59 protein-coding genes and 2 tRNA genes (2 of these 61 cut by a window edge) are annotated in these 55,515 nt (G+C 55.6%); 27 read left to right on the top strand and 34 right to left on the bottom strand.

All coding sequences use genetic code 11. The annotated features are described in order from the left end of the window. The 4 genes from tyrS to anmK form a co-directional block, all read right to left on the bottom strand. Positions 1 to 1,240 carry the 5' portion of a tyrosine--tRNA ligase gene (tyrS, locus tag FFS28_RS00865; RefSeq protein ID WP_042319674.1) on the bottom strand. It extends 35 nt beyond the left edge of the window, so the window shows 1,240 of its 1,275 coding nt (coding positions 1–1,240); its start codon is at positions 1,238 to 1,240; the stop codon falls past the left edge of the window. A gap of 125 nt (positions 1,241 to 1,365) precedes the next feature. Then, positions 1,366 to 2,022: a pyridoxamine 5'-phosphate oxidase gene (pdxH, locus tag FFS28_RS00860; RefSeq protein WP_102891007.1), complete on the bottom strand. Its 657-nt coding sequence runs from the start codon at positions 2,020 to 2,022 to the stop codon at positions 1,366 to 1,368. Positions 2,023 to 2,079: 57 nt separating this feature from the next. After that, positions 2,080 to 2,403 (bottom strand): C-type lysozyme inhibitor, encoded by a 324-nt coding sequence (gene mliC, locus FFS28_RS00855; protein ID WP_006174951.1) that lies wholly within the window; start codon positions 2,401 to 2,403, stop codon positions 2,080 to 2,082. 94 nt (positions 2,404 to 2,497) lie between these two features. Further along, positions 2,498 to 3,622, bottom strand: coding sequence for an anhydro-N-acetylmuramic acid kinase (gene anmK / locus FFS28_RS00850; protein ID WP_137848479.1), 1,125 nt, complete (start codon positions 3,620 to 3,622; stop codon positions 2,498 to 2,500). A 253-nt stretch (positions 3,623 to 3,875) separates the two neighbouring features. On the opposite strand from anmK, the gene slyB reads away from it, so the two are divergent. After that, positions 3,876 to 4,343 (top strand): outer membrane lipoprotein SlyB, encoded by a 468-nt coding sequence (slyB, locus tag FFS28_RS00845; RefSeq protein ID WP_137848478.1) that lies wholly within the window; start codon positions 3,876 to 3,878, stop codon positions 4,341 to 4,343. A 105-nt stretch (positions 4,344 to 4,448) separates the two neighbouring features. Here the strand turns inward: slyB and FFS28_RS21760 are convergent, their stop codons facing one another. Then, positions 4,449 to 4,643, bottom strand: coding sequence for a hypothetical protein (locus tag FFS28_RS21760; RefSeq protein WP_249357416.1), 195 nt, complete (start codon positions 4,641 to 4,643; stop codon positions 4,449 to 4,451). 18 nt (positions 4,644 to 4,661) lie between these two features. On the opposite strand from FFS28_RS21760, the gene FFS28_RS00840 reads away from it, so the two are divergent. Continuing rightward, entirely contained in the window at positions 4,662 to 5,897 is a 1,236-nt protein-coding gene (locus FFS28_RS00840; protein ID WP_249357415.1) for a sensor domain-containing diguanylate cyclase, read from the top strand. Positions 5,898 to 5,934: 37 nt separating this feature from the next. Here FFS28_RS00840 and slyA read toward each other — a convergent pair whose 3' ends face one another. Beyond that, on the bottom strand, positions 5,935 to 6,375 hold the full coding sequence (gene slyA, locus FFS28_RS00835; protein WP_006174947.1) for a transcriptional regulator SlyA: 441 nt from the start codon (positions 6,373 to 6,375) through the stop codon (positions 5,935 to 5,937). A 187-nt stretch (positions 6,376 to 6,562) separates the two neighbouring features. Between slyA and FFS28_RS00830 the strand changes: the two genes are divergently transcribed. Genes FFS28_RS00830 through FFS28_RS00820 form a run of 3 tightly spaced genes read left to right on the top strand, consistent with a single transcriptional unit; the run spans position 6,563 to position 9,695 of the window. Beyond that, positions 6,563 to 6,799: a DUF1656 domain-containing protein gene (locus FFS28_RS00830; RefSeq protein WP_006174946.1), complete on the top strand. Its 237-nt coding sequence runs from the start codon at positions 6,563 to 6,565 to the stop codon at positions 6,797 to 6,799. 2 nt (positions 6,800 to 6,801) lie between these two features. After that, complete coding sequence (locus FFS28_RS00825; RefSeq protein ID WP_137848476.1) at positions 6,802 to 7,662, top strand: efflux RND transporter periplasmic adaptor subunit; 861 nt, start codon at positions 6,802 to 6,804, stop codon at positions 7,660 to 7,662. Then, complete coding sequence (locus FFS28_RS00820) at positions 7,662 to 9,695, top strand: FUSC family protein (RefSeq protein ID WP_137848475.1); 2,034 nt, start codon at positions 7,662 to 7,664, stop codon at positions 9,693 to 9,695. Before FFS28_RS00825 ends, FFS28_RS00820 begins: the two co-directional genes overlap by 1 nt. Here the strand turns inward: FFS28_RS00820 and sodC are convergent. The 3 genes from sodC to FFS28_RS00805 form a co-directional block, all read right to left on the bottom strand. Continuing rightward, entirely contained in the window at positions 9,674 to 10,192 is a 519-nt protein-coding gene (sodC, locus tag FFS28_RS00815) for a superoxide dismutase [Cu-Zn] SodC (RefSeq protein WP_006174943.1), read from the bottom strand. The two genes, FFS28_RS00820 and sodC, sit on opposite strands and share 22 nt — an antisense overlap. Before the next feature lie 81 nt (positions 10,193 to 10,273). Beyond that, positions 10,274 to 11,170 carry an aldo/keto reductase gene (locus FFS28_RS00810; RefSeq protein WP_058608937.1) on the bottom strand — a complete coding sequence of 299 codons (897 nt, stop codon included), beginning with the start codon at positions 11,168 to 11,170 and terminating at the stop codon, positions 10,274 to 10,276. A gap of 48 nt (positions 11,171 to 11,218) precedes the next feature. Continuing rightward, positions 11,219 to 11,458: a DUF1289 domain-containing protein gene (locus FFS28_RS00805; RefSeq protein ID WP_006174941.1), complete on the bottom strand. Its 240-nt coding sequence runs from the start codon at positions 11,456 to 11,458 to the stop codon at positions 11,219 to 11,221. 148 nt (positions 11,459 to 11,606) lie between these two features. Between FFS28_RS00805 and eptA the strand changes: the two genes are divergently transcribed. From eptA to rnt, 5 genes are all read left to right on the top strand, one after another. Then, a complete protein-coding gene (eptA, locus tag FFS28_RS00800; protein ID WP_137848891.1) occupies positions 11,607 to 13,247 on the top strand; it encodes a phosphoethanolamine transferase EptA in 1,641 nt (546 codons plus the stop codon). A gap of 26 nt (positions 13,248 to 13,273) precedes the next feature. After that, positions 13,274 to 13,873, top strand: coding sequence for a TetR/AcrR family transcriptional regulator (locus tag FFS28_RS00795; protein ID WP_137848474.1), 600 nt, complete (start codon positions 13,274 to 13,276; stop codon positions 13,871 to 13,873). Between the two features lie 54 nt (positions 13,874 to 13,927). Beyond that, on the top strand, positions 13,928 to 15,025 hold the full coding sequence (locus FFS28_RS00790; protein ID WP_006174938.1) for an alkene reductase: 1,098 nt from the start codon (positions 13,928 to 13,930) through the stop codon (positions 15,023 to 15,025). Between the two features lie 100 nt (positions 15,026 to 15,125). Next, positions 15,126 to 15,533 (top strand): lactoylglutathione lyase, encoded by a 408-nt coding sequence (gloA, locus tag FFS28_RS00785; protein WP_006174937.1) that lies wholly within the window; start codon positions 15,126 to 15,128, stop codon positions 15,531 to 15,533. A 96-nt stretch (positions 15,534 to 15,629) separates the two neighbouring features. Further along, entirely contained in the window at positions 15,630 to 16,280 is a 651-nt protein-coding gene (gene rnt, locus FFS28_RS00780; RefSeq protein ID WP_006174936.1) for a ribonuclease T, read from the top strand. 42 nt (positions 16,281 to 16,322) lie between these two features. Here the strand turns inward: rnt and grxD are convergent, their stop codons facing one another. Further along, positions 16,323 to 16,670, bottom strand: a complete 348-nt coding sequence (grxD, locus tag FFS28_RS00775; RefSeq protein ID WP_006174935.1) for a monothiol glutaredoxin 4 — start codon at positions 16,668 to 16,670, stop codon at positions 16,323 to 16,325. 338 nt (positions 16,671 to 17,008) lie between these two features. Between grxD and FFS28_RS00770 the strand changes: the two genes are divergently transcribed. Further along, positions 17,009 to 17,779, top strand: coding sequence for a C40 family peptidase (locus FFS28_RS00770; protein ID WP_006174934.1), 771 nt, complete (start codon positions 17,009 to 17,011; stop codon positions 17,777 to 17,779). A 122-nt stretch (positions 17,780 to 17,901) separates the two neighbouring features. After that, entirely contained in the window at positions 17,902 to 18,483 is a 582-nt protein-coding gene (sodB, locus tag FFS28_RS00765) for a superoxide dismutase [Fe] (RefSeq protein ID WP_137848473.1), read from the top strand. Positions 18,484 to 18,521: 38 nt separating this feature from the next. On the opposite strand, the gene FFS28_RS00760 is transcribed toward sodB, so the two are convergent. Together FFS28_RS00760 and cydH are read right to left on the bottom strand one after the other, a co-directional pair. After that, positions 18,522 to 19,688, bottom strand: a complete 1,167-nt coding sequence (locus FFS28_RS00760) for an MFS transporter (RefSeq protein WP_137848472.1) — start codon at positions 19,686 to 19,688, stop codon at positions 18,522 to 18,524. Positions 19,689 to 19,853: 165 nt separating this feature from the next. Then, a complete protein-coding gene (gene cydH, locus FFS28_RS00755) occupies positions 19,854 to 19,943 on the bottom strand; it encodes a cytochrome bd-I oxidase subunit CydH (protein ID WP_042319665.1) in 90 nt (29 codons plus the stop codon). 297 nt (positions 19,944 to 20,240) lie between these two features. Here cydH and purR point away from each other — a divergent pair, with 297 nt between their 5' ends. Continuing rightward, positions 20,241 to 21,266 carry an HTH-type transcriptional repressor PurR gene (purR, locus tag FFS28_RS00750; RefSeq protein ID WP_006174930.1) on the top strand — a complete coding sequence of 342 codons (1,026 nt, stop codon included), beginning with the start codon at positions 20,241 to 20,243 and terminating at the stop codon, positions 21,264 to 21,266. A 16-nt stretch (positions 21,267 to 21,282) separates the two neighbouring features. On the opposite strand, the gene punR is transcribed toward purR, so the two are convergent. Then, positions 21,283 to 22,194, bottom strand: coding sequence for a DNA-binding transcriptional activator PunR (gene punR / locus FFS28_RS00745; RefSeq protein WP_137848471.1), 912 nt, complete (start codon positions 22,192 to 22,194; stop codon positions 21,283 to 21,285). Positions 22,195 to 22,308: 114 nt separating this feature from the next. Between punR and punC the strand changes: the two genes are divergently transcribed. Beyond that, complete coding sequence (gene punC / locus FFS28_RS00740; RefSeq protein WP_137848470.1) at positions 22,309 to 23,508, top strand: purine nucleoside transporter PunC; 1,200 nt, start codon at positions 22,309 to 22,311, stop codon at positions 23,506 to 23,508. Positions 23,509 to 23,807: 299 nt separating this feature from the next. Then, a complete protein-coding gene (gene cfa, locus FFS28_RS00735) occupies positions 23,808 to 24,956 on the top strand; it encodes a cyclopropane fatty acyl phospholipid synthase (protein WP_137848469.1) in 1,149 nt (382 codons plus the stop codon). A 30-nt stretch (positions 24,957 to 24,986) separates the two neighbouring features. Here the strand turns inward: cfa and FFS28_RS00730 are convergent, their stop codons facing one another. After that, positions 24,987 to 25,628, bottom strand: a complete 642-nt coding sequence (locus FFS28_RS00730) for a riboflavin synthase (RefSeq protein ID WP_006174926.1) — start codon at positions 25,626 to 25,628, stop codon at positions 24,987 to 24,989. A gap of 226 nt (positions 25,629 to 25,854) precedes the next feature. On the opposite strand from FFS28_RS00730, the gene mdtK reads away from it, so the two are divergent. From mdtK to FFS28_RS00715, 3 genes are all read left to right on the top strand, one after another. Continuing rightward, a complete protein-coding gene (gene mdtK / locus FFS28_RS00725; protein WP_137848468.1) occupies positions 25,855 to 27,228 on the top strand; it encodes an MdtK family multidrug efflux MATE transporter in 1,374 nt (457 codons plus the stop codon). Positions 27,229 to 27,381: 153 nt separating this feature from the next. Beyond that, positions 27,382 to 27,458, top strand: a tRNA-Val gene (locus FFS28_RS00720). Between the two features lie 4 nt (positions 27,459 to 27,462). Continuing rightward, positions 27,463 to 27,539, top strand: a tRNA-Val gene (locus tag FFS28_RS00715). Between the two features lie 410 nt (positions 27,540 to 27,949). Here FFS28_RS00715 and FFS28_RS00710 read toward each other — a convergent pair. The 6 genes from FFS28_RS00710 to glgS all read right to left on the bottom strand — a co-directional run bounded on the left by FFS28_RS00710 (position 27,950) and on the right by glgS (position 34,230). Next, positions 27,950 to 28,954, bottom strand: coding sequence for a fimbrial protein (locus tag FFS28_RS00710; RefSeq protein ID WP_171007369.1), 1,005 nt, complete (start codon positions 28,952 to 28,954; stop codon positions 27,950 to 27,952). Continuing rightward, positions 28,951 to 31,452, bottom strand: a complete 2,502-nt coding sequence (locus tag FFS28_RS00705; RefSeq protein ID WP_137848466.1) for a fimbria/pilus outer membrane usher protein — start codon at positions 31,450 to 31,452, stop codon at positions 28,951 to 28,953. The genes FFS28_RS00710 and FFS28_RS00705 overlap by 4 nt, the downstream gene beginning before the upstream one ends. 11 nt (positions 31,453 to 31,463) lie before the next feature. Continuing rightward, a complete protein-coding gene (locus FFS28_RS00700) occupies positions 31,464 to 32,144 on the bottom strand; it encodes a fimbrial biogenesis chaperone (RefSeq protein ID WP_137848465.1) in 681 nt (226 codons plus the stop codon). A 100-nt stretch (positions 32,145 to 32,244) separates the two neighbouring features. Further along, positions 32,245 to 32,757, bottom strand: coding sequence for a fimbrial protein (locus FFS28_RS00695; RefSeq protein WP_137848464.1), 513 nt, complete (start codon positions 32,755 to 32,757; stop codon positions 32,245 to 32,247). Positions 32,758 to 33,123: 366 nt separating this feature from the next. After that, the gene (locus tag FFS28_RS00690) at positions 33,124 to 33,714 is read right to left on the bottom strand and encodes a tyrosine-type DNA invertase (RefSeq protein WP_137848463.1); all 591 of its coding nucleotides are present in this window, start codon (positions 33,712 to 33,714) and stop codon (positions 33,124 to 33,126) included. Positions 33,715 to 34,029: 315 nt separating this feature from the next. Further along, on the bottom strand, positions 34,030 to 34,230 hold the full coding sequence (gene glgS, locus FFS28_RS00685; RefSeq protein WP_102891021.1) for a cell surface composition regulator GlgS: 201 nt from the start codon (positions 34,228 to 34,230) through the stop codon (positions 34,030 to 34,032). A 244-nt stretch (positions 34,231 to 34,474) separates the two neighbouring features. Between glgS and FFS28_RS00680 the strand changes: the two genes are divergently transcribed. Continuing rightward, complete coding sequence (locus tag FFS28_RS00680; RefSeq protein ID WP_137848462.1) at positions 34,475 to 36,070, top strand: FAD-NAD(P)-binding protein; 1,596 nt, start codon at positions 34,475 to 34,477, stop codon at positions 36,068 to 36,070. Positions 36,071 to 36,098: 28 nt separating this feature from the next. Here the strand turns inward: FFS28_RS00680 and FFS28_RS00675 are convergent, their stop codons facing one another. Together FFS28_RS00675 and FFS28_RS00670 are read right to left on the bottom strand one after the other, a co-directional pair. Further along, positions 36,099 to 36,734 (bottom strand): carbonic anhydrase, encoded by a 636-nt coding sequence (locus FFS28_RS00675; protein ID WP_042319655.1) that lies wholly within the window; start codon positions 36,732 to 36,734, stop codon positions 36,099 to 36,101. A gap of 71 nt (positions 36,735 to 36,805) precedes the next feature. After that, positions 36,806 to 37,588 (bottom strand): MBL fold metallo-hydrolase, encoded by a 783-nt coding sequence (locus FFS28_RS00670; RefSeq protein WP_137848461.1) that lies wholly within the window; start codon positions 37,586 to 37,588, stop codon positions 36,806 to 36,808. 125 nt (positions 37,589 to 37,713) lie between these two features. On the opposite strand from FFS28_RS00670, the gene FFS28_RS00665 reads away from it, so the two are divergent. Further along, the gene (locus FFS28_RS00665; RefSeq protein ID WP_003857665.1) at positions 37,714 to 37,854 is read left to right on the top strand and encodes a hypothetical protein; all 141 of its coding nucleotides are present in this window, start codon (positions 37,714 to 37,716) and stop codon (positions 37,852 to 37,854) included. 48 nt (positions 37,855 to 37,902) lie between these two features. On the opposite strand, the gene FFS28_RS00660 is transcribed toward FFS28_RS00665, so the two are convergent. The 5 genes from FFS28_RS00660 to FFS28_RS00640 all read right to left on the bottom strand — a co-directional run bounded on the left by FFS28_RS00660 (position 37,903) and on the right by FFS28_RS00640 (position 42,323). Further along, positions 37,903 to 39,309 (bottom strand): DUF1996 domain-containing protein, encoded by a 1,407-nt coding sequence (locus FFS28_RS00660; RefSeq protein ID WP_137272157.1) that lies wholly within the window; start codon positions 39,307 to 39,309, stop codon positions 37,903 to 37,905. A gap of 173 nt (positions 39,310 to 39,482) precedes the next feature. Further along, entirely contained in the window at positions 39,483 to 39,692 is a 210-nt protein-coding gene (gene fumD, locus FFS28_RS00655) for a fumarate hydratase FumD (RefSeq protein WP_137848890.1), read from the bottom strand. 106 nt (positions 39,693 to 39,798) lie between these two features. Further along, positions 39,799 to 40,611, bottom strand: a complete 813-nt coding sequence (locus tag FFS28_RS00650; RefSeq protein ID WP_006174916.1) for a MetQ/NlpA family ABC transporter substrate-binding protein — start codon at positions 40,609 to 40,611, stop codon at positions 39,799 to 39,801. Between the two features lie 28 nt (positions 40,612 to 40,639). After that, positions 40,640 to 41,308 carry a methionine ABC transporter permease gene (locus FFS28_RS00645; protein ID WP_058608951.1) on the bottom strand — a complete coding sequence of 223 codons (669 nt, stop codon included), beginning with the start codon at positions 41,306 to 41,308 and terminating at the stop codon, positions 40,640 to 40,642. Continuing rightward, complete coding sequence (locus tag FFS28_RS00640) at positions 41,301 to 42,323, bottom strand: methionine ABC transporter ATP-binding protein (RefSeq protein WP_058608952.1); 1,023 nt, start codon at positions 42,321 to 42,323, stop codon at positions 41,301 to 41,303. The genes FFS28_RS00645 and FFS28_RS00640 overlap by 8 nt, the downstream gene beginning before the upstream one ends. Positions 42,324 to 42,722: 399 nt before the next feature. On the opposite strand from FFS28_RS00640, the gene FFS28_RS00635 reads away from it, so the two are divergent. From FFS28_RS00635 to lpp, 5 genes are all read left to right on the top strand, one after another. Then, positions 42,723 to 44,093 carry a pyridoxal-phosphate dependent enzyme gene (locus tag FFS28_RS00635; RefSeq protein ID WP_137848460.1) on the top strand — a complete coding sequence of 457 codons (1,371 nt, stop codon included), beginning with the start codon at positions 42,723 to 42,725 and terminating at the stop codon, positions 44,091 to 44,093. Between the two features lie 11 nt (positions 44,094 to 44,104). Continuing rightward, positions 44,105 to 45,250, top strand: coding sequence for a trans-sulfuration enzyme family protein (locus FFS28_RS00630; protein WP_137848459.1), 1,146 nt, complete (start codon positions 44,105 to 44,107; stop codon positions 45,248 to 45,250). Between the two features lie 73 nt (positions 45,251 to 45,323). Next, entirely contained in the window at positions 45,324 to 45,620 is a 297-nt protein-coding gene (gene ynhH / locus FFS28_RS21885) for a protein YnhH (protein ID WP_474210164.1), read from the top strand. 7 nt (positions 45,621 to 45,627) lie between these two features. Next, a complete protein-coding gene (gene pykF, locus FFS28_RS00625; RefSeq protein ID WP_137848458.1) occupies positions 45,628 to 47,040 on the top strand; it encodes a pyruvate kinase PykF in 1,413 nt (470 codons plus the stop codon). A gap of 309 nt (positions 47,041 to 47,349) precedes the next feature. Continuing rightward, a complete protein-coding gene (lpp, locus tag FFS28_RS00620) occupies positions 47,350 to 47,586 on the top strand; it encodes a murein lipoprotein Lpp (protein WP_001082307.1) in 237 nt (78 codons plus the stop codon). Between the two features lie 61 nt (positions 47,587 to 47,647). Here the strand turns inward: lpp and ldtE are convergent, their stop codons facing one another. The 7 genes from ldtE to sufA form a co-directional block, all read right to left on the bottom strand. Continuing rightward, positions 47,648 to 48,661 (bottom strand): L,D-transpeptidase LdtE, encoded by a 1,014-nt coding sequence (ldtE, locus tag FFS28_RS00615; protein ID WP_058608955.1) that lies wholly within the window; start codon positions 48,659 to 48,661, stop codon positions 47,648 to 47,650. Between the two features lie 97 nt (positions 48,662 to 48,758). Then, a complete protein-coding gene (gene sufE / locus FFS28_RS00610; RefSeq protein ID WP_006174908.1) occupies positions 48,759 to 49,175 on the bottom strand; it encodes a cysteine desulfuration protein SufE in 417 nt (138 codons plus the stop codon). A 14-nt stretch (positions 49,176 to 49,189) separates the two neighbouring features. Beyond that, positions 49,190 to 50,410, bottom strand: a complete 1,221-nt coding sequence (gene sufS / locus FFS28_RS00605) for a cysteine desulfurase SufS (protein ID WP_137848457.1) — start codon at positions 50,408 to 50,410, stop codon at positions 49,190 to 49,192. Further along, entirely contained in the window at positions 50,407 to 51,678 is a 1,272-nt protein-coding gene (sufD, locus tag FFS28_RS00600; protein ID WP_137848456.1) for a Fe-S cluster assembly protein SufD, read from the bottom strand. The genes sufS and sufD overlap by 4 nt, the downstream gene beginning before the upstream one ends. Continuing rightward, on the bottom strand, positions 51,653 to 52,399 hold the full coding sequence (gene sufC / locus FFS28_RS00595) for a Fe-S cluster assembly ATPase SufC (protein WP_137848455.1): 747 nt from the start codon (positions 52,397 to 52,399) through the stop codon (positions 51,653 to 51,655). Before sufC ends, sufD begins: the two co-directional genes overlap by 26 nt. A gap of 9 nt (positions 52,400 to 52,408) precedes the next feature. Continuing rightward, a complete protein-coding gene (gene sufB / locus FFS28_RS00590) occupies positions 52,409 to 53,899 on the bottom strand; it encodes a Fe-S cluster assembly protein SufB (RefSeq protein ID WP_137848454.1) in 1,491 nt (496 codons plus the stop codon). Between the two features lie 8 nt (positions 53,900 to 53,907). Beyond that, positions 53,908 to 54,276, bottom strand: coding sequence for a Fe-S cluster assembly scaffold SufA (sufA, locus tag FFS28_RS00585; protein WP_006174903.1), 369 nt, complete (start codon positions 54,274 to 54,276; stop codon positions 53,908 to 53,910). Positions 54,277 to 54,881: 605 nt separating this feature from the next. Here sufA and FFS28_RS00575 point away from each other — a divergent pair. Further along, positions 54,882 to 55,244, top strand: a complete 363-nt coding sequence (locus FFS28_RS00575) for a CHAP domain-containing protein (protein WP_088207435.1) — start codon at positions 54,882 to 54,884, stop codon at positions 55,242 to 55,244. 1 nt (position 55,245) lies between these two features. After that, on the top strand, positions 55,246 to 55,515 hold the 5' portion of the coding sequence (locus FFS28_RS00570) for a DUF3828 domain-containing protein (protein ID WP_137848453.1). It continues 165 nt past the right edge of the window; the window shows 270 of its 435 coding nt (coding positions 1–270); the start codon lies at positions 55,246 to 55,248; the stop codon falls past the right edge of the window.

The following is a 55,515-nucleotide window of genomic DNA, read 5'->3' as shown; positions in this document are numbered from 1 at the left end:
CGCGACGCAGCAGCGTGTAGCGGCCATACAGACGGTCCCCTTCAACGAAGGTGTATTCCGGGTCGGCCTGTTTTTCGCCGTTAATGGTGATGGCGTTAGAGGCGATGGTTTTACGTGCCTGGCCGCGGGACGGCTGCAGCTCGGAATCCACCAGCGCCTGCATCAGGTCTGCACCTTTTTCCATCTCAACCATCGGCACGCCGTCCTGCGCCAGCTGTTCGAAGTCCGCTTCGCTTAAATCGCTCAGCGTGCCGTTGAACAGGCTTGCCGTAATGCGTTTTGCGGCCGCCAGACCTTCTTCGCCATGAACCAGTTTGGTCACTTCGTCCGCCAGCACGTACTGAGCGCGTGGCGCTTTACCGCTGTTTTTGTCTTCTTCTTCAAGCGCATTGATCGCCTCAATATCCATGAAGGTGAAGAATTTCAGGAAACGATACACGTCGGCGTCGGCGGTGTTGATCCAGAACTGATAGAACTTGTACGGGCTGGTTTTCTTCGGATCGAGCCATACCGCGCCGCCTTCGGTTTTACCAAATTTGGTGCCGTCGGCTTTAGTGATCAGCGGTACGGTCAGGCCAAAGACCTGATTCTGATGCAGACGACGGGTCAAATCGATACCAGAGGTGATGTTCCCCCACTGGTCAGAACCGCCAATTTGCAATGCCACGCCGTGCAGTTTGTTCAGGCAGGCAAAGTCATAGCCCTGCAGCAAGTTGTAGGAAAACTCGGTAAAGGAGATGCCCTGATCGTCACGATTCAGACGCTGCTTCACCGCTTCTTTGTTAATCATCTGGTTAACAGAGAAGTGTTTGCCGATGTCGCGCAGGAAGGTCAGCACGTTCATGCCACCAAACCAGTCATAGTTATTCGCGGCAATAGCGGCGTTGTCACCACAGTTGAAGTCGAGGAAAGGGGCAACCTGTTTGCGGATTTTATCCACCCACTCCTGCACCGTGTCTTCAGTGTTCAGTTTACGCTCAGCGGCTTTAAAGCTTGGGTCGCCAATCAGACCGGTCGCGCCGCCCACCAGTGCGACCGGCTTGTGGCCCGCCATCTGGAAGCGTTTCAGGCATAACAAGGGAACAAGATGCCCCAAATGCAAGCTGTCGGCGGTGGGATCGAAGCCGCAATAGAGCGCGATCGGGCCTTGCGCCAGTCGCTCTGCTAACGCTTCTTCGTCCGTCACCTGGGCCACGAGGCCCCGCTCTTGCAATTGTTTAATCAAGTTACTGCTTGCCATCAAATTCTCCATGTATAAACGACTGCACCTTTGCCGGTACACGACTTTTCGCCTGGTGCGAAAGGAACATAGAATAAAGCGCTGGCGCACGTTGCGCTAGCGCTTAAAACAACAAATTTCGGGGTTTAGGGTGCCAGTCTGTCAATTTTCCAGCCGTTGCTCTCGCGCTGGTATAAAAAGCGGTCGTGCAGGCGATGCTCGCCCCCCTGCCAGAATTCCATCTGTTCGATGGGGATGCGGAACCCGCCCCAGAAACTCGGTAACGGCACTTCGCCCTGCTGGAATTTCTGTTTTAACTCGAGGAATTTGCTTTCAAGCACGCCGCGCGCCGAAATACGGCTGGACTGCTTAGAGACCCACGCGCCAATCTGGCTGTCGCGCGGACGGCTGTGGAAATACTTCACCACCTCCAGCGTCGAGAGGCGTTCGACTTTACCGGTGACCATGACCTGACGCTCCAGCATGTGCCAGGGGAACAGCAGGCTAATACGGGGATTGTGTTCGAGATGGTGCGCCTTGCGGCTGCCAAGATTGGTATAGAACACCAGCCCTTTTTCATCATAATGCTTGAGCAACACGATGCGCTGGTAAGGCTGGCCGTTTTCATCAACCGTGGCAACAACCATGGCCGTGGGGTCAGCGAGCTTAGCCTCGCAGGCCTGTTTCAGCCAGCGCTCAAAAAGCGCCAGCGGTTCAGCGGGAAGATCCTGGCGGCGAAGACCGCCTTTGGTGTATTCACGGCGCAGGTGCGCAATTTGCTGCAGTTCGTCGTTATCTGACATGGCGTTAGCTGAAATAGACTTAGGGTGGCGCTATTGTGCGCCGCCCCTGTGAAAATCTCAACGCTTCGGATTTTCTAACTGGCAATTGTTCAGCACGATACGGTCGCGTTTATAGACCGTGGCGCTGTCACCTTTCGACCAGAAGACATAAATCCCGTCGGTATAGCGGGCGCCAGAGGCCGACATGCCCTGCTTGAGGGTCAGGAGTTTATTGTCATAAATAAAGCTCGCTTCCTGACGCGGGTTGTTCAGCTTCACGGTGAGCGGTTTTTCATCGCAGCGATACTCCAGCGTATCGGTCTGCATGCGTTCAACGAACTGGTTATAGGCGCTGCATCCTGCAAGTAAAAAAGGCAGAGTAATAAGAAGAAGTTTTTTCATGGCGTGTTCCGTCGACTTTTCTGATCCCGGAGGGCGTTATCACCCTCCGGCTTTTCATCACATTCTAACGGCTGGCCGCGGCACTGAAATTCAGTTAACTCTGATTATGACGAGGATTTGCGGGGAAAATCGCCCCCAGCACGCTGGCTTCACGCGCGCCGGTGACGGACGGTAAATTGCCCGGCAGGCCGGCAACGGTACGCCACGCAAGCCAGGCGAAGGCCAGTGCTTCCATATCATCCCCGCTGATCCCGGCCTCATCTGTGGTCGAGACTTCGGTGCCTGGCAACAACCCGGCGAGACGTGCCATCACCAGCGGGTTACGGCTGCCGCCGCCACACACCAGCAGTCGCTCGCATCCGCCGCTGAGCATGACCTGTTCGGATATCGAGACAGCGGTTAACTCCACCAGCGTGGTCTGGACGTCCTGCGCGGCCAGCGCCGGAAACGGCGCCAGCTGGCGCTCCAGCCAGCCATAGTTGAAATATTCACGGCCGGTGCTTTTAGGCGCAGGAAGCGAAAAATAGGGATCGCTTAACATGGATTGCAGGAGCGGCAGGACAACTTTACCTTCGCTCGCCCACTGCGCGTCCTTGTCGTAGGGTTTGCCGCACTGACGCCAGATCCAGGCATCCATCAGCATATTGCCCGGCCCCGTATCGTACCCGCGCACCGGCTGGCCCGGGATCAGCATCGACAGGTTGGCGATCCCGCCAATGTTGAGCACCATCCGTCGTTCGCTGGGGTGTGCCAGCAGCGCCTGATGGAAAGCTGGAACCAGCGGCGCGCCCTGCCCGCCAAGGGCAATATCCCGTCGACGAAAATCGCCCACAACCGTTACGCCGGTTTTCGCTACGATCTGGTTGTTATCGCCAATTTGCAGGGTATGCGGCGCGTCGCCGGTCGGTTCATGCCACACCGTTTGCCCGTGACAGCCAATCGCCACAATATCCTGCGGCTGCAGTTTTTCCCTGTGCATAAGCGCCAGAACGGCATCCGCGAACAGCGATCCCAGGCGGACGTCCAGTTGCCCAAGCTGTGACAGCGTCAGCTGCTGACCCTGACAGATGTTCAGGATGTCCTCTTTCAGCGAGACGGGGATCGGCCAGGTCAGGCTTGCCTGCTGGGCCACCATGTTTTCATCTATCGCTGCCAGAACGACATCAACACCATCAAGACTGGTGCCTGACATCACGCCTATGTATCGACCCGATTTCATGCGCTTTCCTTAGGTTGCGTGGTCTTAGGATAAATACTCAACCACAATCCGGGGGGCTTTTCTATGCGGCGATAATATTTTTTAACAATGTCAGACACGTACCACAGAGATTTTTGTTTATGTCTCGTTAAGCCAATTTCAAGTACACTTTTCTTATTGTGCTTACAAAGTTATGAACGTTGGCCTCTTATGCCATATAATTTAGCCATTACGGATGCCCCAACCGGGCGTTGTTGGTGAACAGGAGATTCAAATGATTTTACGTGTACTGAGCGTTTCGCTGATTGGTTTAACACTGGCTGGTTGTGTGAATGACAGTTCACTCTCTGGCGACGTTTATAGCGCGTCTGAAGCCAAACAGGTGCAGAACGTCACCTACGGTACGATTGTCAATGCACGTCCTGTACAAATCCAGGGTGGTGATGACAGCAATGTCGTCGGTGCAATCGGCGGTGCCGTTCTGGGTGGCTTCCTGGGTAACACCATCGGTGGCGGGACAGGTCGTTCACTGGCTACCGCGGCGGGTGCTGTTGCCGGTGGCGTAGCAGGCCAGGGCGTACAGGGTGCCATGAACAAAACTCAGGGTGTTGAACTGGAAATCCGTAAAGATGACGGTAACACCATCATGGTTGTGCAGAAGCAAGGCAACACCCGCTTCTCTGCTGGCCAGCGTGTCGTGATTGCCAGCAACGGCAGCCAGGTGACCGTTTCTCCACGTTAATTTAATAAAGGATACGGTCTACAGGCCGTATCCTTTATCTCACATGAATATCTCCCATCCGTTTTAATTGCTAAAACACATTCATCTTATTCATAATTACTTCCTCTAATACCTTGCTCCTGCGCAAAGTAATTTTTGCATATCATCGCTAAACTCCCCGCCATTATTCATTTTTATTTTGTTAAGATTATTATGCTTGCGATTGGTCGATATGTAAATAATAGATACATCCCTTTCTTTTTGGGGAGCTTTTTTGTTATAGGGATATTGCATTTCCTGTTTTTGCAGCTGGTTAATCACGTCCCCTCGTTTTCACCTTTGTTATTCCCCACGCTGACCATTTTTTTGCTGGTCTTTCATTCGGTTATCGCCTGCTTTATGGTGATGAAATACTGGTGTGACAAACGGCGGTTATATCTTATCGCTATCGCTCTTGCCTTTACCGGCTCAGCGCTGCTGATGATCGGGACGCTCACCAGCTTTCCGGCATGGCTGAACCTCTATCAGTTCAGTACTATTAACTATAACGATGCGATGATTTACTACATGTTTCGCCATATCCTGATGGCGGTGTTGTTTATTGTTTCTGCCCTGTTGTATGTCGTGCGTGATGTTCCCCTTTCCCGCATGACGCATATTTTTCTTTTTTTTGGCATGCTTCTTTTTACCGCAGTGATAATCACCCTCGCCTGGTTCTACTCCAGCCATTCGTCGCTTTTATCCGTCGATTTGATTGATAATGAAACCCGACATTTTATGGTTCTCTGGAACCAGGTTATTAACATTATCTTAATCGTGCTGTGGGTCGCGACGTTTGTCACGCTGATGATTATTACCCGCATACGTAATCTCTTCTGGGTCAGCGGTAATTTTTTATCCGTGTGTTATATCGTGACGCTTTTGATGATGCTGATAGCCGGGCAAGCTGAAGATATTTCCTGGTATCGGGTACGTTTATTTGAGACAGTAGCCACGCTGCTGATTATATTCGTTCTGCTTTATGATGTATTTAACCTCTATCGTGAATCACATTTGAAGTATCAGCAGTCTTATCAAAACTCCATTCGCGATCCGCTTACGCGTCTGTATAACCGCAGTTACTTTTACGACGCCCTCAACCATTCGCTGCGCAGTGCGAGCCGTACCCATCCGGTTTCCGTTGTCGTAAGCGATCTCGATCGCTTTAAGCGTATCAACGACTGCTACGGGCACCTGCAGGGTGATAAAGTATTGCAGTTTGTCGCTAACCTGCTGATGGACTCGGTGCGACCGCATGACATTGCTGCGCGCATCGGGGGCGAAGAGTTCGTTCTGATGCTGGCGAATACCCCCCCGGAGACGGCTCGCCTGGTGGCGGAGCGGATCCGCGAGAAGCTCAGCAGTTTCGATAAAAACAGCAGCGAGGGGCAACTGCCTGAACCCATTACTATCAGCATGGGTGTCTTTACGGCGACGTCAGCCGAAACGACGGCGGAAACGTGTGTGGAGTGCGCCGATAAGGCGATGTATGAAGCGAAAGAGACGGGTCGCAACCGGGTGGTGGTTTACCTGTGAAAAAAAGGCCTTGCTGATGCAAGGCCTTTTTACAGGATCAGTCGCGCGACTGCAGTTCGTGGATGTTTTGCTCGAGGCGAGCAACAAGCCCGATGAGCATCTCCAGTTCCTCAGGTGAAATCCCGGAGAGGATCTCCCCCCGCGTCTTGCTGATGACGGCCTCCATCTCGGTGATGATTGGCGCGGCTTTTTCAGTCAGTTTAATCCGCTTAGCGCGTCGGTCGCTGGCGCAGGTTTGACGGGATATCAGTCCCTTCTCCTCCAACTGATCGAGCGTACGTACCAGCGAAGGCTGTTCAATGCCGATCGCCTTTGCCAGTTGAATTTGTGACTGGTCGGGAGGAAGCTGATGGATGTTATGCAGCGTAACCCAATGCGTCTGTGTCAATTCCAGAGGTTTCAGGCGATGGTCAATCAGAGCACGCCAGACGCGTACCAACCTTGCCAGATCAGAACCTAATGGCGATTCCAATTTCATCTCCTTATAATTAGCTTGCTAAGTTATTATACTGATTTTAGAATAGTGTGCAGCATTTGTATTGCCAAAACAAATGCAATACTGCATACAGCCGATGTTGTCAGTATGATTTACACTGAATATTCATGCGTCGTCATGTAAAAACAGGCCATCGTGGCATTCTCCTCACTGCAAAGGATCTCTGCTCGTGACGTTCTCGTTAAGCTCCGCGGGATTACCCCTCCAGGACCTGGTTGTCGGAGCATCCGTCTATTTTCCGCCGCTGTTTAAAGCTGTCCTGCTGGGCTTTTTGATCTGGCTTGTGGCACACCGCGTGCTGCGCGACTGGATGTACTCCGGCGAAATCTGGCATCCGATGCTGATGGATCTCTCCCTCTTTGCTCTCTCCGTGTGTCTTGGCCTTGCCGTATTGGTTGTGTGGTGAATATGTCCCTGAAAACGCTTAAATACTTTTCCACTCTTTTGGTTCTGGCGCTGGCACTCATCGCGGGTTGGTGGATGTGGAACTACTACATGCAATCGCCCTGGACGCGAGACGGCAAGGTCCGTGCGGAACAGGTCAGTATTACCCCCCAGGTATCGGGCACGATCACCGCGCTGATGGTGAAGGATAATCAGTTCGTTAAACAGGGTGATGTGTTGTTCCGCATTGATGAGACGCCTTTCCACATTGCGGTCCTCAATGCGCAGGCGCAACTTGCTAAAGCCCAGTCCGATCTGGCGAAAGCCAACAATGAAGCCAACCGCCGTCGCCATCTGTCGCAGAACTATATTTCGGCGGAGGATCTGGACACCGCTAACCTCAACGTAAAAGCAATGCAGGCCAGCGTTGAGGTGGCACAGGCCACGCTGAAACAGGCGCAGTGGCAGCTTACCCAGACCGTGGTAAAAGCGCCCGTCGACGGCTGGATAACAAACCTCTCCACCCGCGTGGGCGATTATGCCACCACCGGACAGCCGGTCTTTGCGTTAGTCGACAGCCACTCGTTTTATGTGGTCGGCTACTTCGAGGAAACCAAGCTGCGCCACATTCAGAACGGCGCGCCAGCGACCATAACGCTCTACAGCGGCTCGCAAACGTTACAGGGTCACGTCTCCAGTATCGGCCGCGCCATCTACGATCAGAGCGTTGAGGCCGATTCAGGCCTGGTGCCGGACATCAAACCTAACGTGCCCTGGGTGCGTCTTGCGCAGCGCGTGCCGGTCCGGGTGGAGTTCGATACCCTTCCGCAAGGCATAACGTTGGTATCCGGTACCACCTGCACTGTCTCAATCGGGTCACACTGATGAACCTGCGGGCGTTCTCCTGGCGCAATACGCCGTGGATCAAAGCGACGCGCCCGCAGTGGCGCTACGCCTTGCGCAACGGCATTGCGATGTGTCTGGCGCTTACCGTTGCGTATTATCTCAATCTGGATCAACCCTACTGGGCAATGACCTCGGCGGCAGTGGTCAGCTTCCCGACCGTCGGCGGCGTGATCAGCAAAAGTCTGGGCCGCGTCGCGGGGAGTTTACTCGGGGCTACGGCCGCACTGATTATCGCCGGACATACCCTGAACGATCCGTGGCTCTTTTTACTGAGCATGGCCGGATGGCTTGGGTTTTGCACCTGGGCCTGCGCGCACTTTACCAACAACGTCGCCTACGCTTTCCAGCTGGCGGGCTATACGGCGGCGATCATCGCCTTCCCGGTCGTCAACGTGCTGGACACCACCGAGTTGTGGGACATTGCCCAGGCGCGCGTCTGTGAAGTTATCGTTGGGATCTTGTGTGGCGGGGTGATGATGATGATCCTGCCCAGTACCTCAGACGGTACCGCGCTTATCACCGCCCTGAAGACGATGCACGCGCGCCTGCTGGAACACGCCAGTCTGCTGTGGCAGCCCGACACCAACGATGATATTCGCCTGGCACATGAAAAGGTCATCGGGCAGATCCTGACCATGAATCTGCTGCGCATTCAGGCGTTCTGGAGCCATTACCGCTTCCGCCGCCAGAACACGCTCCTGAACTATCTTCTGCATCAGCAGTTGCGGATGACCAGCGCCATCTCCAGCCTGCGCAGGATGCTGCTGAACTGGCCCGACTCGCCTGTGCATACCCGAGAGGTTATCGATACGCTGCTCGCCGCCCTCGCCCGACCGGATGCGGATATCTATACCGTGGCACGGATTATCGCCCCGCTCGCCCCAACGGATGAATATGACTATCGCCACCGGGCCTTCTGGCAGCGCCTGAACTATTTTTGCCGGCTCTATCTGCGCAGCAGCCGCTGGATCCGGGCGATTGAGAATGCCACCCCGATAACAGAATTCGCCGTACCGGGCAGCCCGGCGCTGGCGCGCCATACCGACTATATGGAAGCCTTGTGGAGCGGGTTTCGCACCTTCTGTGCGCTGACGCTGGTTGGCGCATGGAGCATCACCACCCAATGGGAATCCGGCAGCGCCGCCCTCACCCTGGCCGCCATCAGCTGCGTGCTCTATTCCGTCGTCGCCTCGCCGTTCAACTCGCTGACGCTGCTGCTTCGCACGCTGGTGCTGCTGTCCTTATTCAGTTTTGTCGTCAAGTTTGGGTTGATGGTGCAGATAAGCGATCTCTGGCAGTTTCTGCTGTTTCTCTTTCCGCTATTAATCACCATGCAGTTGCTGAAGCTGCAAATGCCGAAGCTGGCAGGCCTGTGGGGACAGCTGATCGTCTTTATGGGGTCATTTATCTCGGTCACAAATCCACCGGTCTATGATTACGCCGACTTCCTCAATGACAATCTGGCCAAAATTTTAGGCGTGGGGCTGGCGTGGTTAGCGTTCGCCGTGCTGCGTCCAGGGTCCGATGCCCGTAAAAGCCGCCGTCATATTCGGGAGTTACGCAGGGGGTTCGTCGATCAGCTCAGCCGCAGGCCGCATCTGCGCGAGAGTGAGTATGAGTCGCTGGTGTATCACCACGTCAGCCAGCTCAATAACAGTCAGGACTCCCTTGCGCGCCGCTGGCTGCTTCGCTGGGGCGTGGTATTGCTGAACTGTTCGCATGTGGTCTGGCAGCTGCGTGCCTGGGAGACGCGTTCCGATCCGTTGTCGCAGGTTCGGGATGTCTGTATCTCTCTGCTGCGGGATGTCATGAGCGAGCGTGGCGTTCAGCAGCGGTCACTTAGCGTCACGCTCGGCGAACTGCAGCGCATTTGCGATACCCTGGCGCGCCATCATTTGCCTGCGGCGCGGGATTTAGCGTCGATAATCTGGCGGCTGCACTGTTCGCTTTCGCAGCTCGAACAAGCGCCGCCGCCGGGTACGATTGGCGATCAGATCACCCCGCAGGCGTAGCGTGCTCCCCCGCCGCCAAGCGGTTTAGGCTGATCGGACATGTTATCGCCACCAACGTGGATCATCAGCGACTTACCCTTTACCTCGTCCAGCTTTTTCAGCCGTGGCGCGGTAACGGGGTCCGTGGCTTTGCCATCGTTATTCACGACCAGCACCGGCAGGTCCCCTAAGTGCCCCATTCCTTCCGGGCCTTCATGTTTACCGGTGTGCTCAGGATCGAGGTGGCCGCCCGCCGCTTCTGCCGCCGACGCTTTACCCTCTTTTATCGCGGGCTGACAACTGCCGTTGGCATGAACATGGAAGCCATGTTCACCGGGAGGAAGCGCTTTGAGATTGGGGGCAAACTCAAGCCCTTTGTCCGTTTCGGTGATGGTCACCGTCCCGATGGACTGGCCAACCCCCTGAGAGGTGACGAGATTCATTTCTACTTCATCGCTGGCTGCCTGCGCGCCTGCGCAAACAGCCAGTGCCACTAATGCCAGAGCAAAACGTTTCATGTAACCTCCGTTGATTATTTTTTGCTCCTTAAGTTTAAACCAGGAGCAGAGAAATCACCGGAAAGTCACCGCGTTACCCGATCACGGAACGTCGTAACCGAGCGCCGCCTTGCGAATGCGGAACCACTGCTGGCGGGTCATCTGCAGTTCTTCAGCGCCCAGCGCGGCGCGCACGCGTTCAATCTTGCCGGAACCAATAATGGGCAGCGGTTTTGACGGCAGACGCAGGATCCACGCATACACCACCTGCTCAATGCTCTCAGCGTTGAGTTCACGGGCAACGGTTTCCAGCTCATCACGCAGCGGCTGGAAGGCTTCATCATTGAACAGCCGTCCGCCGCCAAGGCAAGACCACGCCATAGGACGAATGCGCAGCTGTTGCAGCTGGTCGAGCGTGCCATCCAGCAGCAGCGGCTGGTGAACCGGTGAAATCTCAACCTGATTAGTCGCCAGCGTGAACGGCAGACGTGACTGCAGCAGCGCGAACTGGGCTGGCGTAAAGTTCGAGACGCCGAAGTGGCGCACTTTGCCGCTCTGATGAAGATTGAGGAACGCTTCAGCCACCTCATCGGCATCCATCAGCGGATCGGGGCGGTGAATTAACAGCAGGTCGATATGGTCTGTGGCCAGATTCACCAGCGACTGCTCGGCGCTCTTAACGATGTGTGCGCTGTCGGTGATGTAATGGCCGAGGGCATGTTCAGGTTTTGCCGTGGTGGCGATACCGCATTTCGTTACGATCTCCATTCTGGCACGCAGCGCAGGCACACGTTTCAGCGCCTCGCCAAAGGCCGCTTCACACGCATAGCCGCCATATATATCAGCATGGTCGACGGTGGTGATGCCAAGATCGAGGTGTTCTTCAATAAAGCTCGCCAGCTGGGGAGCGGACATATTCCAGTCCATCAAACGCCAGTAACCCATCACAAAGCGGGAAAATTCCGGGCCCTGCGGGGCAAGAGTAATACGCTGAACCATAACAATTTCCTCAGAGAAGTTATGTCATCAGTATACGCAATTACCTTGCTAAAACAGTGAAGGTTGCTGGGGTTCTTCGCTTTCAACCGCTTTGTTTGCGCGTAATTTGCGCAGGAGACGCTGCCGGCACAGGCGAAGCACCTCCTGCTTTTGCGGATCGCTTAAATGTTGCCAGTTGAACCGTTCATCGCGGGTACGCATACAGCCGCGACAAAATCCGCGTTCATCCGACTGGCAAATCCCCCGGCAAGGGCTCTGGACGGGGAAAAACTCCAGCTGCTCTGCCACACACACCTCCGCAAACCGTTTATCACCTACAGTGAAGACGCTAAACACGGCGTCTGCAAGGGCTTTACCACAGAAATGTGGCATTAAGGTTTCACTAATCTTCCCGCCTTATACTCAACACATCACTATAAAGAATGGTTTGTTAATGATGTGGTTTGCCAAAAAGTTACACTGTAACGACATGAAGTTCACGCTCGGTTGTGCTCTCTTCTTCACCGCGCTAAACGCGCTGTTCATTCACCGCAGCTGGCAGATTATTGCCCCTGCTCATCTGCACGACATGCTGTTCGCAGCGTCTGTTCCGCTGGTGCTGTTTTGCGGCTGGGTCATTGTCTTCAGCCTGCTGAATATCCCGTTTATCCGCAAGCCGCTGATGATCATCCTGACCATGGGATGCGCCGCTGCCACCTACTTTATGTATACCTACGGTGCGGTTATCGACCAGAACATGATCGTCAACGTATTCGAAACCAATTCCCAGGAAGCTACCGCGCTGCTGACGCCGCAAATCGTGTTGTGGATTGTCATTGCAGGGGTGGTGCCGTCGGTGGTGCTGGCTCTGACAACGATCCGCGCGGGGAAATGGTGGTACGCCCTGCTCATGCGGGTCGCGGCCATGCTGGGCGCGCTGCTGGTGATCGTGCTGATCGCCTCCGTGTTTTATAAGGACTACGCCTCGTTATTTCGTAATAACAAAAGCATTGTGAAAATGGTCACCCCGGCGAACTACGTCAGCGCGGTTATCAAATACAGCAAAACCCGCTGGTTTGCAGGCGATCAAACGCTGGTGCGCATCGGGGAGGATGCCCATAAAGGGGCGCTGATTTCCGGCCAACAGAAGAAAACGGTTCTGGTCGTGGTCGTCGGTGAAGCCTCACGCGCGGCGAACTACTCGCTAAATGGCTATGGTCGCGAAACGACTCCGGAACTGGAAAAGCAAAAGGTGATTTCCTTCCCTCAGGCCTCGTCCTGCGGTACCGAGACCGCGGTGTCGGTTCCCTGCATGTTCTCCGGTATGACCCGAAAAAATTATGATGCCGATCTGGCCCATCACCAGGAAGGCCTGCTCGACGTGCTCCGCCATGCGGGCATCAATCTGCTGTGGCGTGATAATGACGGCGGTTGTAAAGGCGCCTGCGATCGCGTGCCGCACACGGACATGACGCAGTGGAAGCTGGATACGTTCTGTAAAGACCAGTCCTGCATCGACGACGTCAACCTCTACCGTCTTGATAACGTGCTGGACGGGCTGAAACAGGACAGCGTTCTGGTCATACACCTGATGGGCAGCCACGGACCGGCCTATTACAACCGCTATCCCAGCAGTTTCCGGAAATTCACCCCGACCTGTGATACCAATGAAATTCAGGACTGCGATCATCAGGCGCTGATTAACACCTACGACAACACGATTCTGTACACCGACAGCGTGGTCAGTAAAACCATCGACGCGCTGAAAGCGCGCCAGAGCAGCATGAATACGGCGCTGATCTACCTGTCTGATCACGGTGAATCGCTGGGTGAAAGCGGAATTTATCTGCACGGCACGCCTTACATGCTGGCGCCGGAACAGCAGACGCACATTCCGTTCGTGTTCTGGCTCTCCCCGGACTATGCGAAAAACTTTGGCGTTGATGAGCAGTGCTTAAGTGATTATGCAGCAAAAAATGCGGTGTCACAGGACAACTTGTTCTCAACGGTGCTGGGGATGATGGACGTAAAATCAACGGTTTATCAGCAGCAGCTGGATATTGTCAACGCATGCAGACACGAAATCGGCTTGCATTAGACCGAATGGTCTAATACAGTGCAACGATGAGCAGACACACTGAACACGATACGCGCGAACATCTACTGGCTACCGGCGAGCGTCTTTGCATGCATCGCGGGTTTACCGGAATGGGGCTGAGCGAGCTGTTAAAAACCGCCGAAGTGCCGAAGGGATCGTTTTATCACTATTTTCGATCCAAAGAAGCCTTCGGCGTGGCGATGCTTGAGCGGCACTATGCCAGCTATCATCAGCGCCTCGCCACCCATTTTGCCCAGGGTGAAGGCAGCTATCGGGATCGTGTGCTGAACTACTATCAGGAAACGCTGACCCAGTTCTGTCAGCAGGGCATTATCAGCGGCTGCCTGACGGTAAAACTTTCTGCCGAGGTGTGCGATCTTTCCGAAGATATGCGCGCAGCCATGGATAAAGGCGCCACGGGTGTTATCGCCCTGCTTGCGCAGGCGCTGGAGAAAGGTCGCGACGAAAAAACGCTGGCCTTCTCCGGGGAGCCGTTAACCCAGGCGCAGGTTCTTTATGCCCTGTGGTTAGGCGCCAATCTGCAGGCCAAAATTTCTCGCAGTGCCGCACCGCTTGAAAGCGCCCTGGCGCATGTGAAATACACAATTACAGCGCCTGGCGTTTAGCAGGCGTTTTTTATTTACTTCGTTACTAGTCGACTGGTCTACTCAGGAGCCTTTATGTCCGATGAAAAATTATTTACCCCACTGAAAGTGGGTGCTGTTACTGCACCGAACCGCGTGTTCATGGCCCCGCTGACCCGTCTGCGCAGCATTGAGCCGGGTGATATTCCGACTCCACTGATGGGTGAATACTATCGTCAGCGCGCAAGCTCTGGCCTGATCATCTCCGAAGCAACCCAGATTTCCGCTCAGGCGAAAGGCTACGCGGGCGCACCTGGCCTGCACAGCCCGGAGCAGATTGCCGCGTGGAAGAAAATCACCGCTGGCGTGCACGCTGACGATGGCCGCATCGCGGTGCAGCTGTGGCACACCGGGCGTATCTCACACAGCAGCATCCAGCCTGGCGGCCAGGCACCGGTTTCCGCCTCGGCCCTGAGCGCCAATACCCGCACCTCCCTGCGCGATGAAAACGGCAACGCCATTCGCGTTGATACGTCCATGCCGCGTGCGCTGGAGCTGGACGAGATCCCGGGTATCGTCAATGATTTCCGTCAGGCGGTCGCGAATGCGCGTGAAGCCGGTTTCGACATGGTTGAACTGCACTCGGCCCACGGCTACCTGCTGCACCAGTTCCTCTCCCCGTCTTCTAACCACCGTACCGACCAATACGGCGGCAGCGTTGAGAACCGCGCGCGTCTGGTACTGGAAGTGGTGGACGCAGTGTGTAAAGAGTGGAGCGCTGACCGTATCGGTATCCGCGTCTCCCCGATCGGTACGTTCCAGAACGTGGACAACGGCCCGAATGAAGAAGCAGACGCGCTGTATCTGATTGAAGAACTGGCCAAACGCGGCATTGCCTACCTGCACATGTCCGAGCCAGACTGGGCGGGCGGTCAGCCATACACCGAAGCGTTCCGTCAGAAAGTGCGCGATCGTTTCCACGGGGTGATCATCGGTGCGGGCGCGTACACGCCTGAGAAAGCAGAAGATTTGATCAACAAAGGCCTGATCGATGCCGTTGCGTTTGGTCGCGATTTCATCGCTAACCCGGATCTGGTCGCACGTCTTAAACATAAAGCAGAGCTTAACCCTCAGCGTCCGGAAAGCTTCTACGGCGGCGGCGCGGAAGGCTACACCGACTACCCTACGCTCTAATCCCGTCATTGTGCATTGATAGCGGCGACATATCGCCGCTATACTAAAACATCGTTTCTGTTAAAAAAGATAATCCTTTCCATTGGTTAATGAGGAAATTATGCGCCTACTTCACACCATGCTGCGCGTTGGCGACCTGCAACGTTCTATCGATTTCTACACTAACGTACTGGGCATGAAACTGCTGCGCACCAGCGAAAACCCGGAATACAAATACTCGCTGGCCTTTGTGGGCTATGGCCCGGAATCCGATGAGGCGGTTATCGAACTGACCTATAACTGGGGCGTGGAGAGCTATGACCTGGGCAACGCCTACGGCCATATCGCGCTGGAAGTGGATAACGCAGCCGAAGCCTGTGAACGCATCCGCAGCAACGGCGGCAACGTCACGCGTGAAGCGGGCCCGGTTAAAGGCGGCACAACCGTGATTGCCTTCGTTGAAGATCCGGACGGCTACAAAATCGAACTGATTGAAGCCAAAGACGCCGGTCGCGGTCTGGGCAACTGATCCCCCAGGGCGCATTTGCGCCCTGTTGTTTTACTGCATCCCCTGCCAAAATTTGCCATAATGCGCACTGCTTTTTTCCCCATGTAAGAGACCCTGATGTCCGATAACGCTCAATTTACCGGTCTGTGCGACCGTTTTCGTGGTTTTTATCCCGTTGTCATTGATGTAGAAACAGCCGGATTTAACGCTAAAACCGATGCGCTGCTTGAGATTGCCGCCATAACGCTGAAAATGGATGAACAGGGCTGGCTTACACCGGACACCACGCTGCATTTCCACGTTGAACCCTTCGAAGGGGCGAATCTGCAGCCCGAGGCGCTGGCGTTTAACGGCATCGATCCGAAAAACCCGCTGCGCGGCGCGGTGAGCGAGTACGACGCGCTTCACGCCATTTTTAAAATGGTGCGTAAAGGCATGAAAGATAACGACTGTAGCCGCGCCATTATGGTGGCGCACAACGCCACCTTCGACCACAGTTTTACGATGGCTGCCGCCGAGCGCGCCTCACTTAAGCGCAACCCTTTCCACCCTTTCGTAACCTTTGACACAGCGGCGCTGAGCGGTCTGGCGCTCGGTCAGACGGTGTTGTCAAAAGCCTGCATCACCGCAGGAATCGAATTTGACGGCACGCAGGCGCACTCCGCGCTCTATGATACCGAGCGCACAGCCGAGTTGTTCTGCGAAATCGTGAACCGCTGGAAGCGGTTAGGCGGCTGGCCGCTGCCGATGGGCGAGAACGACGCATAAAAAAAGCGACCGAAAGGTCGCTTTTTTACAGGGGCAGCAAAATTATTCTGCGCCCGGCTCTTCGGTTTTGTACTTCGCCGCAGTCTCTTTAATCAGCTGCTGCAGTTCGCCACGCTGATACATTTCGATCAGGATGTCGCAGCCGCCAACCAGCTCGCCATCAATCCACAGTTGTGGGAAGGTCGGCCAGTTTGCGTATTTTGGCAGTTCAGCACGGATGTCAGGGTTTTGCAGGATATCAACGTAAGCAAAACGCTCACCACAGGCAGACAGCGCCTGAACCGCTTGCGCGGAGAAACCGCAGCTAGGCAGCTTCGGAGAACCTTTCATGTACAGGAGAATCGGGTTTTCAGCGATCTGGCGCTGGATTTTTTCAATAGTGGTGCTCATGTTTTGCTTCCTTTAACTTCTGTTACGGCAATTGTCTGACATTGTAGCGGTTCAGACAGACATCGGAAAATAACATTTTAGTCACGTTTATATATTTTAACGTGTGTGGCTATAAGTTGCATTGAAAATGGTGCTTACCCTTTCTCACTCTAAGGTTTTGCTTAGGGAGTGAACAATAGTGCTACAGAACGATGAATTTTTTTGCACTTGCTAACGAAACACGTTTTTAGATTGAAAAATGCTATTAACTTCCCGGGTTTTTATAGATTAGAATCGACGGGCTTTGTAAATCACACGCGGGCATTATTGATGGCCTGCAATTATCAGGGGACTGCCCAGTGGCGCGGATAAATAAAATCTCGATCACGCTCTGTGCCTTACTGTTTACATCACTCTCATTCACGCCAGCGGCGAACGCCTCTGAACAGGCGCGGCATTCTGCTGTACAAAAAACGCATCTGGCGAAAACCACAGAACGTAAGAAAAAAACTCCCGGCAAGACCGTTAAGAAAAAAACCACCGCTCAGACCAAACAGACCGCCTCCAGCAAGACCAAATCGAAAACCAAAACCTCCCGCACCCACACGCGTAAAACTACCCAGACAGCCGCCAGGCTCGTGAGCGAAAAATGCACGGTGCGCAAGGGGCATAAATCGACGTGCACCAAAGCCACCAAACTCGCGGAAGTACATAAGGTGCGCATGCAAAAAGCGCAAAAGACGGCGATGAATAAACTGATGGGGCAAATTGGTAAACCCTATCACTGGGGAGGTTCCTCTCCGCGTACCGGTTTCGACTGCAGCGGCCTGGTCTATTACGCGTATAAGGATCTGGTGAAGTTTCGTATTCCCCGCACCGCGAATGAAATGTACCACCTGCGCGATGCGGCTCCGGTAAACCGTGGCGAACTCCAGAACGGCGACCTGGTATTCTTCCGCACCCAGGGCCGCGGCACGGCTGATCACGTTGGCGTGTACGTCGGCAATGGAAAATTCATTCAGTCTCCGCGTAGCGGCCAGGATATTCAGATCACCTCTCTCAGCGAAGACTACTGGGTACGCCACTACGTTGGCGCGCGCCGGGTCATGACGCCGAAAACCGTCCGCTAACCCCTGCCCTGCTACCGTCGTAGCAGGGTAAGCTCCTCTTTTGCATACCCTTTTAATCTGCTACTCTATCCTTGTTGTCTGTAGGGTTATTGGCAACGTATAAAACAATAAGGAGAGAAGCAATGTCGTTCGAATTACCTGCACTACCGTATGCAAAAGACGCCCTGGCACCGCACATTTCTGCGGAAACCCTGGAGTACCATTACGGCAAACACCACCAGACCTACGTCACCAACCTCAACAACCTGATCAAAGGCACCGAGTTTGAAGGCAAAACCCTGGAAGAGATCGTGCGTAGCTCAGAGGGTGGCGTGTTCAACAATGCCGCGCAGGTGTGGAACCACACCTTCTACTGGCACTGCCTGGCACCAAATGCGGGCGGAGAACCTGTTGGTGAACTGGCCGAGGCGATCAACGCGGCGTTTGGCAGCTTCGCGGACTTTAAAGCGAAATTTACCGACGCAGCGGTGAAAAACTTTGGTTCCGGCTGGACATGGCTGGTGAAAGAGGCCAACGGTAAGCTGGCTATCGTGTCGACGTCTAACGCTGGTACACCGCTGACCACCAGCGCCACGCCGCTGATGACGGTGGACGTGTGGGAACACGCCTACTACATCGACTACCGTAACGCGCGCCCTCACTATCTGGAGCACTTCTGGGCGCTGGTTAACTGGGAATTCGTGGCGAAGAACTTCGCCGGGTAAGAGACACGCAGAAGGGTTCGCCCTTCTGCGTTTTTTTTCTATTTCGCAGCGCAGGCCGCTTCAGGCTGTTTTCGCCCGGACATCAGTACAAGCAGCAGGCCAAGCCCGGCTACAATCGCCCCCATCACGGGTACAAAGCCGTAACCCAGACCACCCGAGATCACCGCACCGCCCGCCGCAGCGCCCAGCGCATTCCCCAGGTTGAATGCCCCGATATTGACGGAAGATGAGAGCCCCGGCGCCTCATGAGCAACACGCATCACGCGCATTTGCAGTGGCGGTACCACGGCAAAGGTCGCCGCCCCCCAGACCACCATCGCAATCGCCGCCCCCACTTCAGTGCGCGCCAGCCACGGGATGGCCACCATAATCACAATCAGCAGGGTTAAAAAGCCTTTCAGCGTGCCGGTAACGGAACGGTCTGCCAGCTTCCCGCCAAGGTAATTGCCAATCGAAAAGCCCACGCCAATCAGCACCAGCATCGCGGTAATAAAGATCGGCGTAGCGTGAGTGATCTCATGCAGCACCGGTGAAATATAGGTATAGAGGGTAAACATCGCCCCGGCGCCCAGCACGGTGGTCAATAGCGCGGAAAGAACCTGAGGGCGCACCAGCACCGACAGCTCTTTGCGTACATCAGGGCGTTCTCCGGCGCTGCCCTTCGGCAGGGAGAAGAACAGGGCGACCATCGCCACAACCCCAAGTGCGGCGGTGGCGAGGAACGACATGCGCCAGCCGATGACTTCACCGAGCCAGGTCGCCGCCGGTACGCCGCCAATATTGGCGATCGTCAGGCCCATAAACATGGTGGCGACCGCGCTGGCCTGTTTGTGTTTGGGAACCACGCTGGCGGCAACGACTGATCCCAGCCCGAAGAAAGCACCGTGGTTGAGGCTGGTCAGAATACGCGACAGCATCAGGGTGGTGTAGTCAGGCGAAATTGCGGAGAGCACATTGCCAAGCGTGAAGATCGCCATCAGGAAAATCAGCGCATTGCGACGCGCGCGGTGCGAGAGCAGCAGTGTCATCAGAGGTGCCCCCACCATCACGCCGATCGCATAGGCGCTGATCAGCATACCGGCCGCCGGTATTGAGACGTCTACGCCCCGCGCGATAACGGGCAGCAAGCCCATCGGGGAGAATTCAGTGGTGCCAATCCCAAAAGCGCCAATCGCCAGGGCCAGCAAGGGGAAATTGATTTTCATGCGTTAACTCCGGATGCCGTGTCGCGTCGTGACACAGAACAATGAAGCCAAAAGCATGACATCAATCACAAAAAATGAGAAGTTAACATTTTGGCAAAAGATTTTTGCCAGAAGGGTAACAATCAGGCGAGGATGTGGAGGGAGACGCCTCTCCCTCCGCGTGAATCAGTGCAGCGCAGCCGTTAAACCACCGGCCACAATCAATGCCAGCACAATAACGGTGGTAACCAGCGAAAACTTCAGATCGGAACTCATCAATTTTTCTCCTTTTAATCACCCCACGAAAAGTGAGCTTGCTCATTTTTACACAGTTCAGGTCAAAAATCTTCCTGGTTTTAACCTGATATCCACTTTTGCTCTTCCCCTTTTCATCAAGATAGGACAAAATTCCACGCTAAATTTATTAGCGTACCGGCCATTGACCCCCTCCTGACGTCCTGTGTCGTTTTCCCGGCGTGTCGCAATTCAAGATTGCGTAATAAGGGTGAGAGAAGGCAAACGTTTACCTTCATGTTTATCAGGAGCTTAGGATATGGTCTGGAGTGACATTTAATGGCAACAATAAAAGACGTAGCAAAACGCGCAAACGTTTCCACTACAACCGTATCACATGTTATTAACAAAACTCGCTTTGTTGCTGAAGAGACGCGCAATGCCGTCTGGGCGGCGATCAAAGAGCTGCACTACTCCCCGAGTGCGGTAGCGCGTAGCCTCAAAGTGAATCACACCAAATCGATCGGTTTGCTGGCGACCAGTAGCGAAGCGGCCTATTTCGCAGAAATTATCGAAGCGGTGGAAAAAAACTGCTTCCAGAAAGGCTATACCCTGATTCTGGGCAACGCCTGGAACAACATTGAAAAACAGCGTGCCTATCTTTCGATGATGGCGCAAAAGCGCGTCGACGGCCTGCTGGTGATGTGTTCAGAATACCCGGAATCGGTGCTTTCCATGCTGGAAGAGTACCGTCACATCCCGATGGTGGTGATGGACTGGGGCGAAGCGCGCGCCGATTTCACCGACTCCGTGATTGATAACGCTTTTGAAGGCGGCTATATGGCGGGTCGTTATCTGGTAGAACGCGGGCATCGCGAGATTGGCGTTATTCCCGGTCCGCTTGAGCGCAACACCGGCGCAGGGCGTCTGGCTGGCTTTATGAAAGCGATGGAAGAAGCGCTGATCACCGTGCCGGAAAACTGGATTGTGCAGGGCGACTTCGAGCCAGAATCAGGCTATCGCGCCATGCAGCAGATCGTCTCCCAGCAGCCTCGCCCTACCGCTGTCTTCTGCGGGGGCGATATTATGGCAATGGGTGCGCTCTGTGCCGCGGACGAACTGGGTCTGCGCGTGCCACAGGACATTTCCGTGATCGGGTATGACAACGTGCGTAACGCCCGTTTCTTCACCCCGGCGCTGACCACCATCCATCAGCCGAAAGATTCGCTGGGCGAAACCGCTTTCAACATGCTGATGGACAGGATCGTTAACAAGCGTGAAGAATCGCAGTCTATTGAAGTCCACCCGCGTCTTGTTGAGCGCCGTTCCGTTGCGGATGGCCCTTTCCGCGACTACCGTCGCTAATGGTTAACGGGGCCAGCTACGCTGGCGCCCGTAGCCACTCCCGGTTCAGCGTTTCGCTGTCTCCCAGATAATCCAGCAGCCAGGCCATGGCAGGCGATATGTCGTTCTGCTGCCAGGTCAGGCAACAGGCTGCATCCGGGAACGGGTTTTCCAGCTCCAGGGCAACCCATTCACCGCTGTCGATCCTCGGTCGTGCAAAGTGGACGGGCACCATCGCCACGCACAGGCCCGCTGTCAGGCAGGTGGCTGACGACTCCCAGTCAGGCGCCACCACGCGCCGCTGGTTGTCCAGCAGCCAGGTGATGCGCTTGGGCAGCGAGCGCGAGGTATCTTCCAGCACCAGCGACGGCCAGTTGCGCAGCGTGTCGTCACTCAGCGGCCCTTCCAGCGCGGCCAGAGGATGATGGCTGGCGACCACGCAGGTCCAGCTCAGCATGCCCATATCCCGAAAAGCGTAACGTCCCCCAACGGGAATAGCCTGCGTCGCGCCGATAGCCATCTCAACCCTGCCGTCCGCCAGCGCATCCCAGACGCCGTTGAACACCTCCTGCGATACCCGCAGCTCAACGTCCGAGAAATGGCGATAGAAATCCACGATCATCTGCCGTGTGCGTTCGGGCTTCACAATGTTGTCTACCGCAATGGAGAGATGGCCCCGCCAGCCGTTGGCGATCTGTTGACACTGCTCGCGGGTGATCTGCATTTTTTTGATGACAGAACGCCCTTCCTTGAGAAACCACGCCCCCGCAGGCGTTAACACCACGTCGCGGTGCCGACGTTCAAACAGCGGCACCGCCAGCCACTCCTCCAGCTGGCGCACGGTATAACTGACCGCAGAGGGAACCCGATGCAGTTCCTGCGCGGCTCCGGTAAAACTGCCGTTACGCGCCACGGCGTCTACCACTTCAAGAGAATAATCGGACCACATTTTCTGCCTGCAAAAAATTTGAATGCACTTACCAAATATTAGCGTTTCACAAGCCGCTTTGCACTCCCTACACTCTGCGCCAGTTAACACCTGCCTCCTCAGGAGAAAAAAACAATGCAACCCAGGAACGGATTTTTAGTCTGGCTCGGCGGCTTAAGCGTGCTTGGCTTTCTGGCAACCGATATGTACCTCCCTGCTTTCGCCGCAATGCAGGAAGATTTGCAGACGCCTGCCGCCGCCATCAGCGCCAGCCTGAGCTTATTCCTTGCGGGCTTCGCCATCGCACAGCTGATGTGGGGGCCGCTCTCTGACCGCTTTGGCCGCAAGCCGGTGCTGTTACTCGGCCTGGCGATTTTTGCCGTAGGCTGTCTGGGGATGCTGTGGGTACGTGATGCCACCTGGCTGCTGGTGCTGCGCTTTATTCAGGCGGTGGGCGTGTGCGCGGCGGCGGTCACCTGGCAGGCGCTGGTGACCGACTACTACCCGGCCTCGCGTACAAACCGGATCTTCGCTACCATCATGCCGCTGGTCGGCCTGTCGCCGGCCCTTGCTCCGCTGCTGGGCAGCTGGATCCTCGCCCATTTCGACTGGCAGGCGATTTTCGCCACGCTGTTTGCCATTACGCTGGTGCTGATGCTGCCCGCCTTTGCGCTTAAGCCGGCCCATAAAAAAGCCACGCACGCCGATGCGAAGCCCATCACCTTTATCTCCCTGCTGCGCACCAAAGCGTATCGCGGTAACGTTCTGATTTATGCCGCCTGCTCTGCGAGCTTCTTCGCCTGGCTCACCGGCTCACCTTTTATCCTCCACGATATGGGCTATAGCCCGGCGGCCATCGGTCTGAGCTACGTTCCGCAAACTATCGCCTTCCTGGTGGGCGGCTACGGCTGTCGTGCGGCCCTGCAGAAATGGGACGGACAGCAGATGCTGCCCTGGCTGCTGGCGCTGTACACTCTGAGCGTAATAGGCACCTGGGCTGTCGGTTTCATTCCGGGCGTGGGGCTTGCAGAAATTTTGATTCCTTTCTGCGTGATGGCCGTTGCCAACGGCGCAATCTATCCAATCGTGGTGGCGCAGGCGTTGCGTCCGTTCCCGCAGGCCACCGGCCGTGCGGCGGCGCTGCAAAATACCCTGCAGCTGGGGTTATGCTTCCTCGCAAGCCTCGTGGTATCCGCGCTGATTGTCACCCCGCTGCTCACTACCACCAGCGTGATGCTGTTTACCGCTGTGCTGGCTGTTATCGGGTATCGCATACAGTCGTCTGCCTACCGTGAGCAGGCCAGCCGTGCACAAACAGAAACATCCCAGGCATAATCGCGTGGGAAATTATGTTGCATATCAGTGATTAGGTTGCTAAGAATTTTCTATTGAATCACCAAATTTTGAGGCCTATACTAAATTTGGTTCGATTAAATACGATAAATATTAAGTGTTAACGGGAGCCGGAGTGCTCCCGTTTTACCATGGAAGGCTTTTCGGCAAGGGTTATCTCCCTTCCTCTGTTCTACGTCGGATACTAGCCTCGCGGGCGTTTACCGTGAGATTTCTCACAAACCATAAAAAGCGTCTACGCTGTTTGAAGGTTCTGATCACAGCAAGGTGATGGAGAAGCTATGAGTTCATCGTGTATAGAAGAAGTCAGCGTTCCGGACGACCACTGGTCCCGGATCGTCAGTGAACTGTTGAGTCGTGCGGGCATCACTATTAACGGGTCCTCCCCTTACGACCCTCAGGTCAAAAATCCCGACTTTTTTAAACGCGTCCTGCAGGAGGGATCGTTAGGCCTGGGCGAAAGCTATATGGATGGATGGTGGGATTGCGAGCGGCTGGATATCTTTTTCACCCGCGTTTTACGCGCGGGGCTTGAAAACCAGCTTCCTCGACACGTTAAAGACACGCTGCGCATCGCCTCCGCCCGCCTGTTCAACCTCCAGAGTAAAAAACGGGCATGGATCGTTGGCAAAGAACACTACGATCTCGGCAACGATCTGTTCAGCCGTATGCTCGACCCCTTCATGCAATATTCCTGCGGCTACTGGAAAAAGGCGACCACGCTTGAAGAGGCGCAGCAGGACAAATTGCGCTTAATCTGTGAAAAACTGCAGCTTGAACCCGGCATGCGCGTACTGGATATTGGCTGCGGCTGGGGTGGTCTGGCGTACTTTATGGCGAAGCATTATGGCGTTAGCGTTGTCGGCGTCACCATCTCTGCCGAACAGCAAAAGATGGCGCAGGAACGCTGCCAGGGTCTGGATGTCGATATTCGTCTGCAGGATTATCGCGATCTTAATGAGCAATTCGATCGAATCGTCTCGGTCGGGATGTTTGAGCACGTAGGGCCGAAAAACTACAAGACCTACTTTACGGTGGCCGATCGTAACCTGAAGCCGGACGGTATCTTCCTGCTGCATACCATTGGCTCGAAGCGGACCGACAACAACGTTGACCCGTGGATCAATAAATACATCTTCCCGAATGGCTGTTTGCCCTCTGTACGCCAGATAGCCAATGCCAGTGAATCTCACTTTATCGTGGAAGACTGGCACAACTTTGGCGCAGATTACGACACCACGTTAATGGCATGGCACGAACGCTTCCAGGCGGCCTGGCCGGAGATTGCCGACAACTATTCCGAACGGTTCAAAAGGATGTTCAGTTATTATCTGAATGCCTGCGCAGGGGCATTCCGGGCGCGTGATATTCAACTGTGGCAGGTGGTCTTTAGCCGCGGTATTGAACACGGCCTGCGGGTGGCTCGCTAAAAAAATAACCCCGGAAGCCCGGGGTTATTTTTATTCTTCGTCAATCGCTTTTATTATCGCCGCTTCCTTTGCCGCCAGCACGCGTTCAACGGTATCGACGACCGCCTGGGTTTGCGGATCAATTTCGATATTCACGCGATGTCCCAGTTTTTTTGCGCCCAGCGTCGTACGCTGCAGCGTCTCCGGAATTAAATGCACGCAAAAACGCGTCGGCGTGACCTCACCCACCGTCAGACTGATCCCATCAATGCCAATAAACCCTTTGTACAGGATGTATTTCATTAATGCCGGGTCCTGAACTTTAAACCAGATTTGACGGTTATTTTCCGAGGTAATGATTTTGGCGACCTCGGCCGTGGTCATGATGTGGCCTGACATCAGGTGCCCGCCAATCTCATCGCTGAACTTCGCGGCACGCTCAACGTTTACGGTATCCCCTACCGCCAGCTCGCCCAGATTGGTAATCCGCAATGTTTCTTTCATTAAATCAAAGCTGATGTGATTACCGTTAATTTCTGTGACGGTCAGGCAGCAGCCGTTATGCGCAATCGACGCACCGGTTTCGATGCCGTCGAGCATATATTCCGGCAGCTCAACAACGTGAGTACGAAAATTGGGTTTTTCATCAATAGACACCACTTTAGCGGTGCCCTGGACAATACCAGTAAACATGCCTGTAACTCCTGTTTTTTCCGGACGGTGGTGACACCGTTTTAATGCCAACACAATAACAGTTGGAAAAACAGGTTGCCAGTAGCGTGCATTTTCTGGCTATTTTTTCACTAGATAATTAGGTAAACCCCGCTACAATAGCTGGCATCCCCCTTCATTTTCTTTTTGCTGCCCGTAATGGCGGCTTTTTTAGTCTCTCAAATAACAACAATTCAAAGGTGTTCACGTGCAGAAGTACATGATTGAAGCGCGTCAGTTATTGGCGCTGGCTATCCCGGTGATCATTGCGCAGGTTGCCCAGACAGCAATGGGATTTGTCGATACGGTGATGGCCGGAGGCTATAGCGCCACCGATATGGCCGCCGTGGCTATCGGGACCTCAATTTGGCTTCCCGCGATCCTTTTCGGCCACGGGCTGCTGCTTGCACTGACCCCGGTGATCGCGCAGCTTAACGGTTCAGGCCGCCGCGACCGTGTGGCGCACCAGGTCCGCCAGGGGTTCTGGCTGGCCGGTTTCGTCTCGGTGCTGATCATGGTGGTGCTCTGGAACGCGGGGCATATCATTCGCGCGATGCAGAATATTGACCCCGCTCTGGCCGATAAAGCCGTCGGATATCTGCGCGCGTTACTCTGGGGGGCTCCAGGCTATCTCTTTTTCCAGGTCGCGCGTAACCAGTGTGAAGGGCTGGCGAAAACCAAGCCCGGCATGGTGATGGGCTTTATCGGCCTGCTGGTGAATATTCCGGTGAACTACATCTTTATTTATGGTCACTTCGGGATGCCTGAACTCGGCGGCGTCGGCTGTGGCGTCGCAACCGCAGCGGTGTATTGGGTGATGTTCTTTAGCATGCTCACCTTTATTAAGCGGGCGCGATCGATGCGTGATATCCGCAACGAACAGGCGTTCAGCACGCCGGACTGGCACGTGGTGAAACGCCTCATCCAGCTCGGCATGCCCATTGCCCTGGCGTTGTTCTTCGAAGTCACCCTCTTTGCGGTCGTTGCCCTGCTGGTTTCACCGCTTGGGATCGTAGACGTTGCCGGGCACCAGATTGCGCTGAACTTCAGCTCCCTGATGTTCGTTCTGCCTATGTCGCTGGCCGCCGCCGTGACCATTCGGGTAGGGTTCCGTCTGGGGCAAGGATCCACGCTTGATGCGCAAACCGCCGCGCGGACCGGGCTGGGCGTTGGCGTTTGTATGGCCACCTGTACGGCACTCTTTACCGTGGCGCTGCGTGAGCAAATCGCCCTGCTCTATAACGACAACCCTGAAGTGGTTATGCTTGCGTCTCACCTGATGCTGCTCGCGGCGATTTATCAAATATCCGACTCCATTCAGGTGATCGGCAGCGGCGTACTGCGCGGATATAAAGACACGCGTTCGATCTTCTTTATCACCTTTATCGCCTACTGGGTGCTGGGTCTGCCGTGCGGCTACGTGCTGGCGTTAACCGATCTGGTGGTGGATCGTATGGGGCCTGCCGGGTTCTGGATGGGCTTTATCATCGGTCTGACCTCCGCAGCCATCATGATGATGTTGCGTATGCGCTTTCTGCAGCGTCAGCCTTCTACGGTCATTTTGCAGCGCGCTGCACGATAAATCTCCGGTAGCCGCCCGCCGGCGGCTACTTTCTCTTCACTTTGCGCGGTAATGAAGCAATCGCGTGAAATCAGAGAGAAAAATGCATTTTCCCTCTTGCCACCTTGGGGCTGTGCCGCTAATATTCGTCCCCGTTGTCACCGACAACACGTTGCGTTCATAGCTCAGTTGGTTAGAGCACCACCTTGACATGGTGGGGGTCGTTGGTTCGAGTCCAATTGAACGCACCATTCTGCGTCTGTAGCTCAGTTGGTTAGAGCACCACCTTGACATGGTGGGGGTCGATGGTTCGAGTCCATTCAGACGCACCATTCTATTATCCCTCTGTAGTTCCTCATTCTTTCATCTGACTTTTCTGTGCCCAAGAGCATTTCAGGCATCATGTTTCGCTATGCCATCGTCACTTCTCAACTCCTTTTAATCTCGCAGTCGCTCAACATATTGTTGCATCAACGTCCCAGCGAATCATCACTATTTCAGCTGGTTACAGGTGTACGACGTGGTAAAGCCGTCACGATTCCGGGCCGATGATCTGGCTCCAAATGGGTGAGGCCACAGGCCGGGTAATGCGGCAAAGGAGCGAATCCCCGGCAACGTACTAACGTAAGTGACTGGGGTGAGACAGTGCAGCCAACGCATATGCATGTTGAAGTATGACGGGTAGAAAGAGAGCGCGAGGGGCGCCCTCTTCTATCATGGTGCATGATACCGGGGTCCTGCGCTATTTATAGGTCAGCGTAAAGGTCGCCGTGGCGTTGGCCGTGCCTGCCGTTATCGCCGACGTGGTCTGGTAGTAGCGCGCCTTAAGCTGTACCGTCTCAGCCCCTCCGTACGACGAGGTGTAATAGTACCTGCTCTGACCAAACTGCACCGCGCTGTCATCCGGTGTAAAGTAGAGCTGCACGCCCACCCCGGTTGCGGCCATATCACCCGGCGCGCTGTCCAGTTTCATCACGCCCGCAGCACTGGACGGATCCGGAGTGGCGTCAATCTGGACGTTGATACGGGCACTTTTGTCGCAGTCCAGTCTGATCACGAACGTCTGCCAGCCGGTGGCTGAGCCCGGCCCTGAAAACTCAGCCTTTTTATGCTGGCCTAACTCCACGCTGACATCGGGCGTCGTGACTGCACAGGCAATCGTATTAATTTGCCCGCCGGAAAAGGTGATCGGCAGTTCCGTTGACCACTGCCCGTTCTCCCGGGTACCGGCAATAAAACGCCCGGGTGAACCACTCAGCGCACCGGGGGTAATGTCACCGGTTTTAATCAGACGGACCCGCGCCTGATCGTTGATCGAGGGATGGTAACCCGCACTGTGGCTAATCTGGAGGGTGAACACCTGCGACTGTCCGCTGGCAATACCACTCCAGCTCTCCGGTAACGGCGTGCTGTCCACGGAGGTGCGGCCTTCAAACACATACCCCACGCCCGGCACGTTGGTATTGAAAACCGCCTCACCGTTCCAGCTAATGCTGGCTTTCGCGCCCGTGTTTTTGATACCGGCAACGATGGCGTATTGCGGGGTGCCATCATAATTACAGTCCTGATAGGCCACGCCCTGGTTGGACATCAGCCAGTCGCTGATGGGCTGCCCCACCGTCGCGTCCCGCTGGACAATCACCGTGCCGGGGCTGATTGAAAAACTTCCTGTAGCCGTACAAAACGCCCACGATGTCTGGCAGAAAGCGATGCCCGCCAGCAGAATAATTACGCGCCATACCCTCATTTCACTGTCTCCTGGCATTCCTGGGTCACCGTGATCACCGGTGGCTGATTTTCCTGTTCCGGCAACCGGTAATGCACCACGCACTGCTGCGCGCCGTTCCAGTTCACCGCAATCTCTCCTTCCTGCGGTACACCGGTGAGATACACCTGGCCGTCATCACCGACGATGCCGCTGCCGCCCTCTTTCAGCTTCGCCTGTGCGCCAAACGGCACCGGCAGCCCGCGGTAATACAGCGTCATCAGCACGCGTCGTCCGAGGCGGGTGTTGAAGTCAGCCATCACCACCGCGCCCTGCGTTGGCGTTACCGTCTGCACGGCGGTGTCGATATCCACCTCGTCGCCGAGCGTGCTGGTATCCAGCGCAATACGGTTTTTCTTGTACGGGTTGACGTATGGCACCACCGCATAGCCGCGCCCGTCGGTATAGACCCCGGTGTTGTTCTGCACCTTCGTGTCATCCGCGCCGGGCGCGTTGACAATTGCCAGCGACTGGCCGAGCGGCTGGGACAGTGTGATGCCGTGCGGATGGGCGACAATGCCGCCTCTCAGGCCGTAGTTGATCTGCTGCGTATCGTCGTCGTAGTTGTAGCCGCCGGTGATTTCGCCCTGCCCGCCTTTATAGTCGGCGCTCATATTGCCGGAGCCGCCCACGCCGTGGTTGGTGTAGCTCTGCTGGAGGCTGTAGCTCAGGTTGTTATCGGCAAGCGCCGTGCCGTTGAGCCCCACCTGCTGGCGGGTGTCGCCATGTTTCGCGGTGTTGACGCTGTAGCTCGCCCAGGCATTCGGCATAAAGCGGCTGAGCGGCACCTGGACGTTGAACGCCAGCTGCTGGTCGGCGGGCTGGGTGCTCTCCGGGTAGTCGCTGTAGCTGTACGTCACGCTGTAGCTGATGCCGTCGATGTTGCCGTTCCAGCCGGTGCTCAGGGTGCGTTCATAGCCGTCCTCCTGCCAGTAATCCTGCTGGTAGCCGGAGACAAAAAACGAGCCGTAGCTGCCGATACTCTGGCTGAGGTCAAGCTGCAGGCGCTGGCGTTTGTTGTACGTCATCCGCCAGCCGTCGTCGCTGTCTGCCCGCAGGTCGTTCGCCTCCTGGAAGGTGTAAAACCCGGCGGTGGAGTAGCGGTAGGCCGCCAGCGTAAAGCTGGTGTCGGTGGTCTGAAAATCTTTCGAGTACTGCACCCGGTACGACTGGCCGTTGTGGCTGTCGTTGTTATTCAGCGTGGTATGCGCGGCGGTGATATCGGCGGAAAGCGAGCCGAGTTCACCGAGGCCAAAACCCAGCCCCGCCGCCCCGGACTGATAGTCCTGTGAATAGAGTGTGCCGCCATAAAGGGTGATGGCATACGGCAGGCCGTAAATCGCCGTGACCTGGCCGAACTCCGGTTCATCGCTGTCGTCGTTGCCGCTGCGGTATTTCCCGGCGGTGAGTGCATATTTCAGGCGGCCTTCACGCTGCATGATCGGCACCGCCGAGAAAGGCTGGACGAAGGTGCGCTCGCTGCCGTCGGCCTCTTTGATGGTCACTTCCAGGTCGCCGCTGCCGGAGGTCGGGTAGAGGTCGCTGATGGTGAACGCGCCCGGCGCAACGTAGCTCTGGTAGATAATGTAGCCGTTTTGCTTAATGGTCACCTGGGCACTGGACTGGGCGATGCCGCGGATGACCGGGGCGAACCCGCGCAGGCTGTCCGGCAGCATGTTGTCGTCGGAAGCCAGCTGCGCGCCGCGAAACTGGACGCTGTCGAAGATATCCGACGGCGTGTAGCTGTCGCCGAGCGTCAGTTGCCCCTTCAGGCGCTGGATATCCCGCTGAAGGTATGTGTTCACCGAGTCCCAGTGGCTGCCGTTGTCCTCGTCGTAGTTCCAGGTCGAGTAGTTGCGCAGCCGCCACGCGCCAAGGTTGATGCCGCTTTGCAGGTTGGCGTAGTAGTTATCGTCCGAACCGTTTTCTCCGTCACGCCAGGTATTGCTGCCGCTGAGGTTGTAGTTCAGCAGCGCGGCGGGCACGCCTTCGTCCCACTCGGACGGGTCCACCCAGCCACGCGCGCTGGCATTCATCGCCGCCTGCGGAATACTGACGTTAAGCTGGAGTTTGCTGAAGCGCAGATCGGTGGCGGCCATCGGGATATAGCGGCCAATGTCGTCCAGCGGTTTATCCGGCGGCAACGCCGCCAGCGCGGGGAAGACGTCGGTTTTCACGCCCCAGGCTTTAAGCATCGCGGGCGTTATCTGCGCGGTGAGTTTTTTATCCGGCCCGGCGACAAAGGCAATGTCCTGCGCGTCGCCCTGTTTTTCGCTGTTCACATACACCGTCACCCGGTAGGTGCCGGGAAGCTGGCCGTCGGACTCGGCAAAAGCCGATAAATCCGCCACCGGCTGGCCGGGGTTATCAATTTCCAGCGCGTGGGTGTTAAAAGCCTCGCGGGCCTCGGCGTTGCGAAGATAGCCTGGCAACAGGATCATCATCAATAGCAACGTCAGACGTGGCGTCGTGTTATTCATCACGTCCTCCTTCACAGCGTACGACTTTCGGTCTGGCTGATGCCGCCGTAGTCGCTGATGGCCTGCCAGGTCACATTGGATGCGCGCGCGGACGGCAACGTGAAGCTGGCATTGCCCTTCGGCGGCACCATATCCGCCTCTTTGATCTCCTGCCCGTCGACTTTGAGGGTGAACAGCGTGACGTAATACGGCGTGGGGTTAGTGACGGTAAGACGGTTGCCGCTGCGGGCGACGCTCAACTGGTGATACGCGCTCTCGGGTTGCCCTTCCAGCCCGGCCGGGCGGTAAAACAGCTTCATGCGCGACTTGACCACCACCTGCAGCACGTTGGTGCGCGGCGTGCTGTCGTCGGTGGCGGGGATCGATTTCACGTTCAGCCAGAACACCGATTCCCGGTCCTGCGGCAGGTTGCCCCCGGTGCGCACAATGCGCAGCATGTTCTCTTCATCGGGATTGATGCGAAACAGCGGTGGGGTGACGATGAACGGCGTGTTGCCGCCCTGTTCGCCGCTGTCCACCCAGCTTTGCACCAGATAGACGCCCGATTTCTCCGGGTTACGCACCGAAGCGGCCGACTCTTTTTTATCCCCGTTATAAATCACGCGCGTCCCGCCAATTACAATCCCGGCCTGCGCCTGCACGCTCAGGAGAGCGAGCACCAGCGCCAGCATCACGTCTGCATACCTGTTCATCTTCTTATTCTCCGGACAAAAAATACGCATCCCTGCGAAACGTTCCCTGTTATGCGGCGGCGCATGGGTAGGAGTGGATGCGCCCCGCGACGTCACAGCCTTATTTGTAATTAATGGTGAACTGCGAGGTACCGTTGGCTGTCCCGGTGGTCACCGCGGTGCCGGTGGAAACATAGCGGGCGACGAAGTCCAGGGAATTGGTGCCCTCTGCGAGGGTGTAGTCCGCTGATGCCGAGTGCAGGGGAATGGCGGTCCCGTTTTTATCAGCGATTTCAATCCCGACGCCGGTCGCGATCCCGGTACCGCTGTCCAGCGCCAGCAGGTTCTGATTAACGCCATCTGACGTCCCGTCAAACTTCACGTTCGCCCCGGTAACGGTGTCCGGGCAGTCGCTCAGGCTGAGGGTAAAGCGCGTCGGGGAGGCTTTCATGCCGGCCGCACCGTTCAGTGCGGTTTGCGCCACATTGCCCAAATCGACGTTCATATTTTGCGAACTGCTGTCCACGGTACAGGTCTGGTCAGTGATGCTGCCGGTAAAGTGGATGGTGCCATCGGCAGCGACCGCACCTGCGGCCACCAGTAATAAACACGCGCTTAACATCGTTTTTTTCATACATTTCTCCTTGGTGAACGATCACGCAGGTCTCGACCCTGCTTCACTCCGGCGGCGAAAAAATCACCATAAGACTTTCCCGTTAGTGCCAGAGTGGTGAGTTCAGGAGAAAATGTGGAGAAGGATGAAAAGGGGAAATAAAATATCAGCAGGCGGGCGTTCTGACTTTTGCCACGGCATAAAACCGTAAGGCGGTGAGCATGTGAAAACTGGCAACGTGAATAACGCAAGCACGTTGCCAGCGGTAACCAGAGGAAGCAACATAGGCTTTACATTTAATGTTGGTTTAAAATCAGCAAGATAGTCCGTTATCGAAAGGGGCCTCAGAAAAATTTTGACACTGCGCTAAATTTTTCTGATACTACTTTACATTCTGGCACTAATTGTGGGGTTTTCTCTCAACGTCCCCCAGACATTCATAAATCTTTGTGTATTCGTCGCCGTATAAATCACCGTATGCCGGATGTTCCGGTGCCCCAGATAATCCTGTATTAATCGGGTATCCCGCCCTAAGTCTGCCAGCGCATAACCGCAACCGTGTCTTAGCATATGCGGATAGGCGGCAATACTGACTCCCGCCAGTTCACCATAACGTTTAAGTAACAATCTCACCTGATGACGTGACAGCGCGCCGCCCTTTTGCGACAGGAACAGCCAGTCTGAATCTGCATCCCGCCAGCGGTTACGGACTGCCAGCCAGCGCATAAGCGCAGGCAGTTCGGTATCGAACAGCGGGTGCTGCGTCGAGAGGCTATTTTTCAGTCGCCGGACATAGACCGAACGCCCAACCAGATCGAGATCGGACAGGCGCATTCCGCACAGCTCGCTGACCCGCAGGCCGTGTAAATAGCACATCTGAATAAGGCAATAATCGCGCTCAAAATGTATCCCTCTGTCCGCTGCAAGCAGTATCTGTCCCACTTCATGGCGAGTGAGATGCTTTCGTTTTTCAGGCATTCGCCTTTGCTCCTTATTAAAATAATAATGAAAAAAAACAGGCCAGAACTGCCTTCACAGTCCTGGCCTGAGCCAGAGAATACCATCAGAATCGCTAATCGGGTGATGACGCAGAACTCAACATTTTTTACGAGCAGCCGACTGTTTATGCAGTGAACGTCATGACAAAATGCCGCGTCTGGCAGACGAAATCTCTGTTGCCGAACGGGGTGAAACAGGCGTGGTCGGGGTTATCCGTAGCGCCGGAGAAGGGCCAGGTTTAGTCCATCAGATCCTGAAAAGCACAACGGGCCATTAAGCCCGTTGCCGTCAAAGTTATCGCAGTTCTTTTATCCTCGCCCGCTCGGCCTGCATTCGATAGAGTTCGTATCGCTCCCGGAACCATGCTTGTTGCTCATCACTCATATTGCCGGTCACGGCAGCCACATCAATCTGCTGGCCCAGGGCGTGCATACGGGCAAAACTGCGCGCCAGAAAATCAAAATTCTTCAGTGCGTGTATTTCTTGTCGGTTCATCGCATATCCCTCCAGTCATTGAATTTGCTGTTCAAGGTCATATGCTTTTCTGATTTCAGTATCCGCCTGGAAAAGATCGTTTTTTGAGCAATACGTGCGCCTTTGCTTGTCCGCCCTCTCATTTCCAGAATGTTTTACAAAGGCTATCGACACGCATGCTGTTCGGAATAATACGTCTCTCTCATTTTTCTCCCTTTCTCCTGCTACGCTTTTCCTATAACAAAAAAACGCAGGAAGGATGTCGATGAAGAAGATCGCGATTATAGGCGCGGGGCCTACCGGTATTTACACCTTTTATTCACTTCTCAAGAGTCAAACCCCTCTCGCTGTCACCGTGTTTGAAAAAGCAGACCAGGCCGGTGTGGGCATGCCCTACAGCGACGAGGACAATTCGCGGCTGATGCTGGCTAATATCGCCAGTATTGAGATCCCGCCGCTCTTTATAACCTACCTGGACTGGCTCAGGACGCAAAGCCAGACGCACCTCGCACGCTACGGCGTGGACAAATCGACGCTGCACGAACGGCAGTTCTTGCCGCGCATTCTGCTGGGCGAGTATTTTCGCGACCGCTTTTTAGCCATTGTGCAAGAAGCGCAGCGCCGCGGATTCGCCGTTCAGGTGCATGAATCCGCCCCGGTTACCGACCTTGATGCCCGGGAAGACGGCGTGACCCTCTGCGTCAATGACGCCCCCTTTGAGGAAAAATTTGATCTCGCGGTTATCGCCACCGGCCACGTCTGGCCCGAAGACGATGAAGCATCAAAAACATTCTTCCCGAGCCCGTGGTCGGGCCTGATGGACGCCAAAATTCCGCCCTGCCGTGTCGGGATTATGGGCACCTCGCTCAGCGGGCTGGACGCGGCCATGGCGGTGGTGATCCAGCATGGACGCTTCGTTGACGACAGGTTTGAGCTGGACGACAAAAGCCAGGATCTGAGAATTGTGCTGATGTCGCGCACGGGCATTCTGCCAGAGGCCGATTTTTACTGCCCTATCCCCTATGAACCGCTGTCGATCCTGACCGACGCGGCTGCCGAAGCCGAAATCGCAAAAGGCCCGGAGGGATTACTCGACCGGATTTTTGCTCTGATGGTCAGGGAGCTTGAACAGGCCGACCCGCAGTGGAGCGAGGCGATTGCCCTCAATACGCTGGATCCCGATACTGTTTTTGATGCCTGGTTCGCCGATCGCAAACGTCACGATCCCTTCTCGTGGGCGGAGGATAACTTACGCGAGGTGGAGCGAAACAAACGCGATAAACGCACCGTTGCCTGGCGCTACACCGTCCTGCGGCTGCATGAGGTGGTTCAGGAAGTGGTGCATCATCTGGATGACCGGGACGCAGAACGATTCAAGCGGGGGCTGGCGCGGGTGTTTATTGATAATTATGCGGCCATCCCCTCTCAGTCGATTCGCAGGCTGCTGGCCCTTCGGGAAGCGGGGATCATCAGCGTGCTGGCGCTTGGCGAGGATTACGACCTGGATATCGGGAGCGATCAAACCGCCATCAGAACCGGCGAGACCACCTACCGCTTCGACGTGTTCATTGATGCTCGCGGGCAAAAGCCACTCAAAACGAAGGATCTGCCCTTCCCTTCGCTGCGCAAACAGCTGCTGGCAACGGGAGATGAGATACCGGACGTCGGAGAGGACTATACCCTGCGCGCGCCCGAGGCACTTCGCGGGCGGATTGCGTTTGGAGCGATACCCTGGCTCATGCACGACCATCCCTTTGTTCAGGGGCTGGCAGAAAGCGCAGAGATGGGTGAAGCGATGGCAAAAGCGGTGTCGCAACCGGCAGTGCGATCGCGCAAGAAACTGCAGTTTGTAGAGAACTAACAGGGCTTCCGTGCCCTTTGATGGCTGATTACTCGAAGAACACGCTCGGGTTTTCAGACAATGACACGAAGGTTTTGGTGTCTTTATCAAGGGCACGAATGTCGCCGCTCTCGATATCATACACCCAGCCGTGCAGGCGAATGGCGTTGTTGCGCAGACCGACCGCCACCGACGGGTGGGTTTTGATGTTGCTCAGCTGGGCAAAGACGTTTTCCTGCACCATCGCGTTCACTTTATCGATCGGATGCTCCCAGCTTTTCTTCTCGACGACCGCTTTGGCGGCATCGGAATAGCGCAGCCAGTGCGAAACGGCAGGCATTGGCTCCAGATTGGCGTTATCGGCAATCGCCTTCATTGCACCACAGTTGGAATGACCGCAGATCACGATGTCGGTTACGCCCAGCGCCACAACCGCATACTCAATCGTGGCAGACACGCCGCCAGGCTCTGGCCCGAACGGCGGCACGATGTTGCCAGCATTACGAATGACAAAAAGCTGTCCCGGCTCTTGCTGCGTAACCAGTTCCGGGACCAGACGGCTGTCGGAGCAAGAGATGAACAGCGCTTTGGGATTCTGACTGGACGCTAAACTGCGGAAGAGCTCTTTACGTTGCGGGAAAATCTCTTTTTGAAAGCTGAGAAAACCTTCAATGATATGTTGCATAGCCATTTCTCTTTTATCTGTTTTAGTTTAGGTATGATCGCGATCACACGCGTAAAGTTAACCACCGCGCTTTAGTTCAGACAAGCAATATATTTCTGGCCCGACCGCTGCACAATCTCATCCGCTTTCGCCAGTACGTTCTGCCCTTCAAACGCGCCATAAAGACGCTGATAACGTTTGCCCTTCAGCCTGTCCGTCACCTGCGCTACGGTTGCGGCAGGCAGCGGAAGCATGTTGGGGTAGCTCCACATAAACGAGACGGCGGTTTGACCCGGGGTGACCTGAAGAATGTCTCCGGCCAGTAAAACCCCGTCGCCGTCCTGCCAGTGCAGCACCGTGCCCCCGGCAAAGTGTCCGCCAAGGCGCAGAAGCGTGACCGACGGCGCGATCTCCAGCGCGTCGCCTTCCCAGAAGTGGAGCGCCGGGCTGTCGCGCATTACCCATTCGCGGTCGCTGGCATGGAGATAAACCGGGGCATCAAAGGCCTCGGCCCAGTCCTGCATCGTCGTGTAGTAATGAGGATGCGAGATCGCGATGGCGCTGATGCCACCGAGTGCCGCGACCAGCGACCGGGTAGCCGGATCAAGGTTCGCGATGCAATCCCAGAGAATATTGCCGTGGGCGGTCCGCAGCAGGAATGCCCGCTGGCTGATGGCAAATGCCGGAACGGTTTTCAGGGCCAGCAACTGCGGCTCCAGCTGCTGCCATTTGTTAGTATGCGCTGCGGTTACGCTGTCAAAATCTATCCACGCCTGCCCGGTAGCCGGAACGTACTGGCGTTCATCTTCGCAAATCGGGCATCTGTCAGGCTGGCGATCGTAAGAGGTGCCGCAGGTTTTACAGAGCGTAATCATCAGGTTTCCTCAGCGATAAACCACTGAGTATGGCAGGGATTATCCTTATGTGCTGCACGGTACATTGCAGGCGCATTTTGCCCTATACTCTGCCAGTATCAAAAACTGAACCAGGCAGGTGTCCTATGGAAATTGATCTCGATAACTTAGTGTTTAACGGGCTGGATGAAGCAGAAGAGCGTAACGCGGAACGTCTTGATGACGCGGACAAAAAGGCCCAGGCGATTGTCGCCGACGATGACTGCGGCGACGCCTGCAAGATCTGATGAGAAAGCACCGGTGACCCGGTGCTTTTTTTATTGTCGTTTCATCCCTTAATTTTCAGGGACATGCTTGAATCCGCTCAGCATTAACATGATGCTCTCGTCCGACGAGGCCGGCTGGAACTGATAGTGATTCCCCTGCCGATCGCCCCCGATATACCATGAAATTTCCGTTTTGCCTTCGGCCAGCGCCTTGCGTACGGCTTTGTCCACATCGACCATGCGATACTCGCGCGAATGGTTGAGATAGAGCACGGCGTCAGACCGGTAGTTACACGCCGGGCGCGAGGTCCAGCGCACGGTAGCCGGATCCCAGTCGTTGCTGGCCGGGTAGAAGAAGATCTGATCGGCACCGTTGGTCTCAACCTTCCCGCCGAAGATCCGCACGCGATACTTGAACTGCGAGGCGTCCTGGCCCGCTGGCAGCGGTGGGATTTTAAATTTCACCAGCGACAGGGTTTCGGCGTTGCGGGTGCGCCCGCCGTTCTGCCAGTTATCCTGAACCAGTAGCACCTGCGGCGCAGGCTGGGACGCGTCAGGCTCCTGGCTGCTAAGCCAGACGTTCGCTTTCGGTATGGAATAGCCGTAAGGCACGGTGGTACCGCAGTCCATTCCCCGGTTCATACACCGGTCAGTCATAAAGCGCGCCCCCTCTTCGGTCCAGCCGTTCATAAAATCGGCATGGGCCGTGTACAGGTTGCCCCAGCGCTCCTCACGCTCGTTACCGTGCATGATCGGATCCATAGACAGTTGCACTTTTGTGGTGTCCAGGGAGGTGATGGTCGGGAGCACCCAGGCCACGTTCATATTGACGGTGGGGATCTTCACCGGGAACCCGCTCGGGCAGGCGCCTTTGATGTCGTAGGTGGCATTCGCGAGACCGTGAACCGGCTTCAGGTTGACGCCATCCCAGCAGTTCGGAAACTGTATGCCAATATTAAACTGTACCGCATCCTTCGCTTTACGCAGGCCGCACGTTTCCCCCACCTTGTTGCTATAGCCTTTGCCGTTCGCGCAAAGGAACGTGATGTGTGGATTGGGCGCCGCGCCGTGGTGGTCTCCCGCCAGCAGCGACAGCCCCGCCGGGAAAGGTGATAGCGGCCAGGTATCGACGTGTGAGGCCTGATAGTAGGTTTTCTGGTAGGCCGGTTTCACCACCGTGCCGTCCGGCAGGCGCAGCGACGGCACCCAGTAGGCCGAGCTGTCGGCTTTGTTATCGCAGGTTGTCTCTTCGTGCTGGCGCAGCGTTTCACGGGTAGAGGCCGCGTCGGTTTGCCTGTTGCCAAAGAAGTCGTGCAGCATGGCCTGGTTGGGCATGCCGTACATCATGATCGCATCGTCGCCGAGCGTGTGGGAATAACTGCACACCACGTGCGCCTGGGGGGCAGCATGAGCGGCGTGCATGGCAAACAGTAAAGCGGGGGCAGAAAGGGCTGTAGTGAGCGTGGTCCGTTTCATCATTTTCTCCATGAAATGAAAGGACCTATTGGTAACAAAAGCCGCCTGATTCACCGAGCGATTCACCGCCCGTTTTTCCGCGCCAAAATGCTTTACACGGGCGTTTTAGCCCAGTTCAGGGCCAGGTTGCGCGCGGCGCTGTTCAGCGTGCGGGAACCACGCCGGGACAAACCTCAGCCGGCCAGGGCTTTCGCCACTGTTTCCATCGCCTGGGTGGTCAGTTCGCTGCGTTTCACGCGCTGGTTTGCGAGTGCGGTACGCAGCACGCCGGCAATCACAATATGCTTCGGCTCCTGGCCCAGATCGCGCATCTCAAGAACGACCTTCCCCACCACCCGGCACATCTCCTGATACAGCGCTTCGTCTTTGGTCACATTGCCCATCGTCATCACTCCGTAGCCCTAAACGGCCAGCTTAAATGATTCATCGGCTGGATACAAAAAAAGCCCGGCGAGACGTTCACCGGGCTTCATCTGTTTAATCAACGCATCAGTTATTAACGGGGATCACCGCGCCTTTATATTTGGTGCGGATCCAGTCCTGAATCTCTTTGGAGTGCAGCACGTCCACCAGCGCAACGATATCTTTTTTCTTCTCGTCACCGCGATGCACGGTGATGATATTGGCGTACGGGTTGTTCTCACCGCTCTCGACTGCAATCGGGTCGTGAACCGGATCAAGGCCAGCGTCGATGGCGTAGTTGGCGTTAATCACCACCGCCGCACCTTCGTCGTTGTTGTACATCTGCGGCAGCAGAGAAGCTTCTACGTTAGGCGTAAACTGCAGCTTTTTCGGGTTCTCCACGATATCGCTGATGCGCGCCGTGACTTTGTCGATGCCCGGCTTGAGCTTAATCACGCCCTCTTTTTCAAAGATAGAGAGAATACGCCCCTCTTCGGACACCGCATCACGCATGATGATTTTGCCGCCTTCCGGCAGATCCTTCAGCGATTTGTATTTTTTCGAGTAGATGCCGATCGGCTCAATGTGGATTGCGCCCGCGCTGACAAAATCGTAATCCTTGTCGCCCGCGTGATCTTTCAGCACGCTGTTAAGATAGGGAATGTGCTGGAAGTAGTTGGCATCGATGTCGCGCCCCGCCAGCGCGGTGTTAGGCAGAATGTAGTCCTGGAACGGCTTGATCTCCAGATCGATACCCTGCTTCGCCAGGATCGGCTTCGCCTGCTCCAGAATTTCAGCGTGCGGCGTGTTGGATGCGCCCACGGTCAGCGTATCTGCCCATGAGGCGAAGCTCAGGGCGCTCAGGGTGGCGGCGGCGATCAGCGTCAGCGTTTTTTTCATGATGATGGTTCCTGTGTGTTATTAGAGATTATCTTTTGTCTAACAGTGAAGTAATGACATCGCCGCAGAACTGGATAATGAAAACGATGATCAGAATGGTCACCGTTGCCACCAGCGTGACGTCACCGTGGTTGCGCTGGAATCCTTCCAGATAGGCCAGATTTCCCAGCCCGCCGGCACCAATCACCCCTGCCATCGCGCTGTAGCTCACCAGCGCGATGAGCGTCACCGTGATACCTGAAACCAGTGCGGGTGATGATTCCGGGAGTAGAACCCGAAACACTAACGTGCTCAGCCGGGCGCCCATGGAACGAGTGGCTTCGATTACCCCTTTGTCCACTTCACGCAGGGCAATCTCAACCAGACGCGCATAGAAAGGTGCCGCGCCAACAATCAGAGCAGGCAGCGCCGCGTTGGCCCCGAGAATGGTGCCGACAATCGTTTTCGTGAACGGGATCAGCAGTACGATCAGAATGATGAACGGGATAGAGCGGAACACGTTCACCACAATCGAGATCACGCTGTAGACCGTACGGTTCTGAAACAGCCCGCCGCGCGCGGTTAAAAACAGCGCCAGGCCGAGCACGATGCCCAGCACAAACGTCGCCACCCCGGACAGCGCCGTCATGTACAGGGTCTCCTGGGTTGCAGACCAGAGCTGGTCCCACTTCAGATGCGGAAAGAGATTCTCAGCCATGCTTTACGACCTCGCCTTCAATATCGCTGTGCTGCAAATCGGCGAGGATATTGTTCAGTTGTTCATCGGATGCCACCACGTGCACCCACAGTTGTCCAAACACCCCGTGGGCGGTTTGGGTCATTTTTCCGTGCAGAATATTAAACGGCAGGCCGTAGCGCAGGGTCAGTTCGCCCACAACCGGACGGTGCGTGCTGTGCCCGGTGAAGGTCAGCCTGATCACCGTGCCCTCCAGCGCGTTCGCCAGTTCGGCATTAAAGCTTTCATCCTCGGCGTACTGGCTCACCTGACGGACAAACTGTTGAGTAATCGGCTGCTGCGGATGCGTAAAGACGCTCAGGACCTCTCCCTCCTCCACCACTTTGCCGTTTTCCATCACCGCCACGCGGTCGCAAATTTTGCGCACCACGTGCATTTCGTGGGTGATCAGCACGATGGTCAGCTTAAAGCGACGGTTAATGTCCGAAAGCAGATCGAGGATCTGATCGGTGGTCTGCGGATCAAGCGCAGACGTGGCCTCATCGCACAAGAGCACGTCAGGGTTATTCGCCAGCGCACGGGCGATGCCGACACGCTGTTTTTGACCGCCGCTCAGCTGAGACGGATAGGCATTTTCGCGCCCCTTCAACCCCACCAGCTCCACCAGTTCGGCCACGCGAGCCTTGATCCGGGCTTTAGGGACGCCCGCAATTTGCATCGAAAAGGCGATATTCTCATTCACCGTGCGCGACCACAGCAGGTTGAAGTGCTGGAAAACCATGCTGATTTTCAGGCGTGCCTGGCGCAGCGCTTCGCCTTTTGCGGCGGAAATATCCTGCCCGTTGATGGTCACGCTACCAACGCTTGGCTTTTCAAGTCCATTGAGCAGGCGGATCAGGGTACTTTTCCCCGCGCCGCTGTAGCCGATAATGCCGTAAATTTGGCCCTGCTCCACCGTCAGATTGACGTTATCAACCGCCGTGAGCGCCACCTTTCCGTTGTCAAAAATTTTCGAAATGTTCCTGAGTACTATCATTCTTATTCTGATCCGTTCCGCGATTAGCGGTTTAGCAGTATGGATGTCCAAAAGAGAGTAAACAGCCGTTATCAACTTTGAAATGACCAAAATGGAATGTCTTATAACCTTGTGAAATAAGAGGTACTACTACGGGCTGCGAGCCTGTTAGATGAATTTCAGAAATTGATTTCTGGCGAATGCATACCCCGCCGCGCTCAGCCGGCAAAATCGGCTATTTTTAGCGCAATACAGGGCCATTTAGCCGTCCTCACTTCCAGAGCACTTTACGTCTTGCTGTCTTTCCCTCCCGAAACGGTATGAATATTCCTTTCTGTTATAAACGGCAGTGAAAGGTTCTTTATTGAGAAAATTTCAGGGTCCTATCATCCGGTCATGAAATCCTGAAAGGACATGACCATGACGATTTACCATTCCGTTACCGACCTGATTGGCCAGACGCCCGTCATCCAGCTGCACAAACTCGATACCGGCCCCTGCTCGCTGTTTCTCAAGCTGGAAAACCAGAACCCCGGCGGCTCGATTAAAGATCGCGTGGCGCTGTCGATGATCGCGGAAGCCGAGCGCAGCGGCCTGTTGCAGCCCGGCGGCACGATTATTGAGGCCACTGCCGGGAATACGGGGCTGGGCCTGGCGCTGATTGCGGCGCAAAAAGGCTATGCGCTGATTCTGGTTGTGCCGGACAAAATGAGTCGTGAAAAGATATTCCACCTGCGTGCGCTGGGCGCACAGGTGGTGCTCACCCGTTCAGACGTGAATAAAGGCCACCCGGCCTACTATCAGGATTACGCCCAACGTCTGGCGGACGAATTGCCCGGTGCGTTTTATATCGACCAGTTTAATAATCCAGCCAACCCGCTGGCGCACCGCACCACGACCGCACCGGAGCTGTTTGAGCAGCTTAATGGCAACATCGACGCCATTGTCGTTGGCGTTGGCTCCGGCGGAACGCTGGGTGGCCTGCAGGCATGGTTTGCCGAACACTCTCCTCACACTGAGTTCGTGCTGGCGGATCCCGCCGGGTCGGTTCTGGCCGATCAGGTTGAGACCGGGCGCTATCAGGATGCCGGCGCCTGGCTGGTCGAGGGGATTGGCGAAGACTTTATTCCCCCGCTGGCCCACATTGAGGGGGTGAACCGCGCCTGGCGCATCAGCGATCGCGAGGCTTTTGCCACCGCGCGCGAGCTACTGAAAACAGAGGGCATTCTGGCCGGCTCCTCCAGCGGCACGCTGCTCGCCGCCGCGCTGAAATATTGTCAGGCACAGTCCTCGCCCAAACGCGTGGTGACCTTCGCCTGCGACAGCGGCAATAAATATCTCTCAAAAATGTTTAACGACGACTGGCTGCGCCAGCAGGGGTTAATCTCTCGCCCTGCGGCTGGCGACCTGTCCGACTACATTGCCCTGCGGCACGACGAGGGTGCAACGGTGACTGCCGCACCGGATGACACGCTCTCCACCGTGCTGGCGCGAATGCGTCTGTATGACATTTCCCAGCTTCCGGTTATGGAGAACGGCCGGGTCGTTGGCATCATTGATGAGTGGGATCTGCTGCGCCATATCGGAGGGGATGGCGATCGTTTCGCGCTACCCGTCACCCGGGCCATGACGCGACAGGTTGAGTTTCTCGATAAACACGCCCCTGACAGCGCCCTGTTCAACATCTTCGACCGCGGTCTGGTCGCTGTCGTTACCGACAACGACCGTTTTTTAGGGCTGATCACGCGCAGCGACGTTCTGACCACCTGGCGCAACCGCCTGTCACAATAAAGGAATAAACGATGAAAAATCTGGCCACCCTCAGCGTTCACAGCGGCGAGTTCCGCGACGAGCACGGCGCGGTCATGCCGCCGATTTACGCCACGTCCACGTTTGCGCAACCGTCGCCGGGCGAGCACACCGGCTATGAATATTCCCGCAGCGGTAACCCGACCCGCCACGCGCTGGAAACCGCGATTGCCGGGCTTGAAGGCGGTTCGCGGGGCTACGCGTTTGCGTCCGGCCTCGCGGCGATTTCGACCGTGCTTGAGCTTCTGGATAAAGACAGCCATATCGTCGCCATTGATGACGTTTACGGCGGCACCTGGCGTCTGATAGAAAACGTGCGCAAGCGCAGCGCCGGGCTGCAGGTGAGCTGGGTAAAACCCGGCGACCTGGCGGCTATCGAAGCCGCGATCCGGCCCCAGACGCGCATGGTCTGGGTAGAAACACCGACCAATCCGCTGTTAAAGCTGGCCGATCTGGCAGCGATAGCGGACATTGCGCGTCGTCATGACGTTATCAGCGTGGCGGATAACACCTTTGCCTCACCGGTGATCCATCGTCCGCTGGCGTCCGGATTTGATATCGTGGTGCACTCCGCCACCAAATATCTTAACGGCCATTCGGACGTGGTGGCCGGGCTGGCGGTGGTGGGCGATAACCCGGCGCTGGCCGAACAGCTGGGCTACCTGCAAAATGCCGTTGGCGGCGTTCTGGATCCGTTCAGCAGTTTCCTGACCCTGCGCGGCATCCGCACCCTTTCGCTGCGCGTCGAGCGCCACTCAACCAACGCGTTGGCCGTGGCCCAATGGCTTGAGCAGCACTCGCAGGTTGAGAGCGTATTTTACCCGGGGCTGGCGTCACACCCGCAGTATGAACTTGCCCGTCGCCAGATGGCGCTGCCCGGCGGCATGATTTCGCTGGTGGTTAAAGGCGATGCGCAACGCGCGACAGAGGTCATCCGCAAACTGAAACTGTTTACGCTTGCCGAAAGTTTGGGCGGCGTGGAGAGTCTGGTCAGCCAGCCCTACAGCATGACGCACGCCTCTATCCCTCTTGAGCAGCGTCTGGCTAACGGTATCGTGCCGCAGCTTATCCGCCTGTCGGTGGGGATAGAGGACGCGCAGGATTTAATCGCCGACCTCGACCAGGCGCTGACTCTTTAAGCAATACGCGGCAGGTGTTGCACCTGCCGCCATAAGATGTCATTTCACCTTAACGCATTGATAACAATCTTATGTGAAACTGCACAGATTGTTTTTGAAACGCTGTTTCCATTTTCCTTTTGCCTCCCTTTCAGCGTATAATGCGCGCCAAATCCCTGGTGAATGGTTTCAGCGCTTGGAAGACAAAAAACCACGTACAACTTTTCCTCTCTCCCGTTGGGCTGTCACACAGGCACACTTTCTTCTGCACGCTCATTTGATGTCTCCTATCCTTAGTGCGTGTCATATACTCTTTTGCAACACAGGTTTGACTCTGCGGCGGTGCGCCCCCGGAGCGAGATTTCCATATCCTTCCCAACTTAAAGACTAAGACTGTCATGAAAAAGACGAAAATTGTTTGCACCATCGGCCCAAAAACCGAATCTGAAGAGATGCTGAGCAAAATGCTGGACGCCGGCATGAACGTTATGCGTCTGAACTTCTCTCACGGTGACTATGCTGAGCACGGTCAGCGTATCCAGAACTTGCGCAACGTGATGAGCAAGACTGGCAAAAAAGCCGCGATCCTGCTGGACACCAAAGGTCCTGAAATCCGTACTATCAAGCTGGAGGGCGGTAACGACGTTTCCCTGAAAGCGGGTCAGACCTTCACCTTTACCACCGACAAGTCTGTTGTCGGCAACAGCGAAACCGTTGCGGTGACCTATGAAGGCTTCACCAGCGATCTGTCCGTTGGCAACACCGTCCTGGTGGATGACGGCCTGATCGGCATGGAAGTGACCGCTATCGAAGGCAACAAAGTTATCTGTAAAGTGCTGAACAATGGCGACCTGGGCGAAAACAAAGGCGTTAACCTGCCGGGCGTTTCCATCGCGCTGCCAGCACTGGCTGAAAAAGACAAGCAAGACCTGATCTTCGGCTGCGAGCAAGGCGTTGACTTTGTGGCAGCGTCCTTTATCCGTAAGCGTTCCGACGTGGTGGAAATCCGTGAGCACCTGAAAGCGCACGGCGGCGAGAAGATCCAAATCATCTCCAAAATTGAAAACCAGGAAGGCCTGAACAACTTCGACGAAATCCTCGAAGCGTCTGACGGCATCATGGTTGCACGTGGTGACCTGGGCGTTGAAATCCCGGTTGAAGAAGTTATCTTCGCGCAGAAGATGATGATCGAGAAATGCGTTCGCGCGCGTAAAGTGGTTATCACCGCGACGCAGATGCTGGACTCCATGATCAAAAACCCACGCCCTACCCGCGCAGAAGCAGGCGACGTGGCGAACGCCATCCTCGACGGTACCGACGCAGTCATGCTGTCCGGTGAGTCTGCAAAAGGGAAATACCCGCTGGAAGCCGTTAGCATCATGGCGACCATCTGCGAGCGTACTGACCGCGTGATGACCAGCCGTCTGGACTTCAACAACGACAGCCGTAAACTGCGCATCACCGAAGCAGTGTGCCGCGGTGCGGTAGAAACCGCCGAAAAACTGGACGCGCCGCTGATCGTTGTGGCAACCCAGGGCGGTAAATCCGCTCGTGCAGTGCGTAAATACTTCCCGGACGCCACCATCCTGGCGCTGACCACTAACGAAACGACTGCGCGTCAGCTGGTGCTGAGCAAAGGCGTTGTGGCGCATCTGGTAGAAGAAATTGCATCAACTGACGATTTCTACATCCAGGGTAAAGAACTGGCGCTGGAAAGCGGTCTGGCACAGAAAGGCGACGTTGTGGTAATGGTTTCTGGTGCGCTGGTTCCAGCTGGTACCACTAACACCGCATCTGTTCACGTGCTGTAATAATTCCCGAACGAATTAATTTTGATTAAAGCGCCCCACGGGGCGCTTTTTTTATTCCTGTCTTTAGCCCTGTCCAATCAAAAAGCAAATCGGGTTTTTCTATTTAATCGCCAATTATCTAAGATGAATCCGATGAAAAATGCCTTTTTTAACATAGCTTTTTCGACAAAAATGCCAAATACGATGCTTCTTTGAGCGAACGATCAAAAATAGGCGCATTCCCAACAAAAAAATATTCTCAACCTAAAAAAGTTTGTGTAATACTTGTAACGCTACATGGAGATTAACTCAATCTAGAGGGTATTAATAATGAATCGTACTAAACTGGTACTGGGCGCGGTAATCCTGGGTTCTACTCTGCTGGCAGGTTGCTCCAGCAACGCTAAAATCGATCAGCTGTCTTCTGACGTTCAGACTCTGAACGCTAAAGTTGACCAGCTGAGCAACGACGTGAACGCAATGCGTTCTGACGTTCAGGCTGCTAAAGACGACGCAGCTCGCGCTAACCAGCGTCTGGACAACCAGGCTACTAAATACCGTAAGTAATAGTACCTGTTAATAAAATGGCGCACATTCATTGTGCGCCATTTTTTTTGCCTGTTCCAGACTACTGCGTCACCTTCTCTCCCTCGCTCTCTGCAACCGCATCTGCCCCCCGGCTATTTTGCACCGATAACACGTTTGTGCTCGCGGACGTGCCGCTCGCCGTTGACACGGCAACCGGTATCCCGGCCCGGCGCGACAACGCTTTATCAATAAGCGCTTTATCATTGCCCGCCTGCGCCACAAAGGTCGCAAAATCCGCTGAGTGGCTTATCGCCACGGTTTGCGGGTTCTCCCCTTCCTGCTGCGCCAGCGGACGGTGAACCTCTATGTAGCGCCTGCCGTCTGGCTCCACGGCGAATTTGACCGGCTCGTTGATAATCTGGACCCGCGTACCGACGCGCACCTGTTCGAACAGCGCTTTAATATCCGGGGCATTCATGCGCATACAGCCGGAACTGACGCGCAGACCGACGCTATTTGGCGCGCTGGTACCGTGGATGAGATATTCACCGTTACCGATGCCTAAACGCAGTGCAAAGCGTCCTAGCGGGTTATTCGGCCCTGCGGGTACGACAGGCGGCAGTTTAATGCCCTGCGCCAGTGAGCGTGCTCTGATGCCCGCCGTTGGCGTCCAGGTAGGATTGGGGATTTTCTGGCTCACGCGCGTGGTACTGACCGGCGTTTCCAGTCCCAGCTGGCCGATGCCAAGCGGATAGACCTCAACCCTGTTTTCACCCGGCGGGAAGTAATAGAGTCGCAGCTCTGCCAGGTTCACCACAATCCCCTCGCGCGGGGTGTCCGGTAGCAGCATTTGAGACGGGATAGTGATGACCGTGCCCGGCGCGGGGTTCACCGGTGCAATGGTGTTATTGGTCTCGAGGATCAGCTGTGCGGCGGTGTTAAACCGTCGCGCAATGTCCTGCAGTTTATTATCGCCCTCCTGAATGGTGTACGTCTGATTTTGGCCAATAAGCCTGCTGCCGACGGGCGGCAAAGGGTAATCCACCGCACGGGCCGTATTAAGGGCACCGAGCGAACCTAAAAGTATAAGAGTAATGAAAGACGCGCGCTTCATGCTGAGATTCCTTATTCACTGACAGAACGCCAGAAAGCTGAAAAACCAGCGAGGCGGGAACCACCTCGCGAAACAGAATGAATGCTGTCCTGTAAGTCTAGCTAATGATTGCGGCTTTAGCGCGGATGGCGCGGATCATCGCTTCCAGACCCTGGGAGCGTGACGGGGTGAGATGCTGCGTGAGCGCCATTTTTTCAAACCACGGGCGCACGTCAAAGGCGACGATATCCTGAGGAGACATCTGGTGATAGAGAATAAACACGACGGCGATAAGCCCTTTTACAATGGCGGCATCGCTGTCACCCTGTAGCTCAATAACGCCGTCGCTATTCTGGTGCATCACAATCCACACCTGGCTCTGACAGCCCTGAATAATATTATCCGGGTTATGGGCCTCTTCACCGAGCGGCGGCAAACGCTGTCCCAGCTCAATAATATAGAGATACTTCTCTTCCCAGTTTGCGCAACGCCCGAAGTTACGCAGCAGTTTTTCTTTGTCCGGCAGTTCTGCCATGTTTCGCCTCTTTGTTAACCCAGCAGCTGATGAATGCGCTTCAGCCCAGCCACCAGTCTGTCGACCTCTTCCATGGTGTTATACATTACCAGCGATGCCCGGCACATTGCCGGCACCTGGTACCACTCCATCAGCGGCATGGCGCAGTGATGTCCGGTACGTACCGCCACGCCGTAATTATCAAGGAAGCTCCCCACATCATAGGCGTGGTGTTTCCCCAGATTAAAGGCGATAACGCCCTGGCGGTTGGCTGGGCCGTATAACGTCAGGTCCGGCACGCTGGCAAGCTCCTGTAACGCATAATGCATCAGCAGCTGTTCATATTCATGAATTGCCTCAAGGCCGATGGCCGAGACGTAAGATAACGCCGCCCCCAGGCCGATAATCCCGCCGGTGTTGGGCGTCCCCGCCTCAAAGCGCCACGGCGCACGGGCGTAGGTGGTGCCCTGCGTCAGGCTGACGGTGGCGATCATCGACCCGCCCCCTTCCCACGGCGGCATGGCCTGCAAAATATCTTCTTTGACGTACAGCACGCCAATACCGGTAGGCCCGTAAAGCTTATGGGCGGAGAAGACGTAGAAATCGCAATCCAGCGCCTGCACATCCACCGCGTGGTGCATCACCGCCTGGGCACCATCTATCAGCACCTTCGCGCCCACCTGATGCGCCTTCGCAACGATCTCCGCTACCGGGTTCTCGGTGCCCAGCACGTTAGAGACCTGCGTCACCGCCACCAGCCGCGTGCGCACGTCCAGCAGCGCGTCGAGCTGCGCCAGCTGGAGCGTGCCATCGTCATGCAGCGGGACCACGCGCAGCTCTGCACCGACGCGCTCGCAGAGCATCTGCCACGGCACGATATTGGCATGGTGCTCCATCCGGGTGATGATGATGTTATCACCCGCGTGCACCTGCGCGCTGCCCCAGCTATTGGCCACCAGGTTGATCCCTTCGGTGGTGCCGCGCACAAATACCAGCTCTTCCGGCGAGCGGGCGTTGAGGAACGCAGCGGCCTGAGTACGCACGTTTTCCATGCTTTGAGTGGCTTCGGCGCTGAGCGTGTGAATGCCACGATGCACGGCGGCATAGCCGTGGCGGTAGAACCCGGCTTCAGCGTCAATGACCTGATTGGGCTTCTGGGCGCTGGCCGCGCTGTCGAGATAGGCCAGCGGCAGACCGTTAACTTCACGGGTCAGGACCGGGAAATCAGCCCGGATTTTTTCTACGGGAAAACTCATGCCTCGCCTCCAGGCAGACGCTGGCCAATACGAGTCAGAACCTGCTGTTTGAGTATGCCGTCGCGCAGGGCTTCCGTCAGCTCCGCGGCAAAGGCATAGATAATCATCTTCTGCGCGGCCTGCTGGTCAATGCCGCGCGAGCGCAGATAGAACATCTGCTCGTCGTCAATCCGCCCGACCGTTGCGCCGTGGCTGCATTTGACGTCATCGGCGTAGATCTCCAGCTGCGGCTTGGTATCCACCTCCGCCAGACGGCCCATCAGCAGGTTGTTGTTGGTCATCTGCCCGTCGGTCTTGATCGCGTGTTGTGCCACGTTGATCAGGCCATTAAACACCGCACGCCCTTTATCGCTGACGATGGTTTTATGCAGCTGGCGGCTGTTACAGTAGCCTTTGTTGTGCTCAAGCCAGGTACGCGTGTCGCACACTTCTGATTTCACCGGCATCGCCAGGCTGTTGATGCGCAGGGTGGTGTTTTCACCGTTAAGCTGCGTGCTGGTGTTGTGTCTTAGCACCGCGCCGCCGAGCAGGAAGCTGTGGCTGTCGGCCGCGCCGTCTGACCCCAGCGCAATGTCGTTATGAGCAAAGTGATGGCTCACCGGGTTTTCAAACGCCAGCTTGATGTGGTGAAGCTGGGCGTTCGCGGCCACGTTCATGGTCAGGCGCGCCCCGGTGAAATGGCGGGTATCGTTCAGGCTGACATAATGCTCGATGACCGTCGCCTCCGCCCCTTCCGCCAGCTCAACGTGGTGACGATAGTGCGCCGTGTTGATCTCATCGCCGTCCAGCCCCTGGGTGATGTGCATTAGCAGTAGCGGTTTGTCAGGACGCTGGTTACGCCTGACGGAAATATGCGTCACGCTCTGCGCCAGGCTTTCGGTCAGGTGCAGGAAAACCTCAGGCTGCACGGGCGCATGCAGGTTCTGCCGATCGTTATTGATCGCCACCTCAAATCCGCTCTCCTGGGTGCTATCGCTCAGTTCAGGCCGGAACTGCCCGTCAACAAAGACCAGACGCACCGCATCCAGGGTGAGCGCCAGCGCGTCGCGCTGCGCCGGGTTAACGTCAGCCAGGCGCGTGACAAATTCGCCCTTCAGCAGACCATCGAGCGGGGTGTATTTCCAGTTCTCCTGCTTACGCGTCGGCAGGCCGAGGCGCAGCAGCTGCTGCAAATGGTGCTCAGCCTGTTCAGACCGGGTATTGCCCTGCGCTTCAAACAGGCGGTGCCACTGCTGGAGAACATTACTGCTGTTCGGTAAGCCAGCCATAACCTTGCTCCTCCAGTTGTTTGACCAGCGTAAAATCTCCGGATTTCACAATACGGCCCTGATAGAGCACGTGCACAAAATCCGGTTTGATGTAGTCAAGAATGCGCTGATAGTGGGTCACGATGATGAACGAGCGGTTGCCATCGCGCAGGGAGTTAACCCCGTCCGCCACAATTTTCAGGGCATCGATATCCAGGCCGGAGTCGGTCTCATCCAGAATGCAAAGTTCCGGTTCGAGCACCGCCATCTGCAGGATATCGTTACGCTTTTTCTCGCCGCCGGAGAAACCGACGTTGACCGAGCGGGTCAGCAGATCTTCCGGCATTTTCAGCAGCTTGATCTTCTCTTCCATCAGATCCTGGAAGTCAAAGCGGTCCAGCGCGTCGAGGCCGCGATACTTGCGTACCGCGTTGAGCGCGGTTTGCAGGAAGAACTGGTTGCTGACGCCGGGGATTTCCACCGGATACTGGAAGGCCATAAAAATGCCCTCGCCCGCCCGCTCTTCCGGCGACATCGCCAGAAGATCTTTGCCGTTAAACTCAACCGCGCCGTGAGTGACTTCGTAATCTTCTCGTCCTGCCAGCGTCGCAGAAAGCGTACTTTTCCCGGAGCCGTTTGGCCCCATGATGGCGTGGACTTCGCCCGGTTTGACGTTAAAGTTGAGACCGCGAAGGATCTCTTTATCTTCCACACTGACCTGTAAATCTTTAATGCTTAACATGTGCTTTCCTTAACCGACGCTGTGTTCAAGACTAATGGCGAGGAGTTTCTGGGCTTCAACGGCAAATTCCAGCGGCAGTTCAGAGAACACATCCTTGCAGAAGCCGTTCACAATCATCGAAATGGCATCTTCTTCGCTGATCCCGCGCTGCAGGCAGTAGAAGAGCTGATCTTCCCCGATGCGCGAGGTTGTCGCCTCGTGCTCAAGCTGCGCGCTGTTGTTCCGGCACTCGACGTACGGGAAGGTGTGCGCCCCGCAGTCGGCACCGATCAGCATGGAGTCACACTGGGTAAAATTACGGGCGTTGGTCGCCGTCGGCATGATTTTCACCAGCCCGCGATAGCTGTTCTGGCTGTGCCCGGCAGAGATGCCTTTCGAGATGATCGTCGATTTGGTATTTTTGCCGATATGGATCATCTTGGTGCCAGTATCCGCCTGCTGATGACCGCTGGTGAGCGCCACCGAGTAGAACTCGCCGATGGAGTTGTCCCCGCGCAAAATGCAGCTTGGGTATTTCCAGGTGATGGCCGAGCCGGTTTCCGACTGGGTCCAGGACATTTTGCTGTTCTCACCTTCGCACAGCGCACGCTTGGTGACGAAGTTCAGAATGCCGCCGGTATTGCCGTCCCCCGGGAACCAGTTTTGCACCGTGGAGTATTTCACTTCCGCGTCTTTGTGGATGATCACTTCCACGACGGCGGCATGTAGCTGATAGCTGTCACGCACTGGCGCTGAGCACCCTTCGATATAGCTGACGTAACTGCCTTCATCGGCGACCAGGATAGTTCGTTCGAACTGACCGGTTTTCTCCGCGTTGATACGGAAATAGGTCGACAGCTCCATCGGGCAGCGCACCCCTTTCGGCACGTAAATAAAGGTGCCGTCGGAAGCTACTGCGGCGTTCAGGGCCGCAAAGAAGTTGTCGTTACTCGGCACCACGGTACCGATGTACTTTTTCACCAGCTCGGGGTGATCGTGGATCGCCTCGCCAAACGAGCAGAAGATAATCCCCTGTTCGCCCAGTTTTTCACGGTAGGTCGTCGCGACGGAGACGGAGTCAAAGATGGCGTCCACCGCTACCTCTTTGCCTTCGCGTACCGGTACGCCGAGCTGGTTAAAGGCGTCTTCTACCTCTTTACTGAGGAAGCCATTGTCAGCGCCGGTTTGCTGGACCGCGCCGGGCTGAGAAGCACAGGTGTCATCACAGCTGCCGCAGGATGGCGCAGAGTAGTAGCTGTAATCCTGATAGTTCAGCTTATCGTAGTGCGCTTTCAGCCAGTGCGGCTCCTCCATCTCCAGCCAGGCGCGAAACGCGCTCAGGCGGAATTCGAGCATCCACTCCGGCTCATTACGCTTGGCCGAAATGGCACGCACAACCTCTTCGTTGATGCCTTTCGCCAGCTCATCGGTCTGCAACTGCGTGAAGAACCCCTCTTTATAGTTGAGGTGCCCGCCACTCCAGGTGTTAACATCACTCGTTGCTTCAGTATTACGAGACATAGTACCGCCTATACCCCAAAGCTTTCGCCGCAGCCACATTCGTTCTGGGCTTTCGGGTTATGAAATTTAAACAGCTGATTTAAACCTTCACGAACGTAGTCAACCTCGGTGCCGTCGATAAAGGGCATCGCCTGCAGCGCGACGTACAGCTTCGCGCCGTCAGTTTCAAACACCAGATCATCTTTCGCAGGTTCTGTGACGGTATCCAGCACATAGCCGAAGCCAGCGCAGCCGGTCTGTTTTACGCCTAAGCGCACGCCGAGAATCTCGGGCTTTTTCGCCACCAGCTCATGGATATGCGCTGCAGCGGCGGGCGTAAGCGTTAGCCCACGCCAGGCAAAATCGGCAGGATTGAAGGTTTCTGAATGCAGTTCCATAGGTCCACCTCATCTAATAAGCCACCAGGACATAACACCATGTTAGTGATAACGATTATCACTTCAACCCCTTGCGAGCAGGGGCTTTCGGCTTAATCGCCCTTTTTGGCGACTTTCCTTAAGCATAGACCCTGTAGCAGGTTGCAGGAGGGAGGGTTTGAATTGTTCAATGCATTGATAAATGGCGCATTTTTCAATAAGAGAGAATTAAAATCGGCAAAAGTAAAATATGCATCGGAAATGCCTATTATTAAGATAGATTTTCTGGATTCTGCGGTTTTCAGCAATTTAAGCTAAATCAACGGGTTGCCGCTAAAGGGTTTCTGCAGGAACCTGCCGCTGGGTTATGCCCTGATTGCCTGACGGAGTTTGAACGGCAAGGTTTGTGAAGCATCACCCCTATTTCTCAACGCCTGGGTCTGGAAGGCTTTTATCCCCTTAAAGAACAAGCTTAATCGCGAAAGGTATTGAGTGAGGTTATTTACCCTTGTTTAAGTATGGATGCGATCTATTTTGGTTAATATCGCTTCGTCATTATTTACATCTTGCTCAATATATTCGGCGTAATGTTTCCCCTGTTAATTGTTCATACAAAGGGAAAATTTATGTCATGGAATAAATCAGAAGCCGTTTCTTATGCCCGCACCCACGCTCAGGCTCATACCGGCCATTATTGCGCGCGTGCCGTCGCTGCCGCCATTCGCGCGGGCGGAGTCAAAATCGAAGGCGCTAATGCTAAAGACTTCTGGCGGTCGCTCGAAAACGCGGGCTTTGTTAAAGTGTACGGAACCCCCGTTGCTGGAGATGTTGCAGTCATTGATGCACTGCCGGGCCCAGGTGAATATGGTCATGCATGCATATACGACGGCGCAGGAACGTGGTATTCCGATTTCAGACAAAACAGCTTATATCCAGGACCACGGTACAGAAAGTTACAGCCTGCCGTGACGCTTTACAGGCATTATTAATATGAAAAAAGTAGCCGTTCTTCTCATCCTCAGCGCCACCGCATCAGCAGCGGATGATATGCAAATTCCCATGCAGCGAGCGCTTGAATTTAATCGCTGGTACGTGAACCAGATTAATGCCGACCATTTTCCCATTAGTGATAGCGGACGAATTGATACCTACGTCACCGCAAGCACTATGCAGAAATTGCGTCATGCGCAGGATCCGCGCTACGCCGATAAAGAATATTATGACGCAGATTTTTTCACCAAATCGCAATATATCGGTGAC

This window comes from Enterobacter sp. 2VL, from assembly GCF_005503595.1.
Classification (GTDB): Bacteria; Pseudomonadota; Gammaproteobacteria; order Enterobacterales; family Enterobacteriaceae; genus Enterobacter; species Enterobacter cancerogenus.
The sequence above is the reverse complement of the archived record's forward strand: the minus strand, read 5'-3'. Positions and strand labels throughout refer to the sequence as shown.

Bases quoted from the DNA above. Each gene is read 5' to 3' on its own strand.
- pdxH (WP_102891007.1), bottom strand. From the start codon at position 2,022: ATGTCAGATAACGACGAACTGCAGCAAATTGCGCACCTGCGCCGTGAA.
- mliC (WP_006174951.1), bottom strand. From the start codon at position 2,403: ATGAAAAAACTTCTTCTTATTACTCTGCCTTTTTTACTTGCAGGATGC.
- anmK (WP_137848479.1), bottom strand. From the start codon at position 3,622: ATGAAATCGGGTCGATACATAGGCGTGATGTCAGGCACCAGTCTTGAT.
- slyB (WP_137848478.1), top strand. From the start codon at position 3,876: ATGATTTTACGTGTACTGAGCGTTTCGCTGATTGGTTTAACACTGGCT.
- slyA (WP_006174947.1), bottom strand. From the start codon at position 6,375: ATGAAATTGGAATCGCCATTAGGTTCTGATCTGGCAAGGTTGGTACGC.
- FFS28_RS00825 (WP_137848476.1), top strand. From the start codon at position 6,802: ATGTCCCTGAAAACGCTTAAATACTTTTCCACTCTTTTGGTTCTGGCG.
- FFS28_RS00820 (WP_137848475.1), top strand. From the start codon at position 7,662: ATGAACCTGCGGGCGTTCTCCTGGCGCAATACGCCGTGGATCAAAGCG.
- sodC (WP_006174943.1), bottom strand. From the start codon at position 10,192: ATGAAACGTTTTGCTCTGGCATTAGTGGCACTGGCTGTTTGCGCAGGC.
- FFS28_RS00810 (WP_058608937.1), bottom strand. From the start codon at position 11,170: ATGGTTCAGCGTATTACTCTTGCCCCGCAGGGCCCGGAATTTTCCCGC.
- eptA (WP_137848891.1), top strand. From the start codon at position 11,607: ATGTGGTTTGCCAAAAAGTTACACTGTAACGACATGAAGTTCACGCTC.
- FFS28_RS00795 (WP_137848474.1), top strand. From the start codon at position 13,274: ATGAGCAGACACACTGAACACGATACGCGCGAACATCTACTGGCTACC.
- FFS28_RS00790 (WP_006174938.1), top strand. From the start codon at position 13,928: ATGTCCGATGAAAAATTATTTACCCCACTGAAAGTGGGTGCTGTTACT.
- gloA (WP_006174937.1), top strand. From the start codon at position 15,126: ATGCGCCTACTTCACACCATGCTGCGCGTTGGCGACCTGCAACGTTCT.
- rnt (WP_006174936.1), top strand. From the start codon at position 15,630: ATGTCCGATAACGCTCAATTTACCGGTCTGTGCGACCGTTTTCGTGGT.
- grxD (WP_006174935.1), bottom strand. From the start codon at position 16,670: ATGAGCACCACTATTGAAAAAATCCAGCGCCAGATCGCTGAAAACCCG.
- sodB (WP_137848473.1), top strand. From the start codon at position 17,902: ATGTCGTTCGAATTACCTGCACTACCGTATGCAAAAGACGCCCTGGCA.
- FFS28_RS00760 (WP_137848472.1), bottom strand. From the start codon at position 19,688: ATGAAAATCAATTTCCCCTTGCTGGCCCTGGCGATTGGCGCTTTTGGG.
- cydH (WP_042319665.1), bottom strand. From the start codon at position 19,943: ATGAGTTCCGATCTGAAGTTTTCGCTGGTTACCACCGTTATTGTGCTG.
- purR (WP_006174930.1), top strand. From the start codon at position 20,241: ATGGCAACAATAAAAGACGTAGCAAAACGCGCAAACGTTTCCACTACA.
- punR (WP_137848471.1), bottom strand. From the start codon at position 22,194: ATGTGGTCCGATTATTCTCTTGAAGTGGTAGACGCCGTGGCGCGTAAC.
- punC (WP_137848470.1), top strand. From the start codon at position 22,309: ATGCAACCCAGGAACGGATTTTTAGTCTGGCTCGGCGGCTTAAGCGTG.
- cfa (WP_137848469.1), top strand. From the start codon at position 23,808: ATGAGTTCATCGTGTATAGAAGAAGTCAGCGTTCCGGACGACCACTGG.
- FFS28_RS00730 (WP_006174926.1), bottom strand. From the start codon at position 25,628: ATGTTTACTGGTATTGTCCAGGGCACCGCTAAAGTGGTGTCTATTGAT.
- FFS28_RS00710 (WP_171007369.1), bottom strand. From the start codon at position 28,954: ATGAGGGTATGGCGCGTAATTATTCTGCTGGCGGGCATCGCTTTCTGC.
- FFS28_RS00705 (WP_137848466.1), bottom strand. From the start codon at position 31,452: ATGAATAACACGACGCCACGTCTGACGTTGCTATTGATGATGATCCTG.
- FFS28_RS00700 (WP_137848465.1), bottom strand. From the start codon at position 32,144: ATGAACAGGTATGCAGACGTGATGCTGGCGCTGGTGCTCGCTCTCCTG.
- FFS28_RS00695 (WP_137848464.1), bottom strand. From the start codon at position 32,757: ATGAAAAAAACGATGTTAAGCGCGTGTTTATTACTGGTGGCCGCAGGT.
- FFS28_RS00690 (WP_137848463.1), bottom strand. From the start codon at position 33,714: ATGCCTGAAAAACGAAAGCATCTCACTCGCCATGAAGTGGGACAGATA.
- glgS (WP_102891021.1), bottom strand. From the start codon at position 34,230: ATGAACCGACAAGAAATACACGCACTGAAGAATTTTGATTTTCTGGCG.
- FFS28_RS00680 (WP_137848462.1), top strand. From the start codon at position 34,475: ATGAAGAAGATCGCGATTATAGGCGCGGGGCCTACCGGTATTTACACC.
- FFS28_RS00675 (WP_042319655.1), bottom strand. From the start codon at position 36,734: ATGCAACATATCATTGAAGGTTTTCTCAGCTTTCAAAAAGAGATTTTC.
- FFS28_RS00670 (WP_137848461.1), bottom strand. From the start codon at position 37,588: ATGATTACGCTCTGTAAAACCTGCGGCACCTCTTACGATCGCCAGCCT.
- FFS28_RS00665 (WP_003857665.1), top strand. From the start codon at position 37,714: ATGGAAATTGATCTCGATAACTTAGTGTTTAACGGGCTGGATGAAGCA.
- FFS28_RS00660 (WP_137272157.1), bottom strand. From the start codon at position 39,309: ATGAAACGGACCACGCTCACTACAGCCCTTTCTGCCCCCGCTTTACTG.
- fumD (WP_137848890.1), bottom strand. From the start codon at position 39,692: ATGGGCAATGTGACCAAAGACGAAGCGCTGTATCAGGAGATGTGCCGG.
- FFS28_RS00650 (WP_006174916.1), bottom strand. From the start codon at position 40,611: ATGAAAAAAACGCTGACGCTGATCGCCGCCGCCACCCTGAGCGCCCTG.
- FFS28_RS00645 (WP_058608951.1), bottom strand. From the start codon at position 41,308: ATGGCTGAGAATCTCTTTCCGCATCTGAAGTGGGACCAGCTCTGGTCT.
- FFS28_RS00640 (WP_058608952.1), bottom strand. From the start codon at position 42,323: ATGATAGTACTCAGGAACATTTCGAAAATTTTTGACAACGGAAAGGTG.
- FFS28_RS00635 (WP_137848460.1), top strand. From the start codon at position 42,723: ATGACGATTTACCATTCCGTTACCGACCTGATTGGCCAGACGCCCGTC.
- FFS28_RS00630 (WP_137848459.1), top strand. From the start codon at position 44,105: ATGAAAAATCTGGCCACCCTCAGCGTTCACAGCGGCGAGTTCCGCGAC.
- pykF (WP_137848458.1), top strand. From the start codon at position 45,628: ATGAAAAAGACGAAAATTGTTTGCACCATCGGCCCAAAAACCGAATCT.
- lpp (WP_001082307.1), top strand. From the start codon at position 47,350: ATGAATCGTACTAAACTGGTACTGGGCGCGGTAATCCTGGGTTCTACT.
- ldtE (WP_058608955.1), bottom strand. From the start codon at position 48,661: ATGAAGCGCGCGTCTTTCATTACTCTTATACTTTTAGGTTCGCTCGGT.
- sufE (WP_006174908.1), bottom strand. From the start codon at position 49,175: ATGGCAGAACTGCCGGACAAAGAAAAACTGCTGCGTAACTTCGGGCGT.
- sufS (WP_137848457.1), bottom strand. From the start codon at position 50,410: ATGAGTTTTCCCGTAGAAAAAATCCGGGCTGATTTCCCGGTCCTGACC.
- sufD (WP_137848456.1), bottom strand. From the start codon at position 51,678: ATGGCTGGCTTACCGAACAGCAGTAATGTTCTCCAGCAGTGGCACCGC.
- sufC (WP_137848455.1), bottom strand. From the start codon at position 52,399: ATGTTAAGCATTAAAGATTTACAGGTCAGTGTGGAAGATAAAGAGATC.
- sufB (WP_137848454.1), bottom strand. From the start codon at position 53,899: ATGTCTCGTAATACTGAAGCAACGAGTGATGTTAACACCTGGAGTGGC.
- sufA (WP_006174903.1), bottom strand. From the start codon at position 54,276: ATGGAACTGCATTCAGAAACCTTCAATCCTGCCGATTTTGCCTGGCGT.
- FFS28_RS00575 (WP_088207435.1), top strand. From the start codon at position 54,882: ATGTCATGGAATAAATCAGAAGCCGTTTCTTATGCCCGCACCCACGCT.